The 57216-nt window shown below is 62.7% G+C and carries 53 protein-coding genes (2 of these 53 only partly in view); 30 read left to right on the forward strand and 23 right to left on the reverse strand.

Annotated elements, in window-relative coordinates:
• The 14 genes from lpxB to rpsB all read right to left on the reverse strand — a co-directional run.
• Positions 1-417, reverse strand: the start of a protein-coding gene (gene lpxB / locus ACA097_RS06415; protein WP_371369196.1) for a lipid-A-disaccharide synthase. Its footprint begins 726 nt before the window's first position; only the first 417 of its 1143 coding nucleotides appear in the window; the start codon lies at positions 415-417; its stop codon lies beyond the left edge, outside the window.
• Between the two features lie 2 nt (positions 418-419).
• Positions 420-1196 (reverse strand): acyl-ACP--UDP-N-acetylglucosamine O-acyltransferase, encoded by a 777-nt coding sequence (gene lpxA / locus ACA097_RS06420; RefSeq protein ID WP_043249925.1) that lies wholly within the window; start codon positions 1194-1196, stop codon positions 420-422.
• Positions 1193-1633 carry a 3-hydroxyacyl-ACP dehydratase FabZ gene (gene fabZ / locus ACA097_RS06425; RefSeq protein WP_043249923.1) on the reverse strand — a complete coding sequence of 147 codons (441 nt, stop codon included), beginning with the start codon at positions 1631-1633 and terminating at the stop codon, positions 1193-1195. Before fabZ ends, lpxA begins: the two co-directional genes overlap by 4 nt.
• 48 nt (positions 1634-1681) lie before the next feature.
• Complete coding sequence (gene lpxD / locus ACA097_RS06430) at positions 1682-2743, reverse strand: UDP-3-O-(3-hydroxymyristoyl)glucosamine N-acyltransferase (RefSeq protein ID WP_371369199.1); 1062 nt, start codon at positions 2741-2743, stop codon at positions 1682-1684.
• On the reverse strand, positions 2743-3246 hold the full coding sequence (locus ACA097_RS06435) for an OmpH family outer membrane protein (protein ID WP_160286060.1): 504 nt from the start codon (positions 3244-3246) through the stop codon (positions 2743-2745). The genes lpxD and ACA097_RS06435 overlap by 1 nt, the downstream gene beginning before the upstream one ends.
• Positions 3247-3294: 48 nt before the next feature.
• A complete protein-coding gene (gene bamA / locus ACA097_RS06440; RefSeq protein WP_371369201.1) occupies positions 3295-5682 on the reverse strand; it encodes an outer membrane protein assembly factor BamA in 2388 nt (795 codons plus the stop codon).
• Between the two features lie 72 nt (positions 5683-5754).
• Positions 5755-7107, reverse strand: a complete 1353-nt coding sequence (gene rseP / locus ACA097_RS06445; RefSeq protein WP_371369203.1) for an RIP metalloprotease RseP — start codon at positions 7105-7107, stop codon at positions 5755-5757.
• A 15-nt stretch (positions 7108-7122) separates the two neighbouring features.
• Positions 7123-8313, reverse strand: a complete 1191-nt coding sequence (gene ispC, locus ACA097_RS06450; protein WP_371369205.1) for a 1-deoxy-D-xylulose-5-phosphate reductoisomerase — start codon at positions 8311-8313, stop codon at positions 7123-7125.
• Positions 8310-9125 carry a phosphatidate cytidylyltransferase gene (locus ACA097_RS06455; protein WP_043249909.1) on the reverse strand — a complete coding sequence of 272 codons (816 nt, stop codon included), beginning with the start codon at positions 9123-9125 and terminating at the stop codon, positions 8310-8312. Before ACA097_RS06455 ends, ispC begins: the two co-directional genes overlap by 4 nt.
• On the reverse strand, positions 9119-9877 hold the full coding sequence (uppS, locus tag ACA097_RS06460) for a polyprenyl diphosphate synthase (RefSeq protein ID WP_043249906.1): 759 nt from the start codon (positions 9875-9877) through the stop codon (positions 9119-9121). Before uppS ends, ACA097_RS06455 begins: the two co-directional genes overlap by 7 nt.
• Before the next feature lie 16 nt (positions 9878-9893).
• Positions 9894-10451, reverse strand: a complete 558-nt coding sequence (frr, locus tag ACA097_RS06465; protein ID WP_043249903.1) for a ribosome recycling factor — start codon at positions 10449-10451, stop codon at positions 9894-9896.
• Between the two features lies 1 nt (position 10452).
• A complete protein-coding gene (gene pyrH / locus ACA097_RS06470) occupies positions 10453-11190 on the reverse strand; it encodes a UMP kinase (protein ID WP_043249900.1) in 738 nt (245 codons plus the stop codon).
• A 201-nt stretch (positions 11191-11391) separates the two neighbouring features.
• Positions 11392-12261: a translation elongation factor Ts gene (tsf, locus tag ACA097_RS06475; RefSeq protein WP_043249898.1), complete on the reverse strand. Its 870-nt coding sequence runs from the start codon at positions 12259-12261 to the stop codon at positions 11392-11394.
• A 124-nt stretch (positions 12262-12385) separates the two neighbouring features.
• A complete protein-coding gene (gene rpsB, locus ACA097_RS06480) occupies positions 12386-13126 on the reverse strand; it encodes a 30S ribosomal protein S2 (RefSeq protein ID WP_043249896.1) in 741 nt (246 codons plus the stop codon).
• Between the two features lie 263 nt (positions 13127-13389).
• Here rpsB and map point away from each other — a divergent pair, with 263 nt between their 5' ends.
• The 3 genes from map to dapC all read left to right on the forward strand — a co-directional run bounded on the left by map (position 13390) and on the right by dapC (position 18226).
• Positions 13390-14172 (forward strand): type I methionyl aminopeptidase, encoded by a 783-nt coding sequence (gene map / locus ACA097_RS06485; protein ID WP_043249893.1) that lies wholly within the window; start codon positions 13390-13392, stop codon positions 14170-14172.
• Positions 14173-14310: 138 nt separating this feature from the next.
• Entirely contained in the window at positions 14311-17013 is a 2703-nt protein-coding gene (locus ACA097_RS06490; protein ID WP_371369209.1) for a [protein-PII] uridylyltransferase, read from the forward strand.
• 16 nt (positions 17014-17029) lie between these two features.
• The gene (gene dapC, locus ACA097_RS06495) at positions 17030-18226 is read left to right on the forward strand and encodes a succinyldiaminopimelate transaminase (RefSeq protein ID WP_371369211.1); all 1197 of its coding nucleotides are present in this window, start codon (positions 17030-17032) and stop codon (positions 18224-18226) included.
• A gap of 98 nt (positions 18227-18324) precedes the next feature.
• Here dapC and ACA097_RS06500 read toward each other — a convergent pair whose 3' ends face one another.
• Entirely contained in the window at positions 18325-19986 is a 1662-nt protein-coding gene (locus tag ACA097_RS06500) for a Na+/H+ antiporter (protein WP_371369213.1), read from the reverse strand.
• A 188-nt stretch (positions 19987-20174) separates the two neighbouring features.
• Here ACA097_RS06500 and ACA097_RS06505 point away from each other — a divergent pair, with 188 nt between their 5' ends.
• The 5 genes from ACA097_RS06505 (at position 20175) to ACA097_RS06525 (ending at position 23921) form a co-directional block, all read left to right on the forward strand.
• Positions 20175-20525 (forward strand): ArsC family reductase, encoded by a 351-nt coding sequence (locus tag ACA097_RS06505; RefSeq protein WP_371369215.1) that lies wholly within the window; start codon positions 20175-20177, stop codon positions 20523-20525.
• Positions 20526-20535: 10 nt separating this feature from the next.
• Positions 20536-21162 carry a LysE family translocator gene (locus tag ACA097_RS06510; RefSeq protein ID WP_371369217.1) on the forward strand — a complete coding sequence of 209 codons (627 nt, stop codon included), beginning with the start codon at positions 20536-20538 and terminating at the stop codon, positions 21160-21162.
• Between the two features lie 27 nt (positions 21163-21189).
• Complete coding sequence (gene dapD / locus ACA097_RS06515; RefSeq protein WP_371369219.1) at positions 21190-22224, forward strand: 2,3,4,5-tetrahydropyridine-2,6-dicarboxylate N-succinyltransferase; 1035 nt, start codon at positions 21190-21192, stop codon at positions 22222-22224.
• Between the two features lie 87 nt (positions 22225-22311).
• Complete coding sequence (locus ACA097_RS06520; RefSeq protein ID WP_371369221.1) at positions 22312-23517, forward strand: aminotransferase class V-fold PLP-dependent enzyme; 1206 nt, start codon at positions 22312-22314, stop codon at positions 23515-23517.
• Entirely contained in the window at positions 23514-23921 is a 408-nt protein-coding gene (locus tag ACA097_RS06525; RefSeq protein ID WP_371369223.1) for a SufE family protein, read from the forward strand. The genes ACA097_RS06520 and ACA097_RS06525 overlap by 4 nt, the downstream gene beginning before the upstream one ends.
• 158 nt (positions 23922-24079) lie before the next feature.
• Here the strand turns inward: ACA097_RS06525 and tcdA are convergent, their stop codons facing one another.
• Complete coding sequence (gene tcdA / locus ACA097_RS06530; protein WP_371369225.1) at positions 24080-24892, reverse strand: tRNA cyclic N6-threonylcarbamoyladenosine(37) synthase TcdA; 813 nt, start codon at positions 24890-24892, stop codon at positions 24080-24082.
• A 217-nt stretch (positions 24893-25109) separates the two neighbouring features.
• Here tcdA and ACA097_RS06535 point away from each other — a divergent pair, with 217 nt between their 5' ends.
• The 5 genes from ACA097_RS06535 to ACA097_RS06555 all read left to right on the forward strand — a co-directional run bounded on the left by ACA097_RS06535 (position 25110) and on the right by ACA097_RS06555 (position 30470).
• Positions 25110-27719, forward strand: coding sequence for a glycosyltransferase (locus ACA097_RS06535; RefSeq protein ID WP_371369227.1), 2610 nt, complete (start codon positions 25110-25112; stop codon positions 27717-27719).
• A 198-nt stretch (positions 27720-27917) separates the two neighbouring features.
• Positions 27918-29066 carry a succinyl-diaminopimelate desuccinylase gene (gene dapE / locus ACA097_RS06540; protein WP_371369229.1) on the forward strand — a complete coding sequence of 383 codons (1149 nt, stop codon included), beginning with the start codon at positions 27918-27920 and terminating at the stop codon, positions 29064-29066.
• Positions 29063-29233 carry a hypothetical protein gene (locus ACA097_RS06545; protein WP_167333358.1) on the forward strand — a complete coding sequence of 57 codons (171 nt, stop codon included), beginning with the start codon at positions 29063-29065 and terminating at the stop codon, positions 29231-29233. Before dapE ends, ACA097_RS06545 begins: the two co-directional genes overlap by 4 nt.
• 2 nt (positions 29234-29235) lie before the next feature.
• Positions 29236-30045: a putative RNA methyltransferase gene (locus ACA097_RS06550; protein ID WP_371369231.1), complete on the forward strand. Its 810-nt coding sequence runs from the start codon at positions 29236-29238 to the stop codon at positions 30043-30045.
• A gap of 41 nt (positions 30046-30086) precedes the next feature.
• Complete coding sequence (locus ACA097_RS06555; protein WP_043249869.1) at positions 30087-30470, forward strand: hypothetical protein; 384 nt, start codon at positions 30087-30089, stop codon at positions 30468-30470.
• 111 nt (positions 30471-30581) lie between these two features.
• Here ACA097_RS06555 and ACA097_RS06560 read toward each other — a convergent pair whose 3' ends face one another.
• From ACA097_RS06560 to ACA097_RS06580, 5 genes are all read right to left on the reverse strand, one after another.
• Positions 30582-30791 carry a cold-shock protein gene (locus ACA097_RS06560; RefSeq protein WP_043249868.1) on the reverse strand — a complete coding sequence of 70 codons (210 nt, stop codon included), beginning with the start codon at positions 30789-30791 and terminating at the stop codon, positions 30582-30584.
• A 387-nt stretch (positions 30792-31178) separates the two neighbouring features.
• On the reverse strand, positions 31179-32150 hold the full coding sequence (locus ACA097_RS06565; RefSeq protein WP_371369233.1) for a DUF4340 domain-containing protein: 972 nt from the start codon (positions 32148-32150) through the stop codon (positions 31179-31181).
• Positions 32151-32160: 10 nt separating this feature from the next.
• Complete coding sequence (locus ACA097_RS06570) at positions 32161-33996, reverse strand: GldG family protein (protein ID WP_371369235.1); 1836 nt, start codon at positions 33994-33996, stop codon at positions 32161-32163.
• Positions 33997-34006: 10 nt separating this feature from the next.
• Positions 34007-34741 (reverse strand): ABC transporter permease subunit, encoded by a 735-nt coding sequence (locus ACA097_RS06575; RefSeq protein WP_043249862.1) that lies wholly within the window; start codon positions 34739-34741, stop codon positions 34007-34009.
• On the reverse strand, positions 34738-35661 hold the full coding sequence (locus ACA097_RS06580) for an ABC transporter ATP-binding protein (RefSeq protein ID WP_043249860.1): 924 nt from the start codon (positions 35659-35661) through the stop codon (positions 34738-34740). The genes ACA097_RS06575 and ACA097_RS06580 overlap by 4 nt, the downstream gene beginning before the upstream one ends.
• Before the next feature lie 469 nt (positions 35662-36130).
• Here ACA097_RS06580 and plsB point away from each other — a divergent pair, with 469 nt between their 5' ends.
• The 16 genes from plsB to ACA097_RS06660 all read left to right on the forward strand — a co-directional run bounded on the left by plsB (position 36131) and on the right by ACA097_RS06660 (position 55112).
• On the forward strand, positions 36131-38620 hold the full coding sequence (gene plsB, locus ACA097_RS06585) for a glycerol-3-phosphate 1-O-acyltransferase PlsB (protein ID WP_371369237.1): 2490 nt from the start codon (positions 36131-36133) through the stop codon (positions 38618-38620).
• 202 nt (positions 38621-38822) lie between these two features.
• Positions 38823-39269 carry a low molecular weight protein-tyrosine-phosphatase gene (locus tag ACA097_RS06590; RefSeq protein ID WP_043249854.1) on the forward strand — a complete coding sequence of 149 codons (447 nt, stop codon included), beginning with the start codon at positions 38823-38825 and terminating at the stop codon, positions 39267-39269.
• A gap of 39 nt (positions 39270-39308) precedes the next feature.
• Positions 39309-41537: a polysaccharide biosynthesis tyrosine autokinase gene (locus ACA097_RS06595; RefSeq protein ID WP_371369240.1), complete on the forward strand. Its 2229-nt coding sequence runs from the start codon at positions 39309-39311 to the stop codon at positions 41535-41537.
• A gap of 69 nt (positions 41538-41606) precedes the next feature.
• Positions 41607-42143: a transcription/translation regulatory transformer protein RfaH gene (gene rfaH / locus ACA097_RS06600; protein ID WP_371369242.1), complete on the forward strand. Its 537-nt coding sequence runs from the start codon at positions 41607-41609 to the stop codon at positions 42141-42143.
• A 311-nt stretch (positions 42144-42454) separates the two neighbouring features.
• The gene (locus tag ACA097_RS06605; RefSeq protein ID WP_371369244.1) at positions 42455-43894 is read left to right on the forward strand and encodes a hypothetical protein; all 1440 of its coding nucleotides are present in this window, start codon (positions 42455-42457) and stop codon (positions 43892-43894) included.
• Entirely contained in the window at positions 43891-45108 is a 1218-nt protein-coding gene (locus ACA097_RS06610; RefSeq protein WP_371369246.1) for a polysaccharide pyruvyl transferase family protein, read from the forward strand. The genes ACA097_RS06605 and ACA097_RS06610 overlap by 4 nt, the downstream gene beginning before the upstream one ends.
• Entirely contained in the window at positions 45105-46118 is a 1014-nt protein-coding gene (locus tag ACA097_RS06615; protein ID WP_371369248.1) for a nitroreductase family protein, read from the forward strand. Before ACA097_RS06610 ends, ACA097_RS06615 begins: the two co-directional genes overlap by 4 nt.
• A complete protein-coding gene (locus tag ACA097_RS06620) occupies positions 46115-47125 on the forward strand; it encodes a YbhN family protein (RefSeq protein ID WP_371369250.1) in 1011 nt (336 codons plus the stop codon). Before ACA097_RS06615 ends, ACA097_RS06620 begins: the two co-directional genes overlap by 4 nt.
• On the forward strand, positions 47118-47867 hold the full coding sequence (locus tag ACA097_RS06625) for a WecB/TagA/CpsF family glycosyltransferase (RefSeq protein ID WP_371369252.1): 750 nt from the start codon (positions 47118-47120) through the stop codon (positions 47865-47867). Before ACA097_RS06620 ends, ACA097_RS06625 begins: the two co-directional genes overlap by 8 nt.
• Before the next feature lie 44 nt (positions 47868-47911).
• A complete protein-coding gene (locus ACA097_RS06630; RefSeq protein ID WP_371369254.1) occupies positions 47912-49327 on the forward strand; it encodes an undecaprenyl-phosphate glucose phosphotransferase in 1416 nt (471 codons plus the stop codon).
• A 201-nt stretch (positions 49328-49528) separates the two neighbouring features.
• On the forward strand, positions 49529-49798 hold the full coding sequence (locus tag ACA097_RS06635) for a hypothetical protein (RefSeq protein ID WP_371369256.1): 270 nt from the start codon (positions 49529-49531) through the stop codon (positions 49796-49798).
• Positions 49799-49927: 129 nt separating this feature from the next.
• Positions 49928-51040 (forward strand): polysaccharide export protein, encoded by a 1113-nt coding sequence (locus ACA097_RS06640; protein ID WP_371369258.1) that lies wholly within the window; start codon positions 49928-49930, stop codon positions 51038-51040.
• Between the two features lie 18 nt (positions 51041-51058).
• Positions 51059-51718, forward strand: a complete 660-nt coding sequence (locus ACA097_RS06645; protein ID WP_371369260.1) for a YjbF family lipoprotein — start codon at positions 51059-51061, stop codon at positions 51716-51718.
• Positions 51715-52485: a capsule biosynthesis GfcC family protein gene (locus ACA097_RS06650; RefSeq protein WP_371369262.1), complete on the forward strand. Its 771-nt coding sequence runs from the start codon at positions 51715-51717 to the stop codon at positions 52483-52485. The genes ACA097_RS06645 and ACA097_RS06650 overlap by 4 nt, the downstream gene beginning before the upstream one ends.
• Positions 52482-54578, forward strand: a complete 2097-nt coding sequence (locus tag ACA097_RS06655; protein ID WP_043249837.1) for a YjbH domain-containing protein — start codon at positions 52482-52484, stop codon at positions 54576-54578. Before ACA097_RS06650 ends, ACA097_RS06655 begins: the two co-directional genes overlap by 4 nt.
• Before the next feature lie 129 nt (positions 54579-54707).
• Positions 54708-55112, forward strand: coding sequence for a YbaY family lipoprotein (locus tag ACA097_RS06660; RefSeq protein ID WP_371369264.1), 405 nt, complete (start codon positions 54708-54710; stop codon positions 55110-55112).
• Between the two features lie 53 nt (positions 55113-55165).
• Here ACA097_RS06660 and ACA097_RS06665 read toward each other — a convergent pair whose 3' ends face one another.
• Together ACA097_RS06665 and ACA097_RS06670 are read right to left on the reverse strand one after the other, a co-directional pair.
• The gene (locus tag ACA097_RS06665; RefSeq protein WP_371369266.1) at positions 55166-56314 is read right to left on the reverse strand and encodes an aromatic ring-hydroxylating dioxygenase subunit alpha; all 1149 of its coding nucleotides are present in this window, start codon (positions 56312-56314) and stop codon (positions 55166-55168) included.
• Positions 56315-56333: 19 nt separating this feature from the next.
• Positions 56334-56933, reverse strand: a complete 600-nt coding sequence (locus tag ACA097_RS06670; RefSeq protein WP_371369268.1) for a TetR/AcrR family transcriptional regulator — start codon at positions 56931-56933, stop codon at positions 56334-56336.
• 98 nt (positions 56934-57031) lie between these two features.
• Between ACA097_RS06670 and ACA097_RS06675 the strand changes: the two genes are divergently transcribed.
• Positions 57032-57216 carry the 5' portion of a crotonase/enoyl-CoA hydratase family protein gene (locus tag ACA097_RS06675; protein WP_371369270.1) on the forward strand. 649 nt of this gene lie beyond the right edge of the window, so only the first 185 of its 834 coding nucleotides appear in the window; the start codon lies at positions 57032-57034; its stop codon lies off the right edge, out of view.

A 57216-nucleotide genomic window follows, 5' to 3' on the forward strand; every position in this document is an offset into this window, starting at 1 on the left:
CTGCTTGATCTTCAACACGCGCTTCTGCCGCCAGGCCCAGACCGAGGGGCTGACGTAATGCACGGTGCGGATGCCCGCCTGGCGCAGCTTCAGCTCGACGCCGAGGGTGAAGTCCGGAGCGTCTATCCCGATGAAGACATCGGGACGGGCAGCGATCAGCGTTCGGATCAGATCCTTGCGCCGCTTCAACAGCTCACGCAGGCGCCCCAGGACTTCGACCAGCCCCATGACCGCCAGGCGTTCCATGGGGAATTCGGAAACCAGGCCCTGGGCCTGCATGCGCGGGCCACCCACACCGATGAATTCGACATTCGGATGGCGCTCGCGCAAGGCTTGCATCAGGCCGGCGCCGAGGATATCCCCCGACGCCTCGCCGGCGACCAGGGCGACGCGCAGCTTGCCGGCGCTCGCACTCATGGTCAGCGGGTGATGCCGCGTGTGGAGCTCTGGATGGAGGCGCAGAACACCGCCACTTCCGGGAACTGCGCGGCAGATTCGGCCAGCTCGGCGAGCGCCTCCTCCACGGTCAGGCCCTGGCGGTAGACCACCTTGTAGGCGCGACGCAGGGCATGGATGGCCTCCGCGCTGAAACCGCGACGGCGCAGGCCCTCGAAGTTCATGCTGCGCGCCTCGGCCGGGTTGCCGAAGACGGTCACGTAGGCCGGGACGTCCTTGCCAATCGCGGTACCCATGCCGGAGAAGGCGTGGGCGCCAATGCGGCAGAACTGGTGCACCAGCGTATAGCCGGAAAGGATCGCCCAATCGTCCACGTGCACATGACCTGCCAACGCAGTGTTGTTGACCAGGATGCAGTGGTTGCCGATCACGCTGTCGTGGCCGATGTGAACATAGGCCATGATCAGGTTGTGGTCGCCGATGGTGGTTTCGGAACGGTCCTGAATGGTCCCGCGGTGAATGGTCACACCTTCGCGGATCACGTTGTGATCGCCAATCACCAGGCGGGTCGGCTCGCCCTTGTACTTCAGGTCGGGGGTGTCTTCACCGACGCTGGAGAACTGGAAAATCCGGTTGTGCTTGCCGATCTGGGTGGGGCCCTTGAGCACTACGTGCGGACCGATCACCGTACCTTCGCCGATCTCCACATCCGGCCCGACGATGGACCAGGGGCCCACCTCAACATTGTCGGCCAGCTTTGCCCGTGGATCGATGATGGCGCGAGGATCGATCAAACTCATAGTTTGCGTTCCGCGCAGATGATTTCGGCCGAGCAGACCGGTTTGTCATCGACAGTGGCGTGGCAGTCGAACTTCCAGATGCCGCGTTTGACGCTGATGAACTGGGCATGCAGTTGCAACTGGTCGCCCGGCAGCACCGGCTGGCGGAAGCGCAGTTTGTCCGAGCCGACGAAGTAATAGAGGGTGCCATCGGCCGGCTTCACGTCGAGCATCTTGAAACCGAGGATGCCGGCAGCCTGGGCCATCGCCTCGATGATCAACACGCCCGGCATGATCGGGTGCTGCGGGAAGTGGCCATTGAAGAACGGCTCGTTGATGCTGACATTCTTGTAGGCGCGAATGCGCTTGGCCTCGATGTCCAGCTCCACTACCCGATCCACCAGCAGGAAAGGGTAGCGATGAGGCAGGTATTCGCGAATCTCGTTGATGTCCATCATGTTCAGGGGAGCCTGTTCAGAAAAGGGAAACGCCAAAAAATGCGTGACTCACGCATCAGATGGAGTGTCTCCGCTCGAGGTCACGGCAGCCAGGCGTTTTTCCAGCTGTTGCAGACGACGGGCCATGTCGTCCAACTGGCGAATGCGGGCAGCGCTTTTCTTCCACTCTGCCGCCGGTTGCATGGCCGTTCCGGATGAGTAGGCGCCCGGCTCGGTGATCGAGCGGGTGACCATAGTCATGCCGGTGACGAAGACGTTGTCGCAGATCTCGATATGCCCAACCAGGCCGACGCCGCCGGCGAGCATGCAATGCTTGCCGATCTTGGCGCTGCCGGAAATCCCGCAGCAGCCGGCCATGGCGGTGTGATCGCCGATCTGCACGTTGTGCGCAATCATGATCTGGTTGTCCAGCTTCACGCCGTCGCCAACCAGGGTATCCGAGAGTGCACCGCGATCTATGGTGGTGTTGGCGCCGATCTCGACGTCGTCACCGATGGTCACGCCACCGATCTGGGCGATTTTCTGCCAGACGCCCTTCTGCTTGGCGAAGCCGAAGCCCTCGCCGCCGATGACGGCGCCGGACTGGATGACTACGCGCTTGCCGATGCGTACGTCGTGGTACAGCGTGACGCGCGGGGCCAGCCAGCCGCCTTCGCCGATCACGCTGCGCGCGCCTACGACGCTATGGGCGCCGAGGGTGACATCCGCACCGATCTGCGCACCGGCCTCGATCACCACGTAGGGACCGACGCAAGCGCTGGGGTCGACGCAGGCAGAAGGATCGACCACCGCCGTCGGGTGGATACCGACCGGAGCCTTCGGCTTGGGATCGAACAGGTGCGAGAGACCGGCGTAGGCCAGGTAGGGATCGGCCACCACCAGCGCATTGCCGGCGAAGCCGTCGGCATCGGCAGCTGTCAGTAGTACGGCACCCGCGGCAGTTTCGCCCAGGAACTTGCGGTACTGCGGGTTGGCCAGGAAGGTCAACTGGTCAGGGCCGGCATCCTGCAAGGTAGCCAGGCCCGAGATGACCAGCGACGGATCGCCGCGCAGCTCCGCCTGGAGCTGCACGGCCAGTTCGGCGAGGGTGAAGGACAGCGCAGTCATCATCAACGCAGCTGGTTCATCCGCTCGATGACCTGGCGGGTGATGTCGTACTGAGGCTTGACGTCGACGACCGCGCCACGCTCGATCACCAGGTCATAGCCACCCTTCTTGATGATTTCCTCGACGGCCTGATCCAGCTTCGGCTTGAGTTTCTTCAGGGTGTCACGGTCGGAAGCAGCCTTGGCTTCGTTCAGCTCCTTGGACTGGAACTGGAAGTCACGGGCTTTCTGCTTGAAGTCGCTCTCGGCCTTGTCGCGCTCGGCCTGAGACATCTTGCTGCCACCGTTGACCAGCTTGTCCTGCAGGGCTTTGGCATCGGTCTCCAGGGCGCGCAGCTTGGTCAGTTGCGGGCCGAATTTCTTCTCCGCATCGACGGCGTACTGCTTGGCCGCATCGGACTCGAGGAGCGCCATCTGATAGTTGAGCACCGCGATTTTCATGTCGGCGAATGCCGGACTGGCCATCAGGGCCGCGGTGATCAGAACGAGCTGGGTCAACTTACGCACAATGCACTCCTGCACAAAGCTAGGTTGTCTTTATAACGATTCGGCGACTTAGAAGGTCTGCCCCAGGGAGAACTGGAAGATCTGGGTTTCCGCGTTGGTCGGCTTCTTGATCGGCGTACCGAGGCTGAAGCTCAGCGGGCCCAGCGCGGTGATCCAGGTCAGGCCGACACCGGCGGACATGGCCATGTCGTTAAACTTGATGCCATCGCAACCCTGGGTGGTGGACAGCGGGCAGTTGGTGTCGAACACGTTACCCACGTCCCAGAACAGCACGGTGCGCAGCTGGGTCTGGTCCTTGACGAACGGCATCGGGAACAGCAGTTCGGCGCCGCCGGTGATCATCACGTTACCGCCGAAGGCTTGCGGATCCTGGTCCGGGTCGGTGTAGCGACCGTTCGCGTCGGGGCCGGAAATCACGTTGCCGCCGGCGTCGCGCGCCACGCTGGGCGTACTGCGCGGGCCGAGGGAACTGTCCTTGAAGCCGCGCACCGAGTTGAAGCCGCCGGCGTAGTAGTTCTCGTAGAACGGCAGGCGATCGGTGGAGCCGTAACCATCGCCATAACCCAGCTCGGTGTGGAAGCGCATGGTGTAGGTGTTGGTCAGCGGCGCGAAGATCTGGCCGCGGTAGTCGAGCTTGTAGAACGACAGGTCGCTGCCCGGAATGGTCGATTCCAGCACCAGGCTCTGCGAATGGCCACGGTTCGCCAGCACGCCCTTGTTCAGGGTCGATTCGGACCAGCCGATGGAGGCCTTGTAGTTGGTGAAGGTGTCGCCTTCCTGATTGATGAAGTCGTAAATCTCATCGACGGTGTAGGCGCCGGGGTTGATGCTGTCGCGCTGCGCGGTCAGGCCGTAGGTCAGGCGGGAGGTCTCGCTGATCGGGTAGCCGATGCTCACGCCAGCGCCGTAGCTATCGACCGAGTAGTCCGAGATGTCGACGTTGAGGTTGCTGTAGTCGGTCTTGCGGTAGAAGGCGTTGTAGCCAAGGCTCACGCCGTCGACGGTCCAGTAGGGGTCAACGAAGCCGAAGTTGTAGCGGGTCTGGTAGTCGGACTTGGTCAGGCCGATGCTGACCTTGTTGCCGGTACCCAGGAAGTTGTTCTGGCTGATCGAGCCGCCGAGGATCAGACCGGCGTCCTGGGCGAAGCCCACGCTCGCTGTGATCGAGCCGGACGGTTGCTCTTCGACGCTGTAGTTGACGTCGACCTGGTCATCGGAACCCGGAACCGCCGGGGTCTCGACGTTGACGGTCTTGAAGTAGCCCAGGCGTTCCAGGCGCTGCTTGGACTGGTCGATCAGGTAGGTCGATGCCCAGCCGCCTTCCATCTGGCGCATCTCGCGGCGCAGCACCTCGTCCTCGGTCTTGGTGTTGCCGCGGAAGTTGATGCGGTTGACGTAGGCGCGCTTGCCCGGGTCGACCACGTAGGTGATGGACACGGTCTTGTCGTCGTCGTGCGCTTCGGGCACGCCGTTGACGTTGGCGAAGGTGTAGCCCTCGTTACCCAGACGGCGGGTGATGAGGTCGGAAGTGGTGGTCATCACCTTGCGCGAGAAGACCTGGCCCGGCTGCACCAGCAGGAGTTTCTTGACCTCCTCCTCGGGCACCTTGAGCTCGCCGGACAGCTTCACGTCGCGGACGGTGTACTTCTGGCCTTCATTGATGTTGACGGTGATGTAGACGTGCTTCTTGTCCGGGGTGATGGACACCTGGGTCGAAGCGATGTCCATGTGGATGTAGCCGCGGTCCAGGTAGTAGGAGCGCAGGCGTTCCAGGTCGCCGGACAGCTTCTCGCGGGAGTACTTGTCGTCGTTCTTGAAGAAGGACAGCCAGTTGGTGGTCTTCAGCTCGAACAGGTCGGTCAGGTCCTCGTCGGAGAACACGGTATTGCCGACGACGTTCACGTGGGCGATGGCCGCCACCGTGCCTTCGTTGATGGTGATCTTCAGCGCGACGCGGTTACGCGGCTGCGGCACGACCTCGGTTTCGATGGTGGCCGAGTAGCGGCCCTGGGCGACGTACTGGCGCTGCAGTTCGTTACGCACGCCTTCGAGGGTCGCGCGCTGGAAGATTTCACCTTCGGCCAGGCCCGACTGCTTCAGGCCCTTCATCAGGTCATCCTTGGTGATGGCCTTGTTGCCTTCGATCTCGATGCTGGAGATCGACGGACGCTCGACCACGTCGATGACCAGCACGCTGCCGTCGCGACCGAGGTGGATGTCCTGGAAGAAACCGGTCTTGAACAGCGAACGGGTCGCTTCGACCAGGCGGCGATCGTCGACCTGGTCGCCGACGTTGAGCGGCAGCGCGGCGAATACGCTACCCGCGGATACCCGCTGCAAACCGTTGACGCGGATATCGGAAACAGTGAAGGACTCGGCGTGAACCTGGGCGATCATCAACGCGGACACGGCCGCGGGTAACAGAAAGCGTTTCATGGAGTCCTTTTTTTCCAACTGACAAATAAAGAATCTGCCGCATTAGGCGGCAGATCCGAAAACCAATGGCAGCTACAGTCGACTCAGATCGTTGACCAGGGCCAGTAGCATGACCCCAACGACCAGGCTGATGCCGATCTGCATCCCCCAAGCCTGGACCCGCTCGGACAATGGGCGACCACGCACCCACTCGACCAGGTAGAACGCCAGATGTCCGCCATCGAGGACGGGAATCGGCAGCAGGTTGAGAACCCCCAAACTAATGCTCAGATAGGCCAGGAAATGCAGAAAATCCCCCACGCCGGACTGGGCCGAAGCGCCCGCCACTTTAGCAATGGTTATCGGCCCACTCAAGTTTTTTACCGAGAGCTGTCCGAGCACCATTTTCTTTAGAGAATCCAGAGTTAGGAGACTCATCGACCAGGTTTGCGAGAGCGCCTCGCCTACCGCGGCGACCGGACCGTAGCGCACTTCGCGGAGCATCTCCGCCGGCCATTGGCCGCCCGAGACACCGGCCCCCAGATAACCGGTACGCGCTTTGCCTTCGCCTTTCGTCGACAGGGTCAGCTTCAGCTCATGGCTCTGGCCATCGCGCTGGAACGCCAGGGCAACGCTCTGCGCGGGACGCGCACGAACCTTGTCCACAACCTGCTGCCAGTCATCCACGGCCACGCCATCGAGGCTCACCAGGCGATCGCCAATCTGCAGCCCCGCGGCCTTGGCCGGGCCTTCAGGATCCAGCTCGGCGATCACCGGCGGCATCGCCGGGCGCCACGGCTGGATACCCAGGCCGCCGATGGGGTCAGGATTCTCGGCACTCTTCAGCCAGGACCTGATCGCCACCTTGTGCGTCACATCGACGCTGGAGCCTGGCTCGCGCACAGCGACAGTCAGTTCGCCGGTCTCCCCCAGGCGACGCACCAGGCGCAGGTTGACCGCAGCCCAACCGTCGACCGCCTCGCCATCGACCGCTACCACTTCCTGACCGGCCACCAGCCCGCCTAGTGCAGCCGGGCTGCTGGCAACCACCGAACCGATGACAGGTCGCACCTGCTGGGAACCCAGCATCGCCAGCACCCAGAAGAACAGGATGGCCAGGAGGAAGTTGGCAATGGGACCGGCGGAGACGATGGCGATGCGCTGGAATACCGACTTGCGATTGAAGGCGTAGTCGAGCTGGTCGACCGGGACCTCAGCCTCACGCTCGTCGAGCATCTTCACGTAGCCGCCCAGCGGGATGGCCGCAACTACGAACTCGGTACCGTGGCGATCATGCCAGCGCACCAGCGGCGTACCAAAGCCGACGGAGAAGCGCAGCACCCGGACGCCGCAACGGCGCGCCACCCAGAAGTGCCCGAATTCGTGGAATGTCACCAGGACGCCAAGGGCGATGACCAGCCCGACGACCATATAAAGTGCACTCATCGCAACCTCCAGGGCTTATCGATCGTGCCCACGCAACCAGGCTTGAGCGGCTTCGCGGGCGCGTTTGTCAGCCGCCAGGACCGCGTCGAGGCATTCGACCGGAGCGGCCGCCTCGCGGTTCAGAACTTCATCGATGATAACCGCGATCTCAGTGAAGCGGATGCGCCGCTCGAGGAATGCGGCGACTGCCACCTCGTTTGCAGCATTGAGCACGGCCGGCGCGCTACCACCCGCCTCTGCCGCCTCGCGCGCCAGGCGCAGGCAGGGGAAGCGCTGCTCGTCGGGCGCCTGGAAGTCCAGGCGGGCGACACCGAACAGGTCCAGCGGCGAAACGCCGGAGTCGATGCGTTCCGGCCAGGCCAGGGCATGGGCGATGGGCGTGCGCATGTCCGGGTTGCCGAGCTGCGCCAGCACCGAGCCATCGACATAGTCGACCAGGGAATGGATCACGCTCTGCGGGTGGATCACCACCTCGACACGCGACGGCGCGGCATCGAACAGCCAGCAGGCCTCGATCAGCTCCAACCCCTTGTTCATCATGCTCGCCGAGTCGACGGAAATCTTCCGCCCCATCGACCAGTTGGGATGTGCACAGGCCTGCTCGGGCGTGACATTGGCAAGCGCCTCGAGCGGTGTCTCGCGGAACGGACCACCTGAGGCAGTCAGCAGGATTCTTCTTACGCCAACTTGATCCAGGCCGCGCGCGTAGTCGCCGGGCATGCACTGGAAGATGGCGTTGTGCTCGCTGTCGATCGGCAACAGCACTGCACCGCTGGCATGCACCTCGTGCATGAAGAGCGCGCCGGACATAACCAGCGCCTCCTTGTTAGCCAGCAGCACGCGCTTGCCGGCCTGCACGGCCGCCAGGGTCGGCTTGAGGCCCGCGGCGCCAACGATGGCTGCCATGACCACGTCGACATCCGGATGACCGGCAACCTCGCACAACCCCTGCTCACCGACCAGTACGCGCGTTTTCAGCCCCGCCGCCTGCAAGCCGCCCAGCAGATGCCGGGCCTGCTCGTCATTGGCGACGACAGCGAACTGCGGGCGATGGGTCAGGCAGAGCGCTTCCAGCTCGGCGAGCCGGGAATACCCGGTAATGGCAAATACCTGATAGCGCTGTGGATGCCGCGCCAACACATCAAGCGTGCTGAGGCCGATGGAGCCGGTAGCCCCAAGCACGCAGACCTGTTGCGGGCGACTCACGGCGCACCCCAGCCGGTTGCCCAAAGCAGCACGGTGAAGACCGGGATAGCTGCAGTCAGGCTGTCGATGCGATCGAGCACGCCGCCATGGCCCGGCAGCAGGTTGCTGCTGTCTTTCAGGCCCGACTGGCGTTTGAACATGCTTTCGGTCAGGTCACCGACCACCGAGAGCGCAACGACGAGGGCGGCGCACGGAAGGGCAAGGAGCAGCTCACGAACCGTCCAGTCGCGATAAAGGGCGACTGCGAAGGTGATCGCCAGGCTCAGCGCCAGGCCACCGTAGAAACCTTCCCAGCTCTTGCCGGGGCTGACCCGCGGGGCCAGCTTGCGCTTGCCGAAGGCCTTGCCGGAGAAATAGGCACCAATGTCGGCGGCCCAGACCAGCACCATGACCGCAACGATGAGCCAGTTGGCCAGCGGCCACTGCTTGAGCACCACCAGGCCTTGCCAGGCCGGCACGAGGATCAGCAGGCCGATCAGCAGGCGACGCCAGCGGCCGCCCCAGCTGGAGGCGCTATCCGGATAGGTGAGCACCATGACGGTCGCCAGCAACCACCAGAGCAGCGCCAGTACCAGCACGCCACCAGCCAGCTGCGGCAGCCAGCTCAGCAACAGCAGGAGCGCGGCGACCAAACCGGCATAGGCGATACGTGCGGATTGCTCACCGTAGCCGGCCAGGCGCGCCCATTCCCAGGCGCCCAGGCTGACCACCAGCCCGATGAACAGCGCGAAGGCCGCGCCATCAAGGAGGAAGAAACCACCCAGCGCGATGGGCAACAGCACCAGCGCTGTGATGATTCGTTGTTTCAGCATGACGGGGGAGCCTCGGCCTCCACCTGCTCGCTGGTCTTGCCGAAGCGACGCTGGCGGGTAGCGTAGTCGGCCAGCGCTTCGCGCATCGCCGCGCTCTTGAAGTCCGGCCAGTAGAGATCGGAGAAGTAGAGCTCGGCGTAGGCCAGCTGCCACAACAGGAAGTTGCTGATGCGGTGCTCGCCGCCGGTACGGATGCACAGGTCCGGCATCGGCTGGTCACCGGTGGTCAGGCAACCCTGGATCAGCTCGGGGCTGATCTCGTCGGGCGCCAGATGCCCGGCTTGCACCTCGCGAGCGAGACGCTGCGCCGCCTGGGTGATATCCCACTGGCCGCCATAGTTGGCTGCCACCTGCAACAGCAGGCCCTTGTGACTGGCAGTGAGGTTTTCCGCCTCACGCATCGCGGCCTGCAGCTCCGGATGAAAGCGGCTGCGATCACCGATGATGCGCAGGCGGATACCGTTGTCATCGAGCTTGCGCACCTCGCGGCGCAAGGCCATGAGGAACAGCTCCATCAGCGCGCCGACCTCGTCGACCGGACGCTGCCAGTTCTCGCTGGAGAAGGCGAACAGCGTCAGCACCTCGACGCCCGCCTCGGCACAGGTCTTGACCACCGCGCGAACCGCGCTGACGCCGGCCTTGTGCCCGGCAACGCCGGGCAACAGGCGCTTCTTCGCCCAGCGGTTGTTGCCGTCCATGATGATGGCCACGTGGCGTGGCACCGCGGCCACCACCTGTTTGGTCTTGTCCATGACTGCAACCCGGCCGTCAGACGGCCATCAGATCCGCTTCCTTGGCCTCGAGGGCCTTGTCGATCTCGGCGATAAACTTGTCGGTGAGCTTTTGCACTTCGTCACCGCCGCGGCGCTCGTCGTCCTCGCTGATTTCTTTCTCTTTCTGCAGGTCCTTGAGCTGAGCCATGGCGTCGCGGCGGATGTTGCGCACGGAAACGCGGGCCTGCTCTGCCTCGGCGCGAGCCTGCTTGGTGAAGCCCTTGCGGGTTTCTTCGGTCAGGGCGGGCATCGGCACACGGATGGTGGTGCCAGCGGTAGCCGGGTTCAGGCCCAGGTCGGAGGTCATGATGGCCTTCTCGACGGCCTGGATCATGCTCTTGTCGAACACGCTCAGGGCCAGGGTGCGGGAGTCTTCCACGGTGACGTTGGCCACCTGGCGCAGCGGAGTGTCCGCGCCGTAGTAGGACACCATGACGCTATCCAGGATGCTCGGGTGAGCACGGCCGGTGCGGATCTTGGCGAAGGCATGGCCCAGGGCCTCCAGGGTTTTGCCCATGCGCTCCTGCGCTTCTTTCTTGATCTCGTTGATCATCTCAATCCTCCTCGATCAGGGTGCCTTCGGCACCACCAACAACAATATTCAGCAGCGCGCCCGGCTTGTTCATGTTGAACACCCGCAGCGGCATTTTCTGGTCGCGGCACAGGCAGATGGCGGTCAGGTCCATCACGCCCAGCTTGCGGTCGAGCACTTCATCGTAGGTCAGGCGCTCGAACTTCTCGGCATTCGGGTCTTTGAACGGGTCGGCAGTGTACACGCCATCGACCTTGGTCGCCTTCAGCACTACGTCAGCATCGATTTCGATGGCGCGCAGGCAGGCGGCGGAGTCGGTGGTGAAGAACGGGTTGCCCGTGCCGGCGGAGAAGATCACCACTTCACCGCTGCCCAGGTGGCGCATGGCTTTGCGGCGGTCGTAGTGGTCGGTGACGCCGACCATGCTGATGGCCGACATGACGATGGCGGTGATGTTCGAACGCTCCAGGGCATCGCGCATCGCCAGGCCGTTCATCACGGTGGCCAGCATGCCCATGTGGTCGCCGGTGACCCGGTCCATGCCGGCGGCCGACAGGGCGGCGCCGCGGAACAGGTTGCCGCCGCCGATCACCAGGCCGACCTGCACGCCGATACCGACGAGCTGGCCGATTTCCAGCGCCATGCGGTCCAGCACCTTGGGATCGATGCCGAACTCTTCGCTCCCCATCAGGGCTTCGCCGCTCAGTTTTAGAAGAATGCGTTTATAGCGAGGTTGACGAGCGCTCAGCTGCTGAGCCATGACCTTTTTCTCCTGCGGCGTTTGAAATGCTTGGCGCCACACGTGGCGCCCATTGCGGAAGCCGGCGAGCCGACTTGCGGCAGCTGTGACCCGCCGTGCGGGCCCGTGCCGTGGAAGCCACCCCGAATGGCTCCCCCAATTTGACGAAGAGGCCGCTCGCGTTAGCGGGCAGCCTCTTCCGGGGCGACGGTGAAGTCCGTCTTACTGCTTGGAAGCGGCTACTTGAGCAGCAACCTCGGCAGCGAAGTCGGCTTCGACCTTCTCGATGCCCTCGCCCACTTCGTAGCGGATGAAGGACACGATGGTGGCGCCGGCTTTCTTGGCCAGATCACCGACCTTGACTTCCGGATCCTTGACGAACGGCTGGTCGACCAGGCTGGCTTCGGCCAGGAACTTGGCGATACGGCCCTTGACCATGTTCTCGACGATGTTTTCCGGCTTGCCGGCGATCTTGTCGGCGTTCAGGGCCAGGAAGATTTCCTTTTCCTTGGCAACGGCTTCTTCGGAAACCTGCGACGGGTCCAGGAACTGCGGGTTGCTGGCAGCAACGTGCATGGCGATGTCCTTGGCCAGATCGGCGTTGCCGCCGCTCAGGGTAACCAGAACACCGATGCGGTGGCCGTGCAGGTAGGCGCCAACCACGTCACCTTCGGCGCGAGCCAGACGACGGATGTTGACGTTCTCGCCGCACTTGGCGACCAGGGCTTCACGAGCGGATTCCTGCTCGGCGATCAGCGGAGCGGCGTCGGTCAGCTTCTGCGCAAAAGCCTTGTCCAGGCAGGCGGCGACGAAGCCTTTGAAATCGTCCTGCAGAGCCAGGAAGTCGGTCTGCGAGTTGACTTCGATGATGGTGGCGGCTTTGGCGTCGTCAGACACCTTCACGGCGATGGAGCCTTCGGCGGCGATGTTGCCGGCCTTCTTGGCAGCCTTGATGGCGCCGGAAGCGCGCATGTCGTCGATGGCCTTCTCGATGTCGCCTTCAGCGGCAACCAGGGCCTTCTTGCATTCCATCATGCCCTGGCCAGTGCGCTCGCGCAGTTCTTTAACCAGTGCTGCAGTGATTTCTGCCATTTGCAAATCCTCTTGAGTTGCTCTCAAAACCAGATCGCCCGGCTAACCGGGCGGAATTCGGGAGTGGCAAAAAGGGGGCCAGGCCCCCTTTTTGCGCACCGCTGGACGTCTGGACGTCCTGGAATCAGCCTTCGGCGGATTCGGCCGGCGCTTCTTCTACGAACTCGTCGGCACCGCCAACGGCGTTCTGCTTACCGCGCAGAACGGCCTCGGCCATGGCGCCCAGGTAAAGTTGCACGGCGCGGATGGCATCATCGTTACCAGGGATGACGTAGTCGACGCCTTCCGGGCTGCTGTTGGTATCGACGATGCCGATGACCGGGATGCCCAGCTTGTTGGCTTCGGTGATAGCGATGCGCTCGTGGTCAACGTCGATCACGAACAGAGCGTCCGGCAGGCCGCCCATGTCCTTGATGCCGCCCAGGCTGCGATCCAGTTTTTCCAGATCACGGGAGCGCATCAGGGCTTCTTTCTTGGTCAGCTTCTCGAAGGTGCCGTCTTGCTGCTGGGTTTCCAGCTCGCGCAGGCGCTTGATCGACTGACGAATGGTCTTGTAGTTGGTCAGCATGCCGCCGAGCCAACGGTGGTCGACGTACGGCATGCCGCAACGACCAGCTTCTTCGCGAACGATCTTGCCAGCGGAACGCTTGGTGCCGACGAACAGGATCTTGTTCTTGCCCTGGGCCAGGCGCTCAACGAAGGTCAGGGCCTCGTTGAACATCGGCAGGGTCTTTTCCAGGTTGATGATGTGGATCTTGTTGCGCGCGCCGAAAATGAACTTGCCCATTTTCGGGTTCCAGTAACGGGTCTGGTGGCCGAAGTGCACACCGGCCTTCAGCATATCGCGCATGTTGACTTGGGACATTTTGATTCCTCGATAAGTCGGGTTGGGCCTCCATGCATCCCAATGGCCAACCCTCCGATCTTGTCGAAAGGCACCCAGGCCATCGTGTCGATGCATGTGTGGTTTTAAGGCTTCGCGGGCACTCACCCGCAAAAGCGGGGCGCTTTATATCACAGAAAGCAGGCCCCGGCTACTGGCGAAAACTGCCGGACCAGCGTACGGCTTATGGCTTGCGGCACGAAGCTGGTAACATAGCCGCTTTTAAGCCTGCGTCCGAGAATTCTATGACCGTCACCATCAAGACGCCCGAAGACATCGCGAAGATGCGCATTGCCGGCCGCCTGGCCGCCGAAGTGCTGGAAATGATCGGCGAGCACGTCAAGCCCGGCGTCACCACCGATGAACTGGACCGCATCTGCCACGACTACATCGTCAACGTGCAGCAGGCGATCCCGGCCCCGCTGAACTACAAGGGCTTCCCCAAGTCGATCTGCACCTCGATCAACCACGTCGTCTGCCACGGCATCCCCAACGAGAAGCCGCTCAAGGAAGGCGACATCGTCAATATCGACATCACCGTCATCAAGGACGGCTACCACGGCGACACCAGCAAGATGTTCCTGGTCGGCAAGACGCCGGAGTGGGCCGACCGCCTATGCCAGATCACCCAGGAATGCATGTACAAAGGCATCGCCGTGGTGAAACCGGGCGCCCGCCTGGGCGACATTGGCGAGGTGATCCAGAAGTACGCCGAGAAGAACGGTTTCTCGGTAGTCCGTGAATATTGCGGCCACGGCATCGGCCAAGTGTTCCACGAAGAGCCGCAAGTGCTGCACTACGGCCGCGCCGGCACCGGCCTGGAACTGAAGGAAGGCATGATCTTCACCATCGAGCCGATGATCAACCAGGGCCGCCCGGAAACCCGCCTGCTCGGCGATGGCTGGACCGCCATCACCAAGGACCGCAAGCTGTCCGCGCAGTGGGAGCACACCGTGCTGGTCACCGCCGACGGCTACGAGATCCTCACCCTGCGCAACGACGAGAGCTTCCCGCGCACGGGTGCGTGACAGCCGTTTGCAATCTCGCCGACGGCTGGGTAGAACATAGAAATCCCGGCCCGGCACAGCCCCGGGGCCCTGCCTGTGCGCGGCCCCGGCGGTTTCCCTGCCCCTGCCCTCCCCCATCCCTGAATTAGGAAGGCCGCCATGCCGCAGGTGGATCCCGAGTTGTTCGACCGTGGGCAGTTCCAGGCGGAACTGGCCCTCAAATCCAGCCCTATCGCTGCCTTCAAGAAGGCCATCCGCCAGGCCAACGAAGTACTCGACGCGCGCTTCCATGGTGGCCGCGACATTCGCCGGCTGATCGAGGACCGCGCCTGGGTCGTCGACCAGATCCTGCACCAGGCCTGGCAGCGCTTCCCCTGGAGCGAAGACGCGGATATCGCCCTGGTGGCGGTCGGCGGCTATGGTCGTGGCGAACTGCACCCACACTCGGACATCGACATCCTGATCCTGCTCGACAGCGAGGACCAGGAAGTCTTCCGCGAGCCCATCGAGGGCTTCCTCACCCTGCTCTGGGACATCGGCCTGGAAGTCGGCCAGAGCGTGCGCTCGGTGGCGCAGTGCGCCGAGGAAGCGCGCGCCGACCTGACGGTGGTCACCAATCTGATGGAATGCCGCACCATCTCCGGCCCCGACCACCTGCGCCAGCGCATGCTGGAAGCCACCAATACCCGCCAGATGTGGCCGAGCGGCCAGTTCTTCATGGCCAAGCGCAAGGAACAGATCCACCGCCACACCAAGTACAACGACACCGAATACAACCTCGAGCCCAACGTGAAGGGCTCGCCAGGCGGCCTGCGCGACATCCAGACCATCCTCTGGGTCGCCCGCCGGCATTTCGGCAGCCTCAACCTGCACGCCCTGGTGAAGGAAGGTTTCCTCGTCGAAAGCGAGTCCAGCATGCTCGCCTCCTGCCAGGAGTTCCTCTGGAAGGTCCGCTACGCGCTGCACATGCTCGCCGGACGCGCCGAAGACCGCCTGCTGTTCGACCACCAGCGCCGCATCGCCGGCCTGCTCGGTTACCAGGACAACGACGCCAAGCTGGCCGTCGAGCGCTTCATGCAGAAGTACTACCGCGTGGTGATGGCGGTTTCCGAGCTCAACGACCTGATCATGCAGCACTTCGAGGAAGTCATCCTGCGCGCCGGGGAAGGCGGCCAGATCGCGCCGCTGAACAGCCGCTTCCAGGTGCGCGAAGGCTATCTCGAGGTCACCCACCCGAACGTCTTCAAGCGCACCCCCTTCGCCCTCCTGGAGATCTTCGTGCTGCTGGCCCAGCACCCGGAGATCAAGGGCGTACGCGCCGACACCATCCGTCTGCTGCGCGACAGCCGGCACCTGATCGACGACGACTTCCGCCACGACATCCGCAACACCAGCCTGTTCATCGAGCTGTTCAAGTGCAAGGAAGGCATCCACCGCAACCTGCGGCGGATGAACCGGTACGGCATCCTCGGCCGCTACCTGCCGGAGTTCGGCCTGATCATCGGGCAGATGCAGCACGACCTGTTCCACATCTATACGGTCGACGCGCACACCCTCAACCTGATCAAGCACCTGCGCAAACTGCAGCGTCCGGACATGGCGGAGAAATACCCGCTGGCCGCGAAGGTCATGGAACGCCTGCCCAAGCCCGAGCTGATCTACCTCGCCGGCCTCTATCACGACATCGCCAAGGGCCGCGGCGGCGATCACTCCGAACTGGGCGCGGTGGATGCCGAGCAGTTCTGCCAGCGCCACCACTTGCCGCACTGGGACACCCAGCTTGTCAGTTGGCTGGTGCAGAACCACCTGGTGATGTCCACCACTGCGCAGCGCAAGGACCTCTCCGACCCGCAGGTGATCTTCGACTTCGCCCAACTGGTCGGCGACCAGACCCGCCTGGACTACCTCTACGTGCTCACCGTGGCCGACATCAACGCGACCAACCCGAGCCTGTGGAACTCCTGGCGCGCCAGCCTGCTGCGCCAGCTCTATACCGAGACCAAGCGCGCCCTGCATCGCGGCCTGGAGAATCCGCTGGACCGCGAGGAGCAGATCCTGCAGACGCAGAACGCGGCGATCGACATCCTCGTCCGCGAAGGCATCGACCAGGACGACGCCGAGCAGCTCTGGAGCCAGCTCGGTGACGATTACTTCCTGCGCCACAGCGCCGCCGACGTGGCCTGGCACACCGAAGCCATCCTCCAGCACCCGGACGACGGCACCCCGCTGGTGCTGATCAAGGAAACCGCGCAGCGCGAATTCGAAGGCGGCACGCAGATCTTCATCTACGCCGCCGACCAGCACGACTTCTTCGCCGTGACGGTGGCCGCGATGGACCAGCTCAACCTGAACATTCAGGACGCTCGGATCATCACCTCCACCAGCCAGTTCACCCTCGACACCTACATAGTGCTCGACGCCGATGGCGGCTCGATCGGCGACAATCCCCAGCGGATCGCCGAAATCCGCCAAGGCCTGGTGGACGCACTGAAGAACCCGGACGACTACCCGACCATCATCCAGCGCCGCGTGCCGCGCCAGCTCAAGCACTTCGCCTTCGCCCCGGTGGTAACCATCTCTACCGACGCAGCGCGCCATGTCAGCGTGCTCGAGGTCATAGCCCCTGACCGCCCGGGCCTGCTGGCGCGCCTCGGCGGGCTGTTCCTCGACTTCGACCTGTCGGTGCAGAACGCCAAGATCGTCACCCTCGGCGAGCGCGTGGAAGACGTGTTCTTCGTCACCGATGCACACAACCAGCCGCTGTCCGACCCCGAGCTATGCAAGCGCATCCAGAGCGCCGTGATCGAAACCCTTTCGGAAGCCAACGGACAGGACACCATGCCCGTCCGCATCAGTATCTAGAACGAGCCTTGCCCACATGAACCCTGCCCTCGACCTGCTCCAGCCCTACCCCTTCGAGAAGCTCCGCGCGCTGCTCGCCGGCGCCCAGCCGCCGGCCGAACTACGCCACATCGCGCTGTCCATCGGCGAGCCCAAGCACCGCTCGCCGGAGTTCGTCGCCAAGGCCCTGGCCGACAACCTCGACCAGATGGCGGTCTACCCGACCACCCTGGGCATTGCGGCCCTGCGCGAAGCCATCGCCGCCTGGTGCGAGCGCCGCTTCGGCGTCCCGGCCGGCTGGCTGGATGCCGCGCGCCACGTGCTGCCGGTGAACGGCACCCGCGAGGCGCTGTTCGCCTTCACCCAGACCGTGGTGGATCGCAGCAAGAACGGCCTGGTGGTCAGCCCGAACCCGTTCTACCAAATCTACGAAGGCGCAGCCCTGCTCGCCGGCGCGCAGCCGCACTACCTGCCGTGCCTGGAAGAGAACGGCTTCAACCCGGACTTCGATGCGGTATCGGCCGACGTCTGGCAACGCTGCCAGATCCTCTTCCTCTGCTCGCCGGGCAACCCCACCGGCGCGCTGGTGCCGCTGGAAACCCTGAAGAAACTGATCGCCCTGGCCGACGAGCACGACTTCGTGATCGCCGCCGACGAGTGCTACAGCGAGCTGTACTTCGACGAACAAAGCCCGCCGCCCGGCCTGCTCAGCGCCTGTGTCGAACTGGGCCGCAGCGACTTCAAGCGCTGCGTGGTGTTCCACAGCCTGTCCAAGCGCTCGAACCTGCCGGGCCTGCGTTCCGGCTTCGTCGCCGGTGACGCCGAGGTGCTGAAAAAATTCCTGCTGTACCGCACCTACCACGGCTGCGCGATGCCGGTGCAGACCCAGCTGGCCAGCGTCGCCGCCTGGAACGACGAAGCCCACGTGCGCGCCAACCGCGACCTGTACCGCGAGAAGTTCGACGCCGTGCTGGACATCCTCCAGGGCGTGCTCGACGTCACCCGCCCGGACGGCAGCTTCTACCTGTGGGCCAAGACGCCCATCGCCGACACCGAGTTCTGCCGCGGCCTGTTCGACCAGCAGCACGTCACCGTGGTGCCGGGCTCCTACCTGTCGCGCGAAGTGAACGGCGAGAACCCCGGCGCCAACCGCATCCGCATGGCGCTGGTGGCCCCGCTTGCCGAGTGCGTCGAGGCCGCCGAGCGGATCAAGCGTTTCGTCCAGGGTCTCTGATCCGCGCCGCATCTACGGCGTCATTCGCGAGCAAGCTCGCGCCTACAGGGCACTTCGGCGCCCGCTTTTCGTAGGAGCGAGCCTGCTCGCGAACCGGCCTACACCCAGCGCCCCGCCTTGCTGGTCAGCCAGGCCTCCTGGGAATCCATCTCGCCCAGCACCAGGCGCATGGTCTCGTCGTCGACCAGGTTCTCCCGGCGCAGGTGATAGAGCTCCAGGCGCTGGGCGCGCAGGGCCTTGATGCGCAGCGCCTGATCGGCCACTTCGAGGCTACGGGCCCGTTGCCGCGCTTCGGCGCTGTCGGCGGCCGGGTCCAACTGCTGACGGTACTCGGCCATCAGCCGCGCCTTCAGCTCGGCGAGGCGTGCCGCCTCCTCGGCGTCGACGCCCTCCCCAGCCGGTAACTCTTCCTTCTCCAGCATGTGGATGGCGGCAACCGCCGTGCGCCGCCACACCGAGCGGAACTCGAGCTCCGCCTGGTCGTTGCTGCCCACCGGCAGGCCCTTGAGCAGGACCGGCAGCCCGGCAGTCGCGGCAAGCAGCGACACCAGGATCACGCCGGCGGCGATGAAGATCGTCAGGTCACGCTGCGGAAACGGCTCGCCATTGCCCAGCGCCAGCGGCAACGACAGCACGGCGGCCAGGGTCAGCGCACCGCGCACCCCGCTTAGCGCCGAGATGACCGACAGGCGCAGGATCGGCTCGCCCGGCCGGCCGCCCAGCTCCACGCCCCACCAGCGCTCGAAGCGCACAGCGAGTTTCCAGTAGCACCAGACCCAGACGAAACGCAGCAGCAGGAGCACGACGTAGACCGCCAGCACATACGTCAGCAGCTGCGAATAGCGCCACAGGTTGTCGTCCGCATGCAGGGTCACCGACTTGAGGATGTCCGGCAGTTGCAGGCCAAGCAGCAGGAAGACCACGCCATTGAAGGCGAACTCGAGCATCGACCAGACGCTGCGGTTGAGCACGCGGGTGTTGGTCTGTCGCGGCAGCAGGTCGGCCCAGCTCTGCATCATGCCCGCCGCCACCGCCGCCAGGATGCCCGACACGCCCACAGCCTCGGCGACCATGTATACGGCGAACGGCAACAACAGCATCAGCACCACATGGGTCGCCGGATCGTCCCAGCCGCGGCGGATCATCCAACCGCGGATACGCCCTAGCAGCCAGCTCAGCAGCAGGCCGCAGGCCAGCCCGCCGAAGGCCACGGCAAGGAAGGTCAGGCCGGCGTCGCGCAGGGAAAACACCCCGGTCAGGGTGGCGGCCAGGGCGAACTTGAACGCCACCAGGCCGGAGGCGTCGTTCATCAGCGCCTCGCCCTGCAGCACGTGCATGAGCTTGCGCGGCAGGCGGTTCTGCGCGATGGCGGAAACCGCCAGGGCGTCGGTGGGCGACAGCACCGCCGCAAGGGCGAAGGCTGCGGCCCAGGGAATTTCGGGAATCAGCAGGTGGATGAAGGCGCCGCCGCCAAGGACGGTGAACAGCACCAGGGCGAAGGCCAGCGAGAGGATCGGCCAGCGCATCTTCCAGAACTCGCCCTTGGGCATGCGCCAGCCGTCGGCGAACAGTAGCGGCGGGATGAACAGGAACATGAACAGTTCCGGGTCCAGCGCCAGGTGCAGGCCCAGGCTCGGCCAGGCCAGGGCGGCGCCGGTGACGATCTGGATCAGCGGCAGCGGTAGCGGCACCAGGTTCGCCAGCAGACGGGTGCCGCCTACCACCAGGAGCAGGATCAGCACGGTATGAACGGTTTGCATCGACGCTCTCCCGGACGTCAGGACGCGGCCCCCTATTGGAACATCCGCGACCGCCTTCGATCAGCCTCACGGCAGACAATAGACCCTTGCCTCGCCGGCAGTTGCCCGCATCTCCGCACGGCGCCCCGCAAAGCCACGGGAAATGGCATAATCCCGCGCTTGCGTAAGGAACGACGAGGAACCCCGCCGTGAGTCAGCGGACCATCTACGGAATCAAGGCCTGCGACACCATGAAGAAAGCCCGCACCTGGCTTGAAGAGCATGGCGTCGAATATGCCTTCCACGATTACAAGGCCACCGGCATCGACCGCGCGCACCTGCAACAATGGTGCAGCGAGCATGGTTGGCAGACGGTGCTCAATCGCGCCGGCACCACTTTCCGCAAGCTCGACGACGCGCAGAAGGCCGATCTCGACGAAGCCCGCGCCATCGAACTGATGCTCGCCCAGCCGTCGATGATCAAGCGCCCGGTGCTCGACCTGGGCGACCGCACCCTGGTCGGCTTCAAGCCCGACGCCTACGCCGCCGCGCTGGCCTGAGCCGCCTGCCATGAGCATCGCCTGGGCCCTGTTCCTCCCCGCCTGCTTCGCCCTGAATATGGCGCCGGGACCGAACAACCTGCTATCGCTGAACAACGCCGCGCGTTTTGGCCTCGCCCGCGCCAGCCTGGCTGGCCTCGGCCGCCTGCTGGCGTTCGCCGGCATGCTGACGCTGGCAGCCTCGGGCCTGGCCCTGGTGCTGCAGGCTTCGGCCTGGCTGTTCCTGGCAATCAAGCTGGTCGGCGCCGCCTACCTGCTCTGGCTTGCCGTGCAGCTGTGGCGCGCGCCGAGTGGCCACCTGGTCGCCGACAATGCCGGGCAGGCTAACGCCCCCCTGTGGCGCCTGGCTCGCCAGGAGTTCTGGGTGGCCGCAGGCAATCCCAAGGCGATCCTGATCTTCACCGCTTTCCTGCCGCAGTTCGTCGATCCGCGGCAGCCCGTGGGTGCGCAGTTCGCCCAACTCGGCACGGTCTTCCTGCTCCTGGAATGGCTGGCCATCGCCCTCTACGGGCTCGCCGGGGTCCGCCTCGGCAAGCTGCTCGCCGCCCCCCGCGCGCGGCGCCTGTTCAACCGTGGTTGCGCCGCGCTGCTGGGCAGCGCCGGACTGGGCCTGTTGCTCAGCCGCCGGCCGGCCTGACCGTTTTCTTTTCTCGAGGAATTGCACATGTCCCAATCCCTGTTCAGCCTGGCCTTCGGTGTCGGCACCCAGAACCGCCAGGGCGCCTGGCTGGAAGTCTTCTACGCGCAGCCGCTGCTCAACCCGAGCGCCGAACTGGTCGAGGCGATCAGCCCGCTGCTGGCCTACGCCGGCGGCAACCAGGCCATCGCCTTCTCCGCCCAGCAGGCCTACCAGCTGGCCGACGCCCTGAAAGGCGTCGACGCCGCCCAGTCCGCCCTGCTCAATCGCCTGGCAGAGAGCCAGAAGCCGCTGGTCGCCACGGTGCTGGCCGAAGACGCCGCGCCGACCTCCACCCCCGAGGCCTACCTCAAGCTGCACCTTCTCTCGCACCGCCTGGTGAAGCCGCACGGCGTGAACCTGTCGGGCATCTTCCCGCTGCTGCCGAACGTGGCCTGGACCAACCATGGCGCGGTCGACCTGGCCGAACTGGCCGAGCTGCAACTGGAAGCCCGCCTGAAGGGCAAGCTGCTGGAAGTCTTCTCGGTGGACAAGTTCCCGAAAATGACCGACTACGTGGTCCCGGCCGGCGTGCGCATCGCCGACGCCGCCCGCGTGCGCCTGGGCGCCTACATCGGTGAAGGCACCACCGTGATGCACGAAGGCTTCGTCAACTTCAACGCCGGCACCCAAGGCCCGGGCATGATCGAAGGCCGCGTCTCCGCTGGCGTGTTCGTCGGCAAGGGTTCGGACCTGGGCGGCGGCTGCTCGACCATGGGCACCCTGTCCGGCGGCGGCAACATCGTCATCAGCGTCGGCGAAGGCTGCCTGATCGGCGCCAACGCCGGCATCGGCATCCCGCTGGGCGACCGCAACATCGTCGAAGCCGGCCTGTACGTCACCGCCGGCACCAAGGTCGCCCTGCTCGACGACCAGAACAACCTGGTGAAAGTGGTCAAGGGCCGCGACCTGGCCGGCCAGCCGGACCTGCTGTTCCGCCGCAACTCGCAAACCGGCGCGGTCGAGTGCAAGACCAACAAGACCGCCATCGAGCTGAACGAAGCGCTGCACGCGCACAACTGATCCGCCGGCCCGCATCGCGGGCAGCGGTTCTAAGCTAGAAAGCGGGGGCTGCGGCCCCCGTTTTCCATTGCCGCGAAAGAACACGCCATGTCCATCCAATCGCCCTGGCGCTCCGCCTTCCCCGCCCTGGCGGCCCTCGAGGCCGAAGGGCAGACCTACCTCGACAGCGCCGCCACTGCGCAGAAGCCGCAGGCACTGCTCGACGCCCTGGCCGGCTACTACGCCAGCGGCGCGGCCAACGTGCACCGCGCCCAGCACCTGCCGGGCGAGCGCGCCACCCGCGCCTTCGAGGGCACCCGCTCGCGCCTGGCGCAATGGCTGGACGGCGGCTCGCCGGAACAGGTGGTCTTCACCCACGGCGCCACCGAGGCGTTGAACCTGCTTGCGTACGGCCTGGAGCATTTGATCGCGGCGAACGATGAAATCGCCATCAGCGCCCTGGAGCACCACGCCAACCTGTTGCCCTGGCAGCAGCTGGCGCTGCGCCGCGGAGCGAAGCTGGTAGTCCTGCCGCTGGATGACCTCGGGGTGATCGACCTGGAAGCCGCATCCCGGCTGATCGGCCCGCGCACCCGCATCCTGGCGGTGAGCCAACTGTCGAACGTGCTCGGTACCTGGCAGCCGCTGCCGGAGCTGCTGGCCATGGCCCACGCGCAAGGTGCGCTCAGCGTGGTCGACGGCGCCCAGGGCGTGGTCCACGGCCGCCATCAACTGAGCCATCTGGGCTGCGATTTCTACGTGTTCTCCAGCCACAAGCTGTACGGCCCGGAAGGCCTGGGCGTGCTCTGGGGCCGCGCCGAAGCACTGGCCGAACTGCGCCACTGGCAGTTCGGCGGCGAGATGGTGCAGAACGCCGACTATCAACAAGCGCACTTCCGCCCCGCCCCGCTCGGCTTCGAAGCCGGCACGCCGGCGATTGGCGCGGTGATCGGCCTGGGCGCCAGCCTCGACTGGCTGGCCAGCCTGGACGCCAGCGAAGTCGCCGCCCACGAGGCCGTCCTGCACGCCCAACTGCTCGCCGGGCTGCGCGCCCGCGACGGCGTGCAACTGCTGGGCGAGCCGCAGGTGGCGCTGGCGAGCTTCACCGTGCGCGACGTACACAGCGCCGATCTCTCGCATCTGCTGAGCGAACAGGGTGTGGCCGTACGCGCCGGCCATCACTGCGCGATGCCGCTGCTCAAGCGCCTCGGCCTGCCCGGAGCGATCCGCGTCTCCCTCGGCCTGTACAGCGACGGCAGCGACCTGGAGCGCTTCTTCAGCGCCCTCGACAATGCCCTGGAACTGCTGCGATGAGCCTTCCGCAAGCCGCACAGCAAGCGCTGGACGCCTTCGCCGGGCAAGGTTCGTGGGAACAGCGCGCACGCCTGTTGATGCAGTGGGGCGACAAGCTGGAGCCGCTGGGCGAGCAAGAACGCAGCGAAGCGAACCGCGTGCAGGGCTGCGAAAGCCAGGTCTGGCTGGTGGCGGAACAACGCGACGGCGCCTGGCACTTCCGCGCGAGCAGCGATGCGCGCTTGCTGCGTGGCCTGTTGGCCCTTCTATTGATTCGCGTGCAGGGACTGCCCGGCGAGGAACTGGCGCAGCTGGATCTGGCGCAGTGGTTCAACGACCTCGGCCTTGGCCGGCAACTTTCGCCGTCCCGCAGCAATGGGTTGAATGCCGTGCTGAAGCGCATGCAAGAGCTGATCAACGCGTAGGGCGTATAACCCTCCGGGTTATACGCCGCCTGACCTTGGCCCTGTACCACTCCGACCTCAGCCTCGAAGCGCCCGCAAGCTGCGCCCAGTTCGATCACGGTGCCGACGATGAGCGCGGTGTATCGGCGTATAACCGCGAACGGTTATACGCCCTACCGTCAATCCCCAGCCGCACCGCGCTCCGATGGCCGACGCGCCCCGGCTACCAACTTATCCACAGCGCGCGCCGCCGCGGCCATGCCGAAGGTGGCGGTGACCATCATCACCGCGCCGAAACCGCCGGCGCAGTCGAGCTTCACGCCTTCACCCGCGAAGCTCTTGGTCTGGCAAACGCTGCCGTCGGGCTTGGGATAGCGCAGCTGCTCGGTGGAGAACACGCAAGGCACGCTGTAGTGGCGGCCCGGCGTGCGCGAGAAGTTGTAGTCGCGACGCAACGTCGAACGGACCTTGGCGGCCAGCGGATCGTTGAAGGTCTTGTTCAGGTCGGCGATCTGGATCTGCGTCGGGTCGACCTGGCCGCCGGCGCCGCCGGTGGTCACCACCTGGATCTTGCGTCGCTTGCACCAGGCGATCAGCGCGGCCTTGGCGGCCACGCTGTCGATGCAGTCGATGACGAAGTCCAGCTCGGGGGTGATGTACTCGGCCATGGTCTCGCGGGTGACGAAGTCCGCCACCGCATGCACCTTGCACTGCGGGTTGATGGCGCGGATGCGTTCGGCCATCACCTCTACCTTGGGCTTGCCCACGGAACCGTCCAGTGCATGCACCTGGCGGTTGGTGTTGGTCACGCAGACGTCATCCAGGTCGAACAGCGAGATCTCGCCGACACCGCTGCGCGCCAGCGCCTCGGCCGCCCAGGAGCCGACACCGCCGATGCCGACCACCGCCACATGGGCGGCGGCCAGGCGCTCGAGCCCCTGGGTGCCATACAGGCGGGCGATACCGCCGAATCGCTCTTGGTCCACTAGCATCTGCAAGCCTCCGGAAAAACGCCGCGCATTCTATAGGAAGCCGGGCGACTTGCCGCAGCACCTGGCGGGCGAACGGCACCGCGCGGAGCTTCGCGCCCATCCGCACATTCTATGCCCGGCGCAGGCGCCGCGAGCCGTCGGGCGAGTGCTATACACTCGCTGGGGCGGCGAGTAGGATGCGCGCCGACCCGATCCCCCTCTGGAAGCCGATCGCTCTATGTCTTCACGCAAACTCGGACTCAACCTGGTCGTACTGGTCGCCCTCGCCGCGCTCTTCACCGGCGCCTGGGCGCTGTACAACCGTCCGGTGAGCGCCCCGGACTGGCCGGAAACCATCTCCGGCTTCTCCTTCTCGCCGTTCCGCCTGGACCAGAGCCCGCAGAGCGGCAACTTCCCGACGGACGACCAGATCCGCTCGGACCTGGAGCTGATCTCCAAGCAGACCGACAACATCCGCACCTACTCGACCAAGGGCACCCTGGCCGACATCCCCTTCCTCGCCGAGGAATACGGCATGCGCGTCAGCCTGGGCATCTGGATCGGCCCGGACGAGGCGGAGAACGAGGCAGAGATCGCCCGTGGCATCGAGATCGCCAACCGCGCGCGCAGCGTGGTGCGGGTGATCGTCGGCAACGAGGCGCTGTTCCGCCGCGAAGTCACCCGCCAGCAACTGATCGGCTACCTCGACCGGGTCCGCGCCGCAGTGAAGGTGCCCGTCACCACCGCCGAACAGTGGCACATCTATAAGAAGTACCCGGAGCTGGCCAAGCACGTCGACCTGATCGCCGCGCACGTACTGCCCTACTGGGAGTTCGTGCCGATGGAAGACTCGGTGCAGTTCGTCCTCGACCGCGCCCGCGAGCTGCGCGCCGAATTCCCGAAGAAGCCGCTGCTGCTCGGTGAAGTCGGCTGGCCCAGCAACGGCCGCATGCGCGGCGGCGCTACCGCCACCCAGTCGGACCAGGCCATCTACCTGCGCGAGCTGACCAACGCGCTGAACAAGAAGGGCTACAGCTACTTCGTCGTCGAAGCCTTCGACCAGCCGTGGAAATACACCGACGAAGGCTCGGTCGGTGCCTACTGGGGCGTGTACAACGCCGAGCGCCAGCCGAAGTTCAACTTCACCGGCCCGGTGGTGGCGATTCCCAAATGGCGCACCCTGGCGATCGCCTCGGTGGTGCTCGCCCTGCTCACCTTCACCCTGCTGCTGATCGACGGCAGCGCCCTGCGCCAGCGCGGGCGGACCTTCCTCGCCGTGGTCTCGTTCGCCTGCGCCTCGATCCTGGTGTGGATCGGCTACGACTACAGCCAGCAATACAGCACCTGGTTCAGCATCACCGTCGGCATCCTGCTCGGCATCGGCGCCCTCGGCGTGGTGATAGTGCTGTTCACCGAGGCCCACGAGCTGGCCGAGGCGGTGTGGACTCGCCGGCGCCGGCGCTTGTTCCTGCCAGTGACCGACGCCGACGCCTACCGGCCGAAGGTGTCGATCCACGTGCCCTGCTACAACGAGCCGCCGGAGATGTTGAAGGAAACCCTCAACGCACTGGCCAAGCTCGACTACCCGGACTTCGAGGTCCTGGTGATCGACAACAACACCAAGGACCCGGCGGTGTGGGAGCCGGTGCAGGCGCACTGCCAGTTGCTCGGCCCGCGCTTCCGCTTCTTCCACGTCGCGCCGCTGGCCGGCTTCAAGGGCGGCGCGCTGAACTACGCGCTGCAGTTCGTCGCGCCCGACGCCGAGGTGATCGCGGTGATCGACTCGGACTACTGCGTCGACCCGGACTGGCTCAAGCACATGGTCCCGCACTTCGCCGATCCGCAGATCGCCGTGGTGCAGTCGCCGCAGGACTACCGCGACCAGCACGAGAGCACCTTCAAGCGCCTCTGCTATGCGGAGTACAAGGGCTTCTTCCACATCGGCATGGTCACCCGCAACGACCGCGACGCGATCATCGAGCACGGCACCATGACCATGGTCCGCCGCCAGGTGCTGGACGAACTGAAGTGGGCCGAGTGGTGCATCACCGAGGACGCCGAGCTGGGCCTGCGCGTGTTCGAGCGCGGCCTCTCGGCGGCCTACTTCGAGCGCAGCTACGGCAAGGGCCTGATGCCCGACACCTTCATAGACTTCAAGAAGCAGCGCTTCCGCTGGGCCTATGGCGCCATCCAGATCATGAAGCGCCACACCGACGCCCTGCTGCGCGGCCGCAGCCCGGATGGCAGCAAGCTGACCGGCGGCCAGCGCTACCACTTCGTTGCCGGCTGGCTGCCGTGGATCGCCGACGGCATGAACATCTTCTTCACCATCGGCGCCCTGCTCTGGTCGGCGGCGATGATCATCGTGCCCAAGCGCGTCGACCCGCCGCTGCTGATCTTCGCGATCCTGCCGCTGACGCTGTTCGCCTTCAAGGTCGGCAAGATCCTCTTCCTCTACCGCCGCACGGTCGGGGTGAACCTGCGCGATGCGCTGTTCGCCGCGCTGGCCGGGCTGTCGCTGTCGCACACCATCGCCAAGGCGGTGCTGTACGGCTTCGTCACCAGCTCGATCCCGTTCTTCCGCACGCCGAAGATGCGCTCCAGCCACGGCCTGATGGTGGCCCTGGCGGAGGCCCGCGAAGAGGTCTTCGTGATGCTTCTGCTGTGGGGCGCGGCGCTGGGCATCGTGCTGGTGCAGGGCGTGGTCGATCCGGACCTGCTGTTCTGGGTGGTGATGCTGCTGGTGCAGTCGCTGCCATACCTGGCGGCGCTGGTCATGGCCCTGCTCTCCTCGCTGCCCAAGCCGCGCGAGGAAGAGGTCCTGACCGGCTCGGAGCAGGTCGGCTGAGGACAGGTTTCTGGGTCCCCGCGTTCGCGGGGATGACGTTGAAACGGTGCCCTGGAGCAGCTCGTCATTCCCGCGAACGCGGGAACCCAGTCAAGCGCGCGAACACCGCGCCACACCCCGTCGAACGCCGGCCCTGTGCCGGCGTTTTTGCTTTAAGATGTGCGCCTTTTTCCGTTGCACCCCCAGGAAACTCATTCCATGTCCCTGTCGCCGACCCTGGCCCTCGCCTGCGAGCTGATCCGCCGGCCCTCCGTCACCCCCGTCGATGCCGATTGCCAGCAACTGATGATGCAGCGCCTGGCCGCCTGCGGCTTCGAGCTGGAGCCGATGCGCATCGAGGATGTGGACAACTTCTGGGCCCGCCGCGCCGGCCGCGACAACGGCGAAGGCCCGGTGCTGTGCTTCGCCGGCCACACCGACGTGGTCCCCACCGGCCCGGAACAGGCGTGGCAGCACCAGCCGTTCGACGCCCTGATCGACGCCGACGGCATGCTCTGCGGCCGTGGCGCGGCGGACATGAAAGGCAGCCTGGCGTCGATGATCATCGCCACCGAGCGCTTCGTCGCCGACCATCCGAACCATCGCGGCAGCATCGCCTACCTGATCACCAGCGACGAGGAAGGCCCGGCCCATCACGGCACCAAGGCCGTGGTCGAGCGCCTGAAAGCGCGCAACGAGCGCCTGGACTGGTGCATCGTCGGCGAGCCGTCCAGCACCACCCTGGTCGGCGACGTGGTGAAGAACGGCCGCCGTGGCTCCCTCGGCGCCACCCTCACCGTGCGCGGCAAGCAGGGCCACGTGGCCTACCCGCACCTGGCGAAGAACCCGATTCACCTGGCCGCTCCGGCGCTGGCGGAACTCGCCGCCGAGCACTGGGACAACGGCAACGACTACTTCCCGCCGACCAGCTTCCAGATCTCCAACATCAATGGCGGCACTGGCGCGACCAACGTGATTCCGGGCGAGCTGAAGGTGATCTTCAACTTCCGCTTCTCCACCGAATCCACCGTGGAAGGCCTGCAGCAGCGCGTCGCCGCGATCCTCGACAAGCACGGCCTGGAATGGCACATCGACTGGGCGCTGTCCGGCCTGCCATTCCTCACCCAGCCGGGCGAACTGCTCGATGGCGTGGCCGCCGCGATCCGCGCCGTGACCGGCCGTGAAACCACCCCGTCGACCTCCGGCGGCACCTCCGACGGCCGCTTCATCGCCACCATGGGTACCCAGGTGGTCGAGCTCGGCCCGGTGAACGCCACCATCCACCAGGTCGACGAGCGCGTGCTGGCCAGCGACCTCGACCTGCTTACCGAAATCTATTACCAGACCCTGGTGCGACTGCTGGCATGACTAAACCGATCAAGGGCTTCTGCCTGGCTGCCACCCAACCCGACATCCCACCGCCGGCCCCGGCGCCGGAGCGTCGCTATGCACTGCGCACCTACCAGCTCGATGCCCGCCGGCGCAGCCTGCCGATGGTCCTGCTGAACCCGCTGGCGCAGAAGACGAAGGACTGAGCATGCTCGTCTGCCCGATCTGCCAGGCCAGCCTGGAACGCCACGACAACGCAGTGAAGTGCCCGGCCGGGCACAGCTTCGACCGCGCCCGCCAGGGCTACCTCAACCTGCTGCCGGTGCAGCACAAGAAGAGCCGCGACCCGGGCGACAACGCCGCCATGGTCGAGGCGCGCCGGCAGTTCCTCGGCGCCGGTCACTACGCCCCGCTGGCCAAACGCCTGGCCGAGCTGGCCGCCGAGCGCGCGCCCGCACGCTGGCTCGACATCGGCTGCGGCGAGGGTTACTACACCGCGCAACTGGCCGAAGCCCTGCCGGGCAGCGACGGCTACGCGCTGGACATCTCCCGCGAGGCGGTGAAGGCCGCCTGCCGCCGCGCGCCGCAGCTAACCTGGATGGTCGCCAGCATGGCCCGCGTGCCCCTGGCCGACGCCAGCTGCCAGTTGCTGGCCAGCGTGTTCAGCCCGATCGACTGGAACGAAGCCGCGCGCCTGCTGCCGCCCGGCGGCGGCGTGCTGCGCCTCGGCCCGGCGCGCGACCACCTGCTCGAGCTGCGCGAGCGCCTGTACGACGAAGTCCGCGAGTACGTCGAAGACAAGCACCTGGCCGACCTGCCCGCCGAGCTGCAGCTAGCGCACACCGAAAGCCTCAGCTTCCGCATTGCACTCGACACCCGCGAAGCCCGCGAAACCCTGCTGGCCATGACCCCGCACGGTTGGCGGGTCAACGCCGAACGCCGCGAGCGCATTCTCGCCGAGCCTTTCGAGGTGACGGTCGCGGTGCGCTACGATTGGCTGGAACGCCAGATCCCCTGACCGCCACCCTTCGCCCCGCCCACAGACGCTGAGAGGACGCCATGCGCCAACCCGATATCGAGATCTACCTCAAGGACGCCGATCAGGCCGCAGTGGGCGAGTGGCTGGCAAAGGCACTGGGACCGTGCAGCGAATGGCGCGCCCAGGGCGAGACCTTCAAGTGCATGGCCGACAGCCCGAGCGGCATGATCCCGCTGACCTGGCTGCCGAAGGCGGTGGGCAAGTGGCACAGCCTGTTCATCGACAGCGACGCCACGCCCTGGGACGACGACGTCGCCTGCGCGCGTGCGGCCAATGCGGCGCTGGGTGTCGAGGTGCGCTGCGCACCGGGCAGCTGGAGCGAGGAACAGGGTGAGGAAGATGCGGATCGCTGGCTGAAGGTGACCGCCGAGGGCGTGCAGGAAATCACCTGGCGTACCGGCTGAAACACGAAAACGGCGTTTCCGCTGATGCGGCGCCGTCTATAGAGGCCTTCCTGTTCGGGGAGGCTGAAAAATCAAAGGCCCGTCTCACGACGGGCCTTTGATTTCGGGGGCTCAGACCTTGGCGACGTCTTCCGCCTGCAGGCCTTTCTGACCCTGGATCACCGAGAACTCCACTTTCTGGCCTTCGACCAGGGAGCGGTGACCTTCGCCACGAATGGCACGGTAGTGAACGAAAACGTCCGGACCGCTATCGCGTTGAATGAATCCATAACCCTTGGCGTCATTGAACCACTTGACGGTTCCGACCTCACGATCAGCCATTACCACACTCTCCAACTTTCGATTTTATTTTTGGTTGGCCCCCGGGAATGAGGACTGCAACGGCTCGACAGGCGGAGAGCTGTCCGGGTTGACCATCCAGGGCCGGAGCCGAGTTGGAAGGGCAATTCGAATAACACCCCAATGACGACCGCGGTCCCGAGTATATAAATCAAAAGTTACAGCTGAAAAGCAATTTTTCATCAACTGCAGAGGGTCATGACCAAACTGGCCAAAGTGCCATTTTACGGGGCTTGCAGGGCCATTTAGGTGCATCGGCGAGGCGTAAACACGGCGTATTCTTGCGGGTTCGTCCTGTGCGCCGGCGCACATTTTCGATGCACGCCAGTACCGTCACCGGCGGGATTTCGGTACTGGCGTTCCAGCCGTTCAGGGTCTCTTCGCGGTGATCTCGGCCAGGTGCCTGGCCAGCGCCTTGTACTGGAAATCCTCGATGCGATACGCCCAACCCGCACGCGCCTGGACCTGGCCGTCGGCGAATCCCTTGGCGCTGTCGATGATCAACCAGGGATGGCCGCCCTGCTCGTGCACCTGCCCGCGCAGGCTCGCGCCATCGAAGGTCTTCAGGCTGAAAGTCAGCTCCGGTGCACCATTGAACTGCACCTGGTCCAGCGGCGCCGCGTCGGCGAATGTCAGCTGGCCGAAGGGCGTGCCCATGCCATTGGCCACCGCCTCGTAGGCCAGCTTGGCATCCTTGGGCAGTTCGCGTACGCGCAGGTTGGGCTCCTCGGGCTTGTCGCGGAACACCGTCAGGGTCTCGCCCTGGGGATAAGTCACCGCAACTTCGGCGATCTTCTCGAAGGGAATGCTGGTGACCCGGCGATCCAGCCAGTCGAGTTCGTCCGGCGGCAGGCGCAGGTCCTTGTCGATCAGCCAGACCTGGTTGTCACCCGGCTGGCGCACCAGCCGCCCGCCCTGCTGCGAGGCCTTGCCCACCAGCAGCTCCAGCGGCGCGCCGCCGGCCCGCTCCAGGGTCAGCCGCACGGCGGCGCCGGGGCCCTGCTCGGCCAGCTCCAGCTGGGCGAAGTTGCCCGGCTCGCGGGTCTTCGCCTCCACCTTGCGGGCCTGGGCGAGGTCCTGCAGGAGGTCGCCGATCAGGCGCCCGGCGGCGGTGTAGTCGGCCTTCGCCGGCATCACCCAGCGGCCGTCCTGGCGCGCCACGCGGATATCCGGCTGGCCGGGGCGCTGGATCTTCACCGCACTCACCTGCTGCACCTGCAGGCCCGGGAAGTAGTGGCTCTCTTTCGCTGGAGCCCTCTCCGGCTCGCGCTGCAGCCAGGCATACAGCCCTCCCAGCAACACGGCCAGGACAACCAGCAGCATCAGACTCTTGCGTTGCATGCCCGCCTCCTCAGGCCTGGCGCCGACGGCGCCACCACCACAGGACGAGCACGCCCAGGGTCAGCAGCAACGGCACCGCCGCGATATTGATGATCTTCAGGGTGCGCCCCAGCGCCTCGATGTCGGCGTTGAGCTGGAACTGCACATCACGCAGCTCCTTGCGGATGCGCACGCGCTCCTGGATGAACTGCTGCACCGCAGCCTGCTGCTCGGGCGTCAGTTCCAGCGTCTTGCTCGGGTCCTGGTTCTGCAGCGCGGCGAGCTTCTGCTCGGTGTCGGACAGGCGCTGCTTGAGCCCATCGGCCTTCTCGCGGAAGCGCGTCTCGGCCTGCCGCTGCAACTCGTCGACCACGGTGAACGGCCGGCTGAAGCGTCCGCGCGAACGCACGCTGATCAGCGCGTCGGAGCCGGCCAGGTTGTCCAGCGCGTTGATCACGAAGCTGGCGTTGTCGGCCCAGGGCTGCGGCACGCGCTGGCCATAGAAGTCCTGCACCTGTACCCACATGCGATCGGTGAGCAGGTCGGTGTCGGCCACGACGATCACGTTGATGTTCGCCGCGCTCTTGAGGCCGTCCTTGTGCCCTTCGATGCCATTGGGATAGGCGCTCTGCACCGGCCCCTGCACGCGAGCCGCGATGGCGTAGCGGTCACCGCTCGGTTTCAGCTGCGCCATCAGCTCACCCGGATCACGGAGCGTGACGAAGCGTTGTACGTCGAAGGGCATTGCGAAGGCCGAACTGCGCACCAGCGGGGTGAAGCGGGTCTTGGCGTCCTTCAGCGGCTCGAGGATGCCGGCCGTGGCGACGGTCAGGCTGTCCAGTCCGGCGGTGGCCACGTCGCCGGCGTCCAGCGCCTTGCTGTCCAGGTTCAGCCACGCCGGGTGGTGCGCCGCCCGCTGGCCCTGGCCCATGCTCACGGACATCGCATAAGTGCCGTCCCCCAGCACCTTGCCCGGCAGCATCTGCAGGCCCCAGCTCTTGAACAGCGGCTCCAGGTCCGAGGACGGCAGGCCACCGTTCTCCAGCATGCCCATGTCGGAAGACTTGTCCGCTTCGCTGTAGGGATCGACGAACGCCAGCAGCTTGCCGCCGCGCAGGACGAACTGGTCGATGGCGTAGAGGGTCTGCTGCGGCAGGTTCTTCGGATGCACCAGCATCAGCACACTGATGTCATCGGGGATGGCATCGATGTCGGGCTTGAGGCTCTTCAGGTCGAACTGCTGGCGAATCTCCTCGAGCAGCATCCAGGGCGAGGTCGGCTGCTGCGTCTGCATGTCGAAGCCGCCGTTCATCTGCAGCGTACTGAGCAGCCCGACCACCGGCCGCTTGGGATGCGCCAGGGCATTGATCAGGCGACTGACGTCGTACTCGAGGAACTCCTCGTGGTCCGGCTGGAAGAACGGGATCACCTGGGTGTTGTCCAGCGCATCGGTGCCGGCCAGGCCGAAGTAGACGGTGTCGCCGCCTTGCGACAGCGGCACGGCCTGCAGGCCCAGCTCGGCCGCGCGGTCCTCCTCGGCGGAGAACGGCTGCGGGTCGATGATGTGCAGGTGGAGCTTGCCGCCCGCCTCGCGCTCGTAGGCCTTGAGCAGCTCCTCGACGCGCTTGGCGTAGTTGCGCAGCGGGACCAGGTCCTTGGTGCCCTTGTCCGAGTAGAAGAAGTACAGGTTGATCGGCTCGCCGATGGAGCCGAGGACCTTCTTCGTGCCATCGGAAATCGTGTAGAGCTTCTGTTGCGTCAGGTCCAGGCGCGCGCCGGTGAAGGCCACTCCGGAAACCAGGTTGAAGGCCAGGAACAGCAGGGCGATGACCAGCAGGCCGGCCCCGGAAAACATCACTTTCTTCATCAGGGCTTCCTCAGTCGGCTTTCTTCAGGTCGACCACCACCGCCGTGGCGGCGAGCCAGGCGACGATCAGGCTGACGAAAAACAGCAGGTCGCGCAGGTCGATGACACCCTTGCTGATCGCGTCGAAGCGGGTCAGGAAGCTCATCGAGGCCACCGCGTCGAGTAGCCACTGCGGTGCCCAGCCGCTGAACGCGTCGAGCACCAGGGGGAAGCCGCTGACGATGAAGACGAAGCACATCACCACCGCGAGGATGAAGGCGATCACCTGGTTCTTCGCCAGCGCCGACATGCACGAACCAATCGCCAGGTAGCCGCCGGCCAGCAGCCAGCTGCCGAGGTAGCCGGCGAGGATCGCGCCGTTGTCCGGGTCGCCCAGGTAGTTGACCGTCAGCACCATGGGGAAGGTCAGCAGCAGGGCGATGCCGGCGAACACCCAGGCGGCGAGGAACTTGCCGGCCACCGCTTCCAGGCGGGTGATCGGCAGGGTCATCAGCAACTCGATGGAGCCCGACTTGCGCTCCTCCGCCCAGAGCCGCATGGCGATGGCCGGGATGAGGAACAGGTAGAGCCAGGGGTGGAAGTTGAAGAAGGCCGTCAGGTCCGCCTGGTCGCGCTCGTAGAAGTTGCCGAGGTAGAAGGTGAAGACCCCGGAGAGCACCAGGAAAATGACGATGAACACGTAAGCCAGCGGCGTGGCGAAGTAGCTTGCCAGCTCGCGCTTGAAGACCACGGGCAACTGCTTCATGCCGCCTCCCCTCGGGTCAGGGTGCGGAAGACTTCATCCAGCCGACCGCGCTCCACGTCCAGTTCCTTGATTCGCCAACCGCGCTCGGCGATCAGCGCGTTCACCTGCGGGAAGATCACCTCGCCCGGCCGGGCCAACACGGTCAGGCTGTTCTCCAGCGGGTTCTCCTCGACGCCGGCGACGCCCGGCAACGCGGCCAGTGCCTGGCGATCGAGAGCGTTCTCGCCAACCAGGGTCACCGCCTGGTGGTAACGCGAGCGGCTTTCCAGCTCGAAGGGCGTACCGTCCGCGACCAGCCGGCCATTGGCAATCACCACTGCGCGGGTGCAGACCGCGGTGACCTCCTCGAGGATGTGGGTGGAAATGATGACGATGCGCTCTTGCGCCAGGCTGCCGATCAGCTCGCGGACCTGGTGCTTCTGGTTCGGGTCGAGGCCGTCGGTGGGCTCGTCGAGGATCAGCACCTTCGGGTCATGCAGGATCGCCTGGGCCACCCCGACACGGCGCTTGAAACCCTTGGACAGCGTTTCGATGGACTGCCGGCGCACGTGCTCCAGCTCCAAAAGGCCGACCACGCGATCGACCCGCGCGCGCTTGTCGGCACCACGGTAGCCGCGCACCTCGGCGATGAACTCGAGGAAGCGGCCGACCGTCATGTCGCCATAGCAGGGCGCACCCTCGGGCAGGTAGCCGATCAAGCGCTGGGCCTGCAGGGTCTGGGTCTGGATGTCGAAGCCGTGGATGCTCGCCGTGCCCGAGCTGGGCGCGAGAAAACCGGTGAGCATCTTCATGGTGGTGGACTTGCCGGCGCCATTCGGGCCGAGAAATCCCAGGACTTCGCCTGGCTGCACGCTGAAGGACAAATCGTCCACTACAGCCTGCTGAGCGAAGCGCTTCGTGAGTCTGCTTATCTCGATCATGGTCTCTCACCATTGCGGTAAGGGCCCCGACCTTTCCCCGGCGCGGAGCCTTGATCAGCACCCGCCTTCCACCCGGAACTCGCAGCGCAGGCAGGCCTCCCCAAAATGCAGGCCGGACTATAAGAAGGCGACCAACGGCTATGCAAGACAGCCTGCACAGTGAAAAGTTTTCCAAATGCTGTCAAAGCAATAGCTGTTTTCTGGCAAGCGTTGGGAAATTTCCTATTACCGAGGAGCGGAACGGCATCATCGGCTGCCCGGCCAGAGACTCGACGAACCGCATTACGGTCGCCTTAAGAAATCCATGGCGGCTCGCCGAGCCCCTGATTTTTCCGCGCCGTTGCCGGCAAGCGGACGGAGATACCCGCCGGATTGCCGGGCCGGCGCCCTTTTGCCGGTCCGGCTATTGCGGCACACTAGCGTCCGCTTGGTTTGCCCCTGGCCTCTTTCAACTGCCTCAAGAGTCCGTATGCCCCGCTATCCGTTCCGTCGCTTCGGCTTTGGTGCCCTGCGCCGCCTGCTGTACCTCTGGGTCCGCTCGGAAACCATCAATCAGTCCTCGCTGAGCCTGAAGATCGACCGCAACAAGCCGGTGCTCTATGCCCTCCCGCAGCCGTCGGTGAGCGACCTCGCAGTCATCGACAACGAATGCCGCAAGGCCGGCCTGCCACGCCCGGTGATGCCGGTGGCGATCGGCGGCAGCGTCGAGCCGGCAGCCTTCTTCTACCTCACCCGCGAGCCCGACTGGTTCGGTCGCCAGGACAAGCGCGGCGCTCCGCCGGCGCTGGTGCGCACCTTGGCCGCACTGGAGCAGAACGGCGTCGACGATGCGCAGATCGTGCCGGTGAGCGTGTTCTGGGGGCAGTCGCCGGACAGCGAGAAGAGCGCCTGGAAACTGCTGTTCGCCGACAACTGGGCGGTGACCGGACGCCTGCGCAAGCTCGCGCGCATCCTCATCCTCGGACGCAAGACCCGCGTGCAGTTCTCCGCGCCCATCCACCTGCGCGAGCTGGTCGAACAGGGCAAGGGCCAGGAGCGCACCCAGCGCATGGTCCAGCGCATCCTGCGCGTGCACTTCCGCAACCAGAAGACCGCGGTGATCGGCCCGGACCTCTCGCACCGCCGTACCCTGGTCAAGGGATTGCTGCGCGCCCCGCTGGTGCGCCAGGCCATCCAGGAGGAGATGGACGCCCAGAAGATCTCCCAGGAGAAGGCCGAAGCCTCGGCGCTGCGCTATGCCAACGAGATCGCTGCGGACGTCTCCTACCCGGTGATCCGCTTCCTCGAAGTCACCCTGACCTGGTTCTGGAACAAGCTCTACGAGGGCGTGCGGGTCAACCACATCGAGCGCGTGCAGGACGTCGCCCAGGGCAACGAGATCGTCTACGTGCCCTGCCACCGCAGCCACATCGACTACCTGCTGCTGTCGTATCTGCTATTCCGCAACGGCCTGACGCCGCCGCACATCGCCGCCGGCATCAACCTCAACATGCCCATGGTCGGCTCCATCCTGCGTCGCGGCGGCGCCTTCTTCATGCGTCGCAGCTTCAAGGGCAACCAGCTCTACACCGCCGTGTTCAACGAGTACCTGCACACGCTGTTCACCCGCGGCTTCCCCACCGAGTACTTCGTCGAAGGCGGTCGCTCACGCACCGGGCGCATGCTCCACCCGCGCACCGGCATGCTCGCCATCACCCTGCGCAGCTTCCTGCGCGACTCGCGCCGGCCGATCGTCTTCGTGCCGGTCTACGTCGGCTACGAGCGCGTGCTCGAAGGCCGCACCTACCTGGGCGAACTGCGCGGCGCGGCGAAGAAGAAGGAGTCCATCTTCGACATCTTCAAGGTGATCGGCGCCCTGCGCCAGCGCTTCGGCCAGGTGTGGGTGAACTTCGGCGAACCTATCCACCTCGACGCCTTCCTGGAGCGCCAGGAGCCGGGCTGGAAGAAACAGGAGCTCGGCCCGGAGTACCGCCCGGCCTGGTTGTCGGAAACCACCAACCAGTTGGCCCGCGACGTCGCCCGCCACCTCAACGACGCGGCGGCGATCAACCCGGTCAACCTGGTCGCCCTGGCGCTGCTCTCCACCAGCCGCCTGGCGCTGGACGCGAACGCCCTGGCCCGCGTGCTCGACCTCTACCTGGCCCTGCTGCGCAAGGTCCCTTACTCGCCCAGCGCCACCCTGCCCGACGGCAATGGCCAGGACCTGATCGAATACGTGAAGAGCATGAACCTGCTCGCCGAACAGAAGGACGCGCTCGGCCGCATCCTCTACCTCGACGAGCAGAACGCGGTGCTGATGACCTACTACCGCAACAACGTCCTGCACGTGTTCGCCCTGCCGGCGCTGATCGCCAGCTTCTTCCAGAGCAAATCGCGGATCAGCCGCGAGCAACTGCTCACCTACACCCGCGCGCTCTACCCGTACCTGCAGCAGGAACTCTTCATCCGCTGGGACCTGGATCAGCTGGACGCCGTGGTGGACGAGTGGCTCGCCGCGCTGGTAGGCCAAGGCCTGCTGCGCCAGGAAGGCGACGCCTACGTGCGCCCGGCCCCCAGCTCACGCGAATACGTGCTGCTGACCCTGCTCGCCCGCGCCATCACCCAAACCCTGCAGCGCTTCTACATGGCGATCGCCCTGCTGCTCAACGCCGGGCAGAAGCAACTGAGCGCCGAGGAACTGGAAAACCTGAGCACGGTGATGGCCCAGCGCCTGTCGATCCTCCACGGCCTCAACGCCCCGGAGTTCTTCGACAAGACCCTGTTCCGAAACTTCATCCAGGCGATGCTCGACCAGGGCGTGCTGCGCAAGGACGAAGAGGGCAAGCTGAGCTACCACGAGAAGCTCGGAGAGATCGTCGAAGGCGCTGCCAAGCGCGTGCTGCCGGCGGAGATTCGCCTGTCAATCAGGCAGGTGGCGTTGGAGCGGCCGGAGCACGAAGGCACCAGCGCCGCAAAATAGTTCCAACATCCCGACAGCCGGTCAACGGACCTGATCGGCTGTGATCAAGGCCGCAATTTGCGCGGTGATTCGTGAAAAAAGTGTTGCTTTAAGCCCGCCTTAATAGTGTCACATTGCGACCATCACCCTTGACTCTGACGGAATCGACTTACAGAATCGCCGGCTTCTTACATACATCTCTGTACGAAACAAGGAAGTTGTTGTGTTCAAACGGATATTGGTCGTCTGCGTCGGCAACATCTGCCGCAGCCCCACCGCCGAACATCTGCTGCGCCAGCGCCTTGCTGGCAGCGACATCCAGGTCAGCTCCGCCGGCCTCGGTGCCCTGGTCGACAAGCCCATCGAAAGCAACGCGCTGGCCGCCCTCGAGCGGCATGGCGAGACGCCGCACGACCACCGCGCCCGTCAACTGACTTCCAGCCTGCTGCGCGACTCCGACCTGGTCCTGGTCATGGAGAAACGCCACCTGCAGGGCGTCACCCAGATTGCCCCCGAAGCGCGCGGCAAGACTTTCCTGCTCGGCAAGTGGCAGGACGACCGCGAAATCCCCGACCCCTACCGGCAGAGCACGGCCGCCTTCGAGCACGCCTACGCGCTGATCACCGAAGGCGTCGACGCCTGGGCCAAACGCATTCGCCCGACCCGCTAAGCCACACCTACACCGATAGAAGAAGAAGCAGTGCAAGCCATGCAGCAGCAACCCGCTATAGCCATGCAAGACCACGACGATGACGAGATCGACCTGCTCAGTCTGCTCGGCACCCTGATCGATCACAAATGGCTGATCGCCGGGATTACTGCGGGCTTCATGGCCGTTGGCGTGGCTTATGCGCTGCTCGCACCGCCCATCTATCGCTCCGATGCCATCGTCCAGGTGGAGGCGAAGAAACCGACCATTCCGGGCTTGTCGGATATGGGGGACCTGCTGGGTGCCCAGTCGGAAGCCATCACCGAGATCCAGCTGCTGACCTCACGTGCGGTGATCGGCAAGGCTGTGGATAACCTCAAGTTGAATATCGTGGTGAAGCCGTCGCGCTTCCCGCTGATCGGCGGCTTTATCGCACGTCACTTCCAACCCGAAACGACAACCGAAGTCGCAGCGCCGTTGTTCGGCCTGAGCCGTTTTGGCTGGGGTGGCGAAGAGCTGAAGATCTTCCAGTTGGAGGTCCCCGAGGTCCTGCTCGAGAAAGACCTCACGCTCATTGCCGGGGAGAACGGCGGCTTCACCCTGCTCGACGATGACGACAACGTGCTCGTCGAAGGCAAGGTCGGCCAGGCCTACGACCAAAATGGCGTGAAGCTCCAGGTCGAGAAACTGCAGGCCAACCCGGGCACGCATTTCAACGTTGTCCGTGAACGCCGCCTGACCACCATCCTCGACTACCAGGACAACCTCAACGTCAGCGAAACCGGCAAGGAATCCGGGATCATCAGCCTGTCGCTGGAAAACGACGAGCCCGATCGCGCGCTGCAGGTGCTGGACGAGATCAGCAAGCTCTACGTTCGCCAGAACGTCGAACGCGCCTCCGCCGAAGCGGCGTCCAGCCTGGAGTTCCTGCGTGGCCAACTGCCTGACGTGCGCCGTGATTTGGAGAAGGCCGAGGACGCGCTTAGCAGCTATCAGACTCGCGCCAAATCCGCGGACATCAGCCTGGAAACCAAGGCCCTGCTCGACCAGATCGTAGCCCTGGACACCAACATCTCCGAGCTGAAGCTGCAGCAGGCAGAGATGGACCGCAAGTTCACCCGCCAGCACCCGGCCTACCAGGCACTGCAGAAGCAGATCGGCGAACTGACCAGCAAGCAGAATGGCCTGTCGCGCAAGGTCGAAGGACTGCCGGCGACCCAGCAGGAACTGCTGGGCCTGACCCGCGACGTACAGGTCAGCACGGCCATCTACACCCAACTGCTGAACAAGGCCCAGGAACTCGACGTCATGCGCGCCGGCGCTGTGGGCAACGTGCGCATCATCGACACGGCCGACGTCGACACCACCAAGCCGGTCAAGCCGAAAAAGCCGCTCGTAGTACTGGTCGCCACCCTGCTCGGCCTGTTCTTCGCGATCGGCCTGGTGCTGCTGCGCAAAGCCCTTAACCGCGGTATCGAGACTCCGGACGCCATCGAACAACTGGGCCTGCCGGTCTACGCATCCATTCCGTACAGCGTCCTGCAGAAAGCCGAAGAGGATAAGCGCGACAAAGGCCGTGGCCGTGCCGCCAAGGCTGCGCCGCTCCTCGCCATCAGCCACTCGACCGACCTCGCCATCGAATCCCTGCGCAGCCTGCGCACCAGCCTGCACTTCGCCATGCTGGAAGCCGGCAACAACCGCCTGATGATCTCCGGCCCGAGCCCCGCGGTCGGCAAGACCTTCGTGTCCTCCAACCTGGCGGCCGTCATTGCTCAGACTGGCCAGCGCGTCCTGCTGGTCGACGTGGACATGCGCAAAGGCTATCTGCACAAGGTGCTGAACAGCGGCGAGGAGAACGGCTTGTCCGACCTGCTGGTGAAGCGCTGCGACTTCGCTACTGCCGTGCGCACCACCGACATCGAAGGCTTCCACTTCATTCCGCGCGGGCAGATTCCGCCGAACCCGTCGGAACTGCTGATGCACCCGAACTTCACCGCCTTCCTCGAAGAGGCGAGCAAACAGTTCGACCTGGTGATCCTCGACACCCCGCCGCTGCTGGCCGTGACCGATGCCGCCATCGTCGGCCGCCAGTCGGGCACGAACCTGATCGTCACCCGCTTCGGACTGAACCCGGCGCGGGAAATCGACCTGACCATCCGCCGCTTCGCGCAGAACGGCATCGAACTGAAAGGCGCGATCTTCAACGGCGTGGAAAAACGAGCCTCGGCCTACTACGGGTACGGCGGCTACGGCTACTACCACTACGAATACAAGTCGGACAAAGCCTGACCCCGGAAAGAGGCCACGGAAGGCCTCCATCTATGGATTCGTCGTTCCCGCGTAGGCGGGAATCCAGAAATGCAGCAGATGCAATTGACCTGCAGAGAGGGAAACATGCCGGACGCAACCGGAAAACAGTGGTACCTGATCCAGTGCAAACCGCGCCAGGACATGCGCGCGCTGGAGCATCTGGAGCGCCAGGGATACCAGTGCCTGCTGCCCACCCATGAAGTTGAGCGACTGCAAAAGGGAAAACTGCAGCAACTCACTGAGCCGCTCTTCCCCGGCTATCTGTTCATTCACCTGGATCGGGTGGACGACAATTGGCTGCCCATCCGCTCCACTCGTGGGGTCAATCAGATCGTGAGTTTCGGCGGTCGTCCCGCCCCCATCCCGGATGCCATCGTGAGCCAGTTGATCGCTCACCAAAGCAGTATCAAACCTGCCCTGAGCGCGGGCGACCGAGTAGCGATCTTCGAACCCGGCCTGCAGCAAATCGAAGCCATCTTCCTAGAGAAAAATGGCGACGGGCGAGTATTGCTACTTCTCAACTTACTTCAGCGCGAGATCGTAGTCAGCGTGGCACTCCACCGCGTGGCAACGATCGATGCTTAGTACTTTCAAAATAAAAGCATCAGATAACAAGGAACGTCCTGCATCGCCAAATTTCTAAGAATTCTGGACATAGCTCGTAAAACTCAAAAGATTCAAATCTGTATTTAACACCTACAGATATTAACCCCCAATAGATGGGGAGACACCGAGGCAAAGGAAGAAATGCAGCCATTCTGCATACTTCATCACCCTCACCAGCCCTGCCTAACGACCGGCAGGTCGACATTCACATGCCGCTAGCCAAGTTCTCAGGAAAACGACTAATAATCCTGGGGCGGTAGCGTGCCTATCTATTAAAACTCCGCGGACCCATGCAGCTTATTAGCCCCCCCGCTATAAATACTAAAAAAGCCATTTCAATCTCACAAAACACTGTCAGCATACTGATGGCGGGGGGAGCGCTCTTAACTATTGGAGCCCTCGCCATACTGGCTGGCAGGCACGGTGAGGTGGCGCTTAGAGTATTACCATTTTTCCTCTCCCTAATATTTGCAGCCTCACTCAATTCAAAAAGCAGCATTCAAGCATGCATGTCAATCTTGATTGCTTACTACGTACTTGCATTTTACATTGCAATCTTCTCCCCCAAAATATCAGATGTTAGCCCAAGCGAAATTAGAACAGCATTAGCACTGACAAAAAATCTCTCAATTTGCGGAACCCTCTGCGTCTACGTCTTCTTCAATCGACGTAAAATAAACGTACTGAGCATCGAAAGCACCTTCGGCATATGCATACTTCTTTCCGCGCTAATTCCGGTAGATTATACGTCTGTAAAATTTCAGTATCTTGCCAACAGCTATATCCCTCTTTACCTCTCAGTAATCGCAATTGCAACATTTCTAAAATCCCCCCCCACAAGAAGCAACAACTTAAATTATCAAGCCTGGATAAACCCCATCCTCATTACGGCACCTGCCGGATTTATAATAAGCTATCTACTTATCCCCTCTGATTTTTTTGTAACCCACCAGGAAGCCAAAGGGTACGAGTTAATATCAGGACTACCAAGGAACTGGTGGAGTTCAGTGGGGGACTCTCTTTACCTAAGATTCTCAGGAACATCAGAAGATCCAATATTATTCGGATATTTGTGTGCGGCACTTGCCACCATACTTTCTGCCCAAAAGAGATATATAGGTCTTTTCCTTCTAGCCGCACTAACAATTAGCAGTCTATCAAAAGGCGCCATAATTTGGATGCTCGGCAGCATCTTGATCCCGCTTGCGATTAAACGTTTTAAGTGGAAAGCCCCCGCATACACACTAATAACATTAGCCCTTATTTATCTATACATTAACGGCTCTTCGGACTTGAAGACCAGCGCTAACGTCCATCTAATTGGTTTAGCAACCCCATTCATCCAAGCCATAAACACTCCAAACATTAGCTCTTTAATTGGCCATGGAGTTGGATCGAGCGGTAATATCTTGAAGTCCGCACTTCTTGGTGACATCTCAAATGATGACTGGCTGAGCGGAGGGGCGGAAAGCGGGCTAGGCCTACTTATTTACCAAACTGGTCTGATTGGCGCGACCGTTGCAGTTGCACTAGTTATAAGAATTTTTAGAAAACTGCAGTCAGACACATCGAAGAGCGCCTGGATAGTTTACTGGGCAAACGCCCTACTGCAAGAAAATCTCATCAATCTTAACTACATAATACTTCTCACCGCAGTTATTTTTACATGTGAATCTATCACATATAAATCTGCAAAAGGCCTCGTCACCCAGAAGGATTCAAATAGATGAAAATTTCTATCACAAACCATACGGGCGCGCGAAACAGAGGATGTGAGGCCTTAGTAGCCTCAAAAATTATTGGAATACAACAACATATCCCAGAGGCAGAATTTACCATTCACTCGAATGATCCTACCTATGACAACTGGAGATTTAGCAGCAAGGCCAAAGTTGTTCTAGCTTACTTAACAAAATCACCTGATCACTTCCAATTTAAATCCCTAAACAAGGCCCTCTACAAAGGTGCCTTGGTCGCAGAAAATCTTTTACCAACTAACTTGCTTGGCTATGCGACGAACTCGATCTCCATTATCAAACAAGCAGACCTTGTTATATCCAGCGGTGGAGACATATTCACCTCCGACTATGGCAACATAAGAAAACACTTGGCTTATCCGATCCTGGCCAAAAAGCAAAAGTCTTATTTATGCTCCCACTCTATTGGGCCACTCACCCAAAAAGATGAAAGCTATTTCCTAAAAGCAATAGAAAATGTTGCAGCAATCAGCGTTCGTGAATCCGAGTCATATGAATATTTAAAGAGACTCGACGCACAAACAAGCCTACATTTAACCGCAGATGTTGCGTTCACTCTTCCCACTCTTCCCCGAAGCGATGCGTCAGCACTGCTAGAGTCCCTTTATGGGCTAGGGGCAGATAAAAAGCTCGTATCAATATCCATTAGCCAAGGAATAATTAAATACTCCAACCTTGATAAGCATCATTACTACGAAGCTTTTGCCGCACTAATTGACTTCATTACAGAAGAGGGCAAATGCGCCATTCTCGTCCCACACGTAATGGAGACAAACCCAAGTAACAACGACCTTATCGCATGCTACGAAGTACTTAAAAGGTCGAGAAAAAAAGAAAGCATTCGCATACTTTTTGGCGAGCACTCCGCGATAGAGCTTAAAGGCATAATCGGGCTAACAGAGTGCTTAGTTGGAACTCGCACTCATGCAACAATCGCATCCCTATCTCAGCACATACCGACTGTAAGCATTGCATACAGCAGAAAGGCGTATGGAATTATGCGAGATATCTATGGAGATTCCGCCTCAAAAGAACTAACTATTGACGCCAAAAATATCAGCGGAGACTCTTTAATCTCCGCCTACCAACTGGCACTTGCAACGCAGATAAACATTGACGCAATAAATAAATCGAAAAATCTTTCCGAGATGAATTTCATAATTGCAAGGGACCTGCTGGCGAAATGATCATTCAAAAGATAAAGGAGATGATCCCTCCGCAGCTCAAATGGAGAATTAAAGCATATATAAACCTGGCAATATTCATCCCAAATTACACATATGATTCAGTTCGCTTTGCAATGTTCTCGGGCACCTTAAATCCGAAAAAGAACCAAGCTCGGCTTGAGGCAAGCATACTTAAAGAAGCCCACAGAATTGAAAAAGGACTATCTTTATCTAAGCCGAAGCCCAGATTCGGGATAAAGGTAATACAGAACCTTGCCTACTTGCTATTAATCCACAAAAAGAAATTCAACAACCCGGAGCTTTATGAGCTTTCAATAAACACCTTAACTGCCTATTCACATTTTCATAAGACCATAAATGAAGACACATCGTGGATAGACAGCGTCACGCATGAACTTAAGCACGCTCTTAATTTCCAGGGAACCCCGCCTCTTCCTGGGGGAACAATCAGCATTTGTAAAAGCGAAATAAACAGCAGAGCTAAATCAAATTTTTTAGAACTAGCAAACAGCAGACACAGCATCAGACAATTCACTAAGAATGCAATACCTGACGAAACAATAAAAGAAGCAGTAGAAATAGCACTAAAAACACCATCAGTCTGCAACAGACAGACAGCCAAGGTTTATTCGTTTTCAAAAACGGACGACAAAAAAAGAATTCTTTCATTGCAAAATGGAAATACAGGATTTGGCGACCAGGCCAGCCACATATTAATTGTCACTTCAAAACTTGCTTGCTTTGAGGGAGCCTCGGAAAGAAACCAGGCTTTCGTCGATGGCGGCTTAATGGCGATGAGCCTAGTTTATGCCCTCCACTACTTGGGGGTTGGAACCTGTTTTCTAAACTGGTCATCTACTGCTAATCGAAATATAAAACTTCATAAAGTGTCCGGCATTCCTCACGACGAAATAATAATAACGCTAATTGCCGCAGGAGAAATGCCGGAGAGGCTCTTAGTAGCCGAGTCCCCGAGAAAATCGCTAGAAGAGATTCTTATACTCTCATGAAAGCATTTTTGAAAAGTCAAAAATCCAAAAACGCATTCAAAGCAATAATAACCACCATCGCAATTTGCACCATATACAGAATCACAAACACCGAAGCTCTGTTGCTTTCACTAAGTAAAATTTCACCAACTCATGTAACAGCTGCATTCCTGCTCAACATACTTGGAACTGTCGCATTAAATTCCGCACAGATTTATGAAAACCTGAAAAACAAGACTATTTCCCAGCCCAACCTGTACATAAAGCTACTTGAAATAGATTTTCAGACGCGCTTTTACGCTTTATTTATGCCGGCAGGCTTAACCGCGGCAGTCCGCTGGAAAAAATACCACAGCATGAATATAGCCCATTCGAACACCATCGAAAGCATCGTTGTAAACAAACTTCAACAATTCTCCATAATCTTCATGGTGGCCGGCTATTTCTTTGCCTTTAGAGAACAAACGCAGATTGCAAAAGCCAATTCAACAGTTATCGGATACATCCTTATCAGCCTTGCATCTGCACTAATTATAGTGACACCTTTCTGCTCTCTAAAAAGTCTACCAATACCGCTGCGAAGAATTTTATTAAGTCTCTCAAACAAAATCCCTCTATTCTCAAAAAAATATAAAATCGACATTTCGCCAGCAACCAATCAATACACCTCAATCCATTATCGTATCAGGGAGCTATTAAAAATGACGCTCTGGTCCGTAGGCTCGTTCCTTCTAACTGCGGCAAGCTTGTACATTATATGTTCCTCCCTAAACGCTGAAATCTCCTGGCTTGACGCTTGTTTTGTCAGAGCCGTCGTCTCGCTGGCTCTAATGATCCCCATCTCAGTTGCAGGTATAGGATTCCGAGAACTCAGCACTATAGGCGCATTACATATAATTAATGTCCCCACAGAAATCGGGCTAGCATGTGGAATGACACTATTTATCTTCCAGATATTAATCTCGATTATCGGTGGGGTTATGGAAATTTCGAGCAGACCTGTTTCGCCGGAGAGTCCTAATGCGTAACCCCTTCGACATAACTCCCTATAGATTCGACATATCAACATTAATAGATGAACTGCTAGACAAAAAGAAAGAAAAGCATCTATACATAGTAACCCCAAATATAAACCACATCTGCCAGTTAAACGAAAGCAGCACCCTCAGAGATGCATACCGAGCCGCCGCCTACCATGTTTGCGACAGCAAAATTCTGTCACCGATCTTTAAGGTACTCACTGGCACGACCCCTCCTGTTATACCGGGAAGCACGCTAACAGCGGAATTATTTAAACTGACCAACACAATAGAGCTATCATTCTGCGTAATTGGCTCCAACAAGCAAGATATAGAAGCTATAAAATCGACGTATCCTAACGCCACAGTTCACCATCACTCTCCTCCCATGGGTTTCATTAACAGTCCGGAAGAGGTAAACAAATGCATTAACTACATAATAAGCAAGAAAGCTGACTTCACAATTTATGCCGTTGGTTGCCCAAGACAGGAAATACTCGCAATGAGAGTTACTGAGTCAAGCAAAGCATGTGGCATAGGCCTATGTGTTGGTGCATCGATAGACTTTTTATCTGGAAGGACAAAGCGCGCACCTATATGGGTTCAACGAATTAGAATGGAGTGGGCATTCCGGATACTTTCCGAGCCTAAAAGACTTGCAAAAAGATACCTTCATGACGCTCTAGCTCTACCCAGAATTCTATATTCCGAATACTCGATAATGCGTCAAAGTCAGAAGACCGAAAAATAAAGCAACGTATTTTTGAGCGAGATTTTGGCAGTAAGGCAGGCTAAATGAACAGTACGGACCGCGGAATATTGCGCTCTCACCATGCAGGTATTTCAGTTCTTCAACGGCTTCTCGACGTTCTGGTAATTCTTGCCGGAATGGCAACCGTGGTTTTCTGGCATGGCGGTGACTTTGACCAGGAACACGTAATCGCAAGCCTGCTTGCCTTAGTGGTGTTCTACCTGCTGAGCGATTTCGGCCAGCTATATGCGTCCTGGCGCGGCGAGCGTATCCGCGAGGAAGTCCGCAAGGTCGGTGGAATCTGGGCCATCAGCTTCGTCGGTGTGTTCCTCAGCGATTACTTCCTGGTCAACATGCAGTTGCTCGAAGATGTCGCGCTGCTGCAATGGTTCACCCTGGTACTGGTCAGCCTGTGCAGCTATCGGATCTTCCTGCGCACCGCCCTCAATGCACTGCGCCGCAAAGGCTTCAACACCCGCTCGGTCGCGATCGCCGGTGCCGGCCCCCTCGGCCAGCGCCTGGCTTCCAACATCGCCGGCGCCCCCTGGATGGGCCTGGACCTGCTCGGCTTCTTCGACGACAGACGCCGCGACCCCATCCGCCTCGGCAACAGCAAAGTCAAACTGCCGATATCCGGTGGTTTGGAAGAGTTGGTCGAACAGGCGCGCGCCGGTGAGATCGACCGCGTCTACATCACCCTGCCAATGCGCAGCGAAGCGCGCATCAAGTGGCTGGTTAACCAGCTCAGCGATACGACCGCCTCGGTCTACATCGTCCCGGACGTATTCGTCTTCGAGCTGCTCCATGCGCGCAGCCAGAACATCAATGGCGTGCCGACCATCAGCATCTTCGACAGCCCCATGACCGGCGCGAACACGGTGATCAAGCGCCTGGAGGACGTCATCCTTTCAGCGATGATCCTTTGCCTGATCGCCGTCCCCATGCTGTTGATTTCCGCCGCCGTGAAGCTCAGCTCACCCGGCCCGGTGTTCTTCCGCCAGAAGCGCTACGGCATCGATGGCCGCCCGATCGAGGTCTGGAAGTTCCGCAGCATGCGGGTCATGGAGAACGGCGCCGACGTGGTGCAGGCCACTCGCGGCGACGACCGAATCACCCCGGTCGGCGCGTTCCTGCGCCGCACTTCTTTGGACGAACTGCCGCAGTTCATCAACGTGCTGCTGGGCGACATGTCCATCGTCGGCCCGCGCCCTCACGCGGTAGCGCACAACGAGGAATACCGCGGGCAGATCAGCAGCTACATGCTGCGTCACAAGGTCAAGCCGGGCATCACCGGCTGGGCACAGATCAATGGTTGGCGGGGTGAAACCGACACCCTGGACAAGATGCAGAAGCGCATCGAGCACGACCTCGCCTACATCCACAACTGGTCCCTCTGGTGGGACCTGAAGATCGTCTTTCTCACGGTGTTTAAGGGATTCGTCCACAAGAACGCCTATTGAGAACACCGAAAGCCTGAAAGTCCCGGCAGCCAGCCGAAGCCCCCGACTTGTGCCGCCTTCCGGCAGTCGGCAAAGCCTCTCTGGATAGCAGCCCAGGCCGCGGCGTAGACGCTGACCGCCGGGCCTTTTTCGCTTGCACTGGCCTAGTGCCAGTTTTACCCTTCCCTTCTTCTGAAGGAACGTTCCCACAAGGAGTCCATTGTGAAAGAACTGCTGATGATCGCCGCCATGGCGACCCTGAGCACCAGCCTGCTGGCGGCTGAAGAGCCCAAGCCGACTGCTCCGCCGGCATCCTCGCCGCTGACCCTCGCTACCCCGGTTGCCGGCGGTGTCACCGTTGGTGGCGCAGTCGGTATCGGTGCTGCCGTTGTGGCAGCTGGCGTAGCCGCTTCCAACAGCGGTGGCGGCGGTGGCCACGACAGCAACCCGGGCACCGGTGGCACCACCGGCACCACCGGCACTACCCGCTGATTCCAGCGAGTAACTGCTGAGCCCTGCCGCCCCAGGCGGCAGGGTCTTCCGTTCCGCCCCTTCTTTTTCATCACCTCTCGGCACCCGCCGGGTGGTGTCGTATTGGCTTATTTGCGTAGTTCCTTTCCCATGATCCGCTCTTTATCCGTTGCCGTTGTCGCCGCTCTTTCGCTCCAGGGCTGCATGTTCGCCCCTGGCCAGAACATGGATACCAGCCGCATCGTCCGCGATGGCTCTGCCGAGAGCAGCCGCGTCGAGCTGATCCAGATCACTCCGAAACTGCTGGCCGTGGACGCCGCAACGGAAAAGGACGTCCAGGTACCGGCCGAACTGCTGGCCTACCACCCGCAGGACTACCGCATCGGCCCCAGCGACCTGCTCTATATCACCGTCTGGGACCACCCCGAGCTGACCGCGCCTTCCGGCCAACAGCAGCAGATCGATGCCAACGGCCGCCTGGTGCGCCCGGACGGCACGCTGTTCTATCCGTACATCGGCACCGTGCGTGTCGCCGGTCGGACCATCGAAGAGGTTCGCTCGGAAATCGCCAGCCGCCTGGCCCAGTACGTCGAGAGCCCGCAGGTCGACCTCGCCATCCTGCGTTTCGCCAGCCAGAAGGTGGTGGTCAACGGCGCCTTCGCCAAGGCCGGCGCGCAGCCCATCACCACCACTCCGCTGAGCCTGATGGAAGCGGTCAGCACCGCCGGTGTGAATGCCGGCTCGGCGGACCTCTCCAACCTGGTGCTCAAGCGCGACGGGCGTGAATACGCGCTCAACCTCGATGCGCTCAACGACCTGCAGCAGAGTGACCTTTACAGCGTCTATCTGAAGGACGGCGACCAGGTCTATCTGCCGTACAACGACCGCCGCAAGGTCTACCTGATGGGTGAGGTCAACGCTCCGCGCGCCATCACCTACAAGACCAAGAACCTGAACCTGGCCGACGCACTCGGCAGCGTGGGCGGCCTCAACCAGGCCAGCTCCAACGGCAAGGCTGTCTACGTCATCCGCGGCGTCGAGGACCTCGCGCGCCAGAAAGCCAAGGTGTTCCAGCTGGATGCCCAGTCGCCCACCGCCTTCATCCTCGCCCAGCGCTTCAATCTGCAGCCGCAGGATGTGGTCTATGTCGGCCCGGCCGGCGTAACCCGCTGGAACCGCTTGATCAGCCAGCTCGTGCCCTCGACGACCATCATCGGCACAGGCGCCAACGTCAAGAACGACCTGAGCGACAGCAGCAACTAAACCGGACCCAGGTCGAACGTGAAGATTCTTCGATTCGCCGCCCTGGCCGGGGCGGCTCTCTCCCTATGCGCGTGCAATCCGCTGATGCGCGCATCCTGGGACACCATGCGCGCCGCCGTGCAGGGCCCGCAGCCGCTTGAGCTGAACCAGGCTCAGGTCGATGCACTGCCCTACTACCAGATCAAGCTGCAGACCCAGGGCGGCGAAGCGGTACTGGCGCTGGTGCGTCTGCAGGGCGACCTGCAGTACTGGCTGGCCTCGTCCCACCAGGTGGTGATGATGCGCGACGGCCTGGTAGTGCGTACTACCGGCTTCGCCGACAACCTGGCCGGCACCCGCCTGGGCGCCGACTCGCCTTTCCATACCGGGCTGAACAAGGTCGCCGACGGCCAGACCAGCGAACGCTGGCTCGATCTCGCCAGCGGTTATCGCTATGGCGTGCCCGTCACCAGCCAATTCCACAAGGTCGGCCTGGAGCGCGTCAGCATTCTCGAACGCGACTACGAACTGCTGCGCGTCGATGAAGAGATCAGCGCCCCGCTGCTCGGATTCAGCGCCACCAATCGCTACTGGGTCGATCCGCAGGACGGCTTCGTGATGCAGAGCCTGCAGCAGGTCACGCCGGACCTGCAGGTGGCCATCACCCAGCTGCGGCCGTACAAGGGAGACGGGAAATGAAACTCCGCTCCCTGCTGATTCCTTTCGCGCTCTTCGCGAGCACATGCGCCTCAGCCGCCGACTCGGTGGAAGTACGCGGCGACGCCGCCAAGGCAGGCATGATCGCGATAGCGCCTGACACTCGCCTCGGCGATGTACTGCGCACCGCACAGGTCAACGCCGAAGGCTACTGGCTGGGCGGAGCCTGGCTGCAGCAGTCGCTCGTCCAGCCACAGAAGCGGCTCAAGGCCGGCGTGCTCTTTGACCTGTTGCAGCTCGAGCAGAAGGCCCTGCTTGACGACCAACCCGTGCTCGCGAACCTCGCGCGGCGTCTGCATAACAAGGTGGCTGCGCTGCCTGTCAGCGGCCGCCGAGCGCACCTGCTGGACCCTGTGGGCGTAGAAGTCGACACCGAGCAGAACCAACGCGTAAGCGCCGGCGACGTCTTCATCTACCCGGCACGTCCAACCACCGTTCGCGTGATTGGCGCAGTGCCCGCCGACTGCACCCTGGACTTCATCCCGTTGCAGCAGGCCCGCGACTACCTCGACCAGTGCCCGATACGGGCCGAGGCGGACAATGACTACGTCTACCTCATCCAGCCGGACGGGCAGATCAGCCACCTGGGCATCACCTTGTGGAATCGCCAGGACGCAGCGCCTCCAGCACCGGGCGCGACCATCCTTGTCCCGTTCAAGGCAGGCAACGCCGATAGCGCCTTCCCGCAACTGAACGCCGAGCTTGCGGAATTCATCGCCACCCAACCGCTGTCCGAGGTGGCGCCATGAAGCTCCGCTATTCCCTGTGTCTGTTGCTGCCCTGGACCGTTAGCCACGCCGATCCGCGCTACACGCACAACGACTTCGGCATCGTCGGCCTGATGCAGACGCCGACCGCGCGTATGCTGCCGGCCGGCGAGGTGGCGATCACCGCGAACCGTGTCGACCCGTACTCGCGCTACAGCTTCTCGCTGCAGCCGTTCGACTGGATGGAGACCTCCTTCCGCTATACCTCGGTAAGCAACCGCCGTTACGGCGCCGAGGACTTCAGCGGCGACCAGAGCTACAAGGACAAGGCGGTGGACGCCAAATTCCGCCTGTTGCGCGAGAGCCGCTGGACGCCGGAAGTCGCTGCCGGTTTCCTGGACGTCGGCGGTACCGGCCTGTTCTCCAGCGAATACTTCGTCGGCAACAAGCGCTTCGGCAACTTCGACCTGAGCCTGGGCGTTGCCTGGGGCTACCTGGGCAATCGGGGCGACTTCGACAACCCGCTGGGCTGGATCGACGACAAGTACGACAACCGCCCGATTCCGACCAGCGACGTGGCCAATGCCGGCTCGTTCGACCTCAGTAACTACTACCGCGGCTCGCCCGCGCTGTTCGGCGGCGTCCAGTGGCAGACGCCTTGGGATCGCCTCTCGGTCAAGCTGGAATACGACGGCAACGACTACAAGCGCGAGCCGCTGAGTAACAACCAGGACCAGAGCTCCCCGATCAACCTCGGCTTCGTCTTCAAGGCCGGCGACTCGGTGGACCTCACGGCCGGCTGGGAACGCGGCAACACCGCCATGTTCGGCATCACCCTGCACACCAACTTCGCCACCCGCACCGCACCGGCCAAGACCTACGACCCACCGGCCGAGTCCCTGCCGGCCAAGACGCCGGACCTGCACCCGGACCAGGTGGACTGGGCCAACGTCTCGCGGCGCCTGGAGAAGAACGCCGGCTACAAGGTCGAGCGCATCGCCCAGCGCGACTCGGAGATCGTCGTTTACGGCGAGCAGACCCGCTATCTCTACCCACCCAAGGCGGTTGGTCGCGCGGCCCGCATTCTCGACAACAGTGTCGACGACGACATCAAGTACTTCACCGTGGTCGACAAGCGCTACGACATGCCGGTGGTCGAAACCAGCGTGCCCCGCGAGACCTTCCGCGCAGTGGTGCAGCACGAACGCCCGCTCGAGGACCTGCGTCGCGGCACCGAGCAGAACTGGCCGCTGCCGCGCGAGGAAAAGGAGCTCTTCCGGCAGAAGCCGGCCCCGTTCAGCTACGGATTCGGCCTGGGCTACAAGCAGAACGTCGGCGGCCCCGACGGCTTCCTCCTCTACCAGTTCACCGCGGATGCCGGCGCCGAGTACCGCTTCACCCCGGACACCTGGTGGAACGGCTCGCTCAGCGCCAACCTGGTGAACAACTTCGACAAGTTCAAGTACGACGCGCCCAGCAACCTGCCGCGCGTACGCACCTATCTGCGCGAGTACTGGACGACCTCCGACGTCACCATGACCGACTTCCAGCTGAACAAGGCCAAACGCCTGGACGAAGACCTCTATGGCATGGTCTACGGCGGCTACCTGGAGTCGATGTTCGCCGGCGTCGGCGGCGAGCTGCTGTACCGGCCGATGGGCGAACGCTGGGCGCTGGGTACCGACCTCAACTACGTGCGCCAGCGCGATTTCGACCAGGGCTTCGGCCTGCGTGACTACAAGGTCCTCACCGGCCATGTCACCGGCTACCTGAAGACCGACTTCCAGGACGTGCTCGCAGCCGTCAGCGTTGGCCGCTACCTGGCGCGTGACTGGGGCACCACCCTCGACCTGTCGCGCGAATTCAGCAACGGCGTGCGCTTTGGCGGCTGGGTGACGCTGACCACCGCGTCCAAGGAAGAGTACGGCGAAGGTAGCTTCGATAAAGGCATCTACGTTTCGATCCCCTTCGACGAGCTGATGAGCAGTTCGACCATGCGCCGCGCCAACCTGGCCTGGGCCCCGCTGACCCGCGACGGCGGTGCGCGACTGTCGCGCAGCTACTCGCTGTATGGCCTGACCGATGGGCGCAACCTCGACATGTTCGACGGCAGCTTCCAGAAGATCACCGAGTGACACCAATCCCCGGCGCACTCGCGCCGGGGTTGCGGCAGATCAAGGAAAATTCCACTTACAAAACCCGCTGCAACCAATCGGCCTATGCTGGGTCGGATCACACCCGATCTACCCGGAAGGAATCCGCCGATGAAGTTCACCGCCCTCCCCCTCGTTCTCGCCACCGGCCTGCTGGCTGCCTGCTCGTCTACTTCGGCCCCGCAGAGCGCTTCGCTCAGTGGCGAGGTGTTCTATCTGCAGCGCATCGCGTTGCCGCCGAGCGCACAGGTTTCCGTGAGCCTGCAGGATGTCTCGCTGGCCGATGCGCCGGCCACGGTGCTGGCCAGCCAGGTGTTGCCCAGCGGCAAGCAGGTGCCGATTGCGTTCACGCTAAACTACGACCCGGCGCAGGTTAAGCCAGGCCACAGCTACGCGGTCAGCGCGCGTATCGAGATTGGCGGCAAGCTGAAGTTCATCAGCACCGAGCGGCATAGCGTGAAGCTCGATGGCAGCGATCCGCAGCCCGTGCGCATCCGCGTGGATGCAGTGCGCTGACGCCACCCGAAATGCAGAACGCCCGGCCTAAGTGCCGGGCGTTTTCGTTTGCGTCAGGCGATGACGCTTGGGTCGTCCAGAGCCTCGTCGAGGTTCTGGTGGAACCACTTCAGCGCGACCTCGAAGCGGCCGTGCCAGAGGCGGGCGCTGGCCCCTGAACGAATGCCGTTCTGCACCCGCGTGGCCATGGCGAAGTCCTCTTCCAGGGCGGCGTAGAGGATTTCGTTGTTCTTCTCGAAGTAGCGCCGGGCCTTTTCGGTCGCCGGGTCCTCGGGCAGGAGCGTGTGGCTGAGCACGCGCGTGGCCAGCGGGCCGTCCGGGTACACGCTGGTGAAGTCGATGTGGTCAGGCTCCACCAGCACCAGAGTGTTCGGCCAGAGGTAATAGAGCAGGTTGCCGTGGCGGCGCAGGTCCCATTGGTCTTCCGGCTGCCCGGGCAGCTCGCGCAGGTTGCGCTTCACGTAGTAGTTGCGGATGTGTTGGCCGAAACGCTCGAAGCTGCCCAGGTTGGGCCAGAACAGGTGGTCGATGGTCGCCTGGTGCGCCTTGGCCACGTGGTAGTTCTCGAGGAAGGTGTCGACGGTCAGCTTCCAGTTCACCGGCCGGCGGATGTCGCGGGGGTCGAAGAGCACATGGTCGTCGACAGCAAAACTCTCGAAGTCGGCGAGGATCTCTTCGCCGAAGAACGCATCCAGGTCCAGCGCCGGCCCTGGCGACAGCCTTGCCCACACTGCGCCGAAACGCTCGGCCACCGGCAGTTCGGTGAGGTTCAGGCAGGCCCGCTCGGCACCCTCGAAACCGTAGCCGTGGGGAATGCCGCGCAAGCTGCCGTCCGGGTTGTACGACCAGGCGTGGTAGGGACAGACGAAGACTCGGTTGCTGCCGCTTTCCTCTGCCACCAACTGCGTGCCGCGATGCTTGCAGACATTCAGGAAAGCGCGCAGGCGGCCTTGCTCGTCGCGTGTCAGCAACACCGGCACCAGCAGTTCGCGGGTGAGGAAATGGCCGTTGGGGATTTCACTGGAGCGTGCCACCAGCACCGGCTCGCGCAGCAGGACTTCCTCGCGCTCGCGGCGATAGCGAGCCTCATCTAGATACGCCGTTACCGGCAGGGCCGACGGGGTTTCAGCGCAATCGGAAACACCCTGTTCGGCCAGCGCCAGAACCTTTCGCAGTAACCGCACTTGCGTCTCTCGGTGCATCTTCGCCTCCTCTTCCCTGTCAGGCAGTGATCGGCGCCAGCGCGCCGCGAATGAAGTGCCAGAGCTGGCGCGCCAGCTGCTCGGCCGGCGGCCTGGGCTGGCGCGCAAGCGCTTCCAGCAGCGCCTGGTGCAGGCCGCCGAGGATCATCGCCGAGACCAGCTGCGGGTCGAGGCTCGCGTTGAGCTGGCCGGCGGCCTGGCCACGGCGGATGTTGTCGGCGCCCTGGCGGATGTTCTCGGCGATGCGCTGCGCCTCCAGCGCGGCCACTTCCGGCTCTCGCGCCAGGCTGACCAGCACCAGAGGCGCCAACGGTTCGGCATAGACGAACTCGACCGCGCGGCGTACCCGTTGCTCTTCGCGCAGGCTCCAGTCGCTGGCATCGGGCAGCGGGTCAGCGACCATCACCTGGGCCTGGTAGCGGTCGTAGAAGTCCTCCGCGACGGCAGCCAGCAGGCCGGCGCGCGAGGCGAAGTAGCGGTAGATCAGCCCGACGGAGACGCCGGCACGCTCGGCTACGCGGCCCACTTCCAGGCCGCCGCCGAACTCCAACAGGTCATCTCGCGCGGCCTCCAGCAGGCTGGCGCGGGTTTTCAGGGCCTTGGCGGAAAGATCGGGCATGGCGGGACTCGTGGCACTGGACAGAAAAAGTGAATTCAGTTTACTTATTTTCTGCAACTAGCCAAGCCCACCTCCGAACCCCGACCAGCGAGAAGCCCATGAGCGAGTCCACCGTGCTCTACAGCGTCGAAGGACGCGTCGCCACCCTCACCCTCAACCGCCCCGAGCGACTCAACGCCATCGACGACCGCATGCCCGGCGACATCGAGGCCGCCGTGGCCCGCGCGAATGCCGACGACGCCGTCCACGTCATCGTCCTCACCGGCGCCGGGCGTGGCTTCTG

This window comes from Pseudomonas sp. QL9 (genome assembly GCF_041409665.1).
GTDB lineage: Bacteria > Pseudomonadota > Gammaproteobacteria > Pseudomonadales > Pseudomonadaceae > Pseudomonas > Pseudomonas knackmussii.

Bases quoted from the DNA above. Each gene is read 5' to 3' on its own strand.
- lpxA (WP_043249925.1), bottom strand. From the start codon at position 1,196: ATGAGTTTGATCGATCCTCGCGCCATCATCGATCCACGGGCAAAGCTG.
- fabZ (WP_043249923.1), bottom strand. From the start codon at position 1,633: ATGATGGACATCAACGAGATTCGCGAATACCTGCCTCATCGCTACCCT.
- lpxD (WP_371369199.1), bottom strand. From the start codon at position 2,743: ATGATGACTGCGCTGTCCTTCACCCTCGCCGAACTGGCCGTGCAGCTC.
- bamA (WP_371369201.1), bottom strand. From the start codon at position 5,682: ATGAAACGCTTTCTGTTACCCGCGGCCGTGTCCGCGTTGATGATCGCC.
- rseP (WP_371369203.1), bottom strand. From the start codon at position 7,107: ATGAGTGCACTTTATATGGTCGTCGGGCTGGTCATCGCCCTTGGCGTC.
- ACA097_RS06455 (WP_043249909.1), bottom strand. From the start codon at position 9,125: ATGCTGAAACAACGAATCATCACAGCGCTGGTGCTGTTGCCCATCGCG.
- uppS (WP_043249906.1), bottom strand. From the start codon at position 9,877: ATGGACAAGACCAAACAGGTGGTGGCCGCGGTGCCACGCCACGTGGCC.
- frr (WP_043249903.1), bottom strand. From the start codon at position 10,451: ATGATCAACGAGATCAAGAAAGAAGCGCAGGAGCGCATGGGCAAAACC.
- pyrH (WP_043249900.1), bottom strand. From the start codon at position 11,190: ATGGCTCAGCAGCTGAGCGCTCGTCAACCTCGCTATAAACGCATTCTT.
- tsf (WP_043249898.1), bottom strand. From the start codon at position 12,261: ATGGCAGAAATCACTGCAGCACTGGTTAAAGAACTGCGCGAGCGCACT.
- rpsB (WP_043249896.1), bottom strand. From the start codon at position 13,126: ATGTCCCAAGTCAACATGCGCGATATGCTGAAGGCCGGTGTGCACTTC.
- map (WP_043249893.1), top strand. From the start codon at position 13,390: ATGACCGTCACCATCAAGACGCCCGAAGACATCGCGAAGATGCGCATT.
- ACA097_RS06490 (WP_371369209.1), top strand. From the start codon at position 14,311: ATGCCGCAGGTGGATCCCGAGTTGTTCGACCGTGGGCAGTTCCAGGCG.
- dapC (WP_371369211.1), top strand. From the start codon at position 17,030: ATGAACCCTGCCCTCGACCTGCTCCAGCCCTACCCCTTCGAGAAGCTC.
- ACA097_RS06500 (WP_371369213.1), bottom strand. From the start codon at position 19,986: ATGCAAACCGTTCATACCGTGCTGATCCTGCTCCTGGTGGTAGGCGGC.
- ACA097_RS06510 (WP_371369217.1), top strand. From the start codon at position 20,536: ATGAGCATCGCCTGGGCCCTGTTCCTCCCCGCCTGCTTCGCCCTGAAT.
- dapD (WP_371369219.1), top strand. From the start codon at position 21,190: ATGTCCCAATCCCTGTTCAGCCTGGCCTTCGGTGTCGGCACCCAGAAC.
- ACA097_RS06520 (WP_371369221.1), top strand. From the start codon at position 22,312: ATGTCCATCCAATCGCCCTGGCGCTCCGCCTTCCCCGCCCTGGCGGCC.
- ACA097_RS06525 (WP_371369223.1), top strand. From the start codon at position 23,514: ATGAGCCTTCCGCAAGCCGCACAGCAAGCGCTGGACGCCTTCGCCGGG.
- tcdA (WP_371369225.1), bottom strand. From the start codon at position 24,892: ATGCTAGTGGACCAAGAGCGATTCGGCGGTATCGCCCGCCTGTATGGC.
- ACA097_RS06535 (WP_371369227.1), top strand. From the start codon at position 25,110: ATGTCTTCACGCAAACTCGGACTCAACCTGGTCGTACTGGTCGCCCTC.
- dapE (WP_371369229.1), top strand. From the start codon at position 27,918: ATGTCCCTGTCGCCGACCCTGGCCCTCGCCTGCGAGCTGATCCGCCGG.
- ACA097_RS06545 (WP_167333358.1), top strand. From the start codon at position 29,063: ATGACTAAACCGATCAAGGGCTTCTGCCTGGCTGCCACCCAACCCGAC.
- ACA097_RS06550 (WP_371369231.1), top strand. From the start codon at position 29,236: ATGCTCGTCTGCCCGATCTGCCAGGCCAGCCTGGAACGCCACGACAAC.
- ACA097_RS06555 (WP_043249869.1), top strand. From the start codon at position 30,087: ATGCGCCAACCCGATATCGAGATCTACCTCAAGGACGCCGATCAGGCC.
- ACA097_RS06560 (WP_043249868.1), bottom strand. From the start codon at position 30,791: ATGGCTGATCGTGAGGTCGGAACCGTCAAGTGGTTCAATGACGCCAAG.
- ACA097_RS06565 (WP_371369233.1), bottom strand. From the start codon at position 32,150: ATGCAACGCAAGAGTCTGATGCTGCTGGTTGTCCTGGCCGTGTTGCTG.
- ACA097_RS06570 (WP_371369235.1), bottom strand. From the start codon at position 33,996: ATGAAGAAAGTGATGTTTTCCGGGGCCGGCCTGCTGGTCATCGCCCTG.
- ACA097_RS06575 (WP_043249862.1), bottom strand. From the start codon at position 34,741: ATGAAGCAGTTGCCCGTGGTCTTCAAGCGCGAGCTGGCAAGCTACTTC.
- ACA097_RS06580 (WP_043249860.1), bottom strand. From the start codon at position 35,661: ATGATCGAGATAAGCAGACTCACGAAGCGCTTCGCTCAGCAGGCTGTA.
- plsB (WP_371369237.1), top strand. From the start codon at position 36,131: ATGCCCCGCTATCCGTTCCGTCGCTTCGGCTTTGGTGCCCTGCGCCGC.
- ACA097_RS06595 (WP_371369240.1), top strand. From the start codon at position 39,309: ATGCAGCAGCAACCCGCTATAGCCATGCAAGACCACGACGATGACGAG.
- rfaH (WP_371369242.1), top strand. From the start codon at position 41,607: ATGCAGCAGATGCAATTGACCTGCAGAGAGGGAAACATGCCGGACGCA.
- ACA097_RS06605 (WP_371369244.1), top strand. From the start codon at position 42,455: ATGCAGCTTATTAGCCCCCCCGCTATAAATACTAAAAAAGCCATTTCA.
- ACA097_RS06610 (WP_371369246.1), top strand. From the start codon at position 43,891: ATGAAAATTTCTATCACAAACCATACGGGCGCGCGAAACAGAGGATGT.
- ACA097_RS06615 (WP_371369248.1), top strand. From the start codon at position 45,105: ATGATCATTCAAAAGATAAAGGAGATGATCCCTCCGCAGCTCAAATGG.
- ACA097_RS06620 (WP_371369250.1), top strand. From the start codon at position 46,115: ATGAAAGCATTTTTGAAAAGTCAAAAATCCAAAAACGCATTCAAAGCA.
- ACA097_RS06625 (WP_371369252.1), top strand. From the start codon at position 47,118: ATGCGTAACCCCTTCGACATAACTCCCTATAGATTCGACATATCAACA.
- ACA097_RS06630 (WP_371369254.1), top strand. From the start codon at position 47,912: ATGAACAGTACGGACCGCGGAATATTGCGCTCTCACCATGCAGGTATT.
- ACA097_RS06640 (WP_371369258.1), top strand. From the start codon at position 49,928: ATGATCCGCTCTTTATCCGTTGCCGTTGTCGCCGCTCTTTCGCTCCAG.
- ACA097_RS06650 (WP_371369262.1), top strand. From the start codon at position 51,715: ATGAAACTCCGCTCCCTGCTGATTCCTTTCGCGCTCTTCGCGAGCACA.
- ACA097_RS06655 (WP_043249837.1), top strand. From the start codon at position 52,482: ATGAAGCTCCGCTATTCCCTGTGTCTGTTGCTGCCCTGGACCGTTAGC.
- ACA097_RS06660 (WP_371369264.1), top strand. From the start codon at position 54,708: ATGAAGTTCACCGCCCTCCCCCTCGTTCTCGCCACCGGCCTGCTGGCT.
- ACA097_RS06665 (WP_371369266.1), bottom strand. From the start codon at position 56,314: ATGCACCGAGAGACGCAAGTGCGGTTACTGCGAAAGGTTCTGGCGCTG.
- ACA097_RS06670 (WP_371369268.1), bottom strand. From the start codon at position 56,933: ATGCCCGATCTTTCCGCCAAGGCCCTGAAAACCCGCGCCAGCCTGCTG.